Raw genomic sequence first — 55,492 nt, 5'->3', positions numbered from 1 at the left:
GGATCGACAAATGAGATCGGCATTTTCGAGATGAACGAGGTCGGGCTGGTCGAAGTAGGGAACCCGTCGGAGCTGTTTCTGTCCGAGCGTCCGCTGGGCGTGGCGGGATCCACGGTCGTGGCCAGCATGGAGGGCACCAGACCCGTCCTGGTCGAGCTTCAGGCCTTGATCTCTTCCACGCATTTTCCGTCACCCCGGCGCATGTGCACCGGGATCGACCATCACCGGATGGGACTGATCATTGCGGTGCTGGAGAAGCGGATGGGTATGTTCCTGCAGAATCAGGATGCGTACCTGAACGTGGCGGGGGGCGTCAAGCTGGACGAACCGGCGGTCGATCTGGCCATCGCCGTCAGCATCGCCTCCAGCTTTCGGGATATTCCGACAAAGCCGTATGACGTCATGTTCGGTGAAGTCGGCCTGACCGGCGAAGTCCGGGGCGTCTCCCGTGTGGAACAGCGCGTCCGGGAAGCGGAGAAGCTGGGGTTCAAGCGGATTATTTTACCGGAGAAAAGTTTGAAAGGATGGAGGCACCCCAAAGGTATTGAAATCATCGGAGTGAGTACCGTTGCAGATGCACTAGCGGTCGCGTTAGATTAGGGGGCAAATGAAGATGAAAGAACCGAGCCAATTGGAGAAAATGAACGATTTATTGAAGCTCGTGGCACCCGGTACGCCGTTTCGCGACGGCCTGGAAAACGTGCTGCGCGCCAAAACCGGGGGACTGCTGGTGGTCGGCTACAGTCCCGAAGTGATGGAGGTTGTAGACGGAGGCTTCTCCATCAACTGCGATTTCTCGCCCAACTACTTATATGAGCTGGCCAAGATGGACGGGGCCATCATTTTGAGCGAAGACCTGAAGCGGATTCTGTATGCCAACACCCAGCTGATTCCGGACTCGTCCATATCTTCGATCGAAACGGGGATTCGGCACCGGACGGCCGAGCGGGTCGCCAAACAGACCGGCAAGCTGGTCGTGTCGATTTCCCAGCGCCGGAACATTATTACCTTGTACCAAGGGACGCTCCGTTACGCGTTGAAAGAGATCGGCGTCATTCTAACCAAAGCCAACCAGGCGCTTCAGACGCTGGAGAAGTACCGGGCGGTGCTGAACCAGTCGCTGACGAACCTGTCGGCTTCTGAATTCGAAGAGCTGGTCACCGTTCCCGAAGTGGTCAACGTCATTCAGCGCGTGGAGATGGTTCTGCGCATCAAGATGGAAATCAAGCGCTACATCAACGAGCTGGGGAACGAAGGGCGCTTGATCAGCATGCAGATGGAAGAGCTCGTGAGCAACATGGAGGAAGAAGCTTGGCTTCTGTACAAAGACTATGCCCGTGACGACAACGATGAGAAGATCCGCGAGATGATCGCCGGACTGAAACGGGCGACCGACGACGAGCTGCTCGATATCCACTATGTCGTCCGCCTGCTGGGATATCCGTTGTCGGCCGCAACCTCAGAAGAGTCTGTAGCACCCCGTGGTTACCGGATCCTCAATAAAATTCCACGTCTGCCGAACGTCATCATTCACAACCTGGTGGAACGCTTTGAACGGCTGCCGCATATCATGATGGCTACGATCGAAGAATTGGATGAGGTGGATGGAATTGGCGAAGTCAGAGCCCGCAATATTAAAGAGGGACTGAAACGCTTGCAGGAACAAGTATTCATTGACAGACAAATTTAAATGCCATACAATCAATGGATGACATGGGGGTACTACGATATTTGAGGTGAGAAAATGTTTACGAAATCAATTCCGAACATGTGTACCTTGGGTAACTTGTTTCTCGGAATGGTAGGGATTATGCTGGCCCTTGACAACAAGCTGAGCTTGGCGGCCATCATGATTATCATTGCAATGCTTCTCGACGGATTGGACGGCCGGGTGGCCCGGGCGCTCAATGCACAGAGTGAGTTGGGCAAGGAACTGGACTCCCTCTCGGATGTAATTTCCTTTGGTGTTGCACCCGCTCTTATCATGTACATTTCTTGTTTCCACGATATGCATCATGCGCTGATCTGGACGGTAACCGCCGTATTTCCCATGTGCGGGGCGCTTCGGCTTGCCCGTTTTAACGTCCAATCAGGCAGCCCGGGCTACTTTATAGGTCTGCCTATACCGGCAGCGGGCGGTGTGCTTGCTACATTATCTTTGTTCCGTGATGATATTTCCGCCCCCTATATGATCATCGCCATGCTGCTGCTGTCATACCTGATGGTCAGCACGGTCCGGTATCCGAACTTCAAGAAAATCGGTTTTCCGAAGAAGGCGATGATGTACGCGCCGTTCGTCATCCTTGCCGCAGTTGCGGTCGCCGTTACGTTCCCGGATCAGCTCTCCAAGCTGATTTTCCTGCCGCTGGTGCTGTATGCCGCATACGGTGTGAAGGAGAACGTGAGAAGGTTGTCGCGGAGACGCCGGCGCCATCGCGAGCAGTCCGATAAAGTGTTCAACGACCACTCCTCATAAACGACGTCCTGTTTAATAGAACGGGATGCAAAAAATAAAAAGCATTTATTTCCTGCCCGAAGCAGCGAGATAAATGCTTTTTTTGATGTATAAAAAAATCTTGTCGGTTATGACATGTTAAACAGACCGAGGGTGGAGCATTTTTGCGATTCCTTCCGGACCACTTCATCCATATTGATATCGAGCAGATTGCACAGCGCCGACATATAGAACAGGTTCCGCCCCAGCTCGGTGCTGATCACCTCGCGGCAGTTCTCGCACAGCTCCCCTTGGACATGGGTCCGTACCGTTTCCTTGGCTTCCTCGAGGTTCAGTCCCGGAGCAAAGGTTTGTTTGGTGGCATGAAGTTCAATACAGCCGCAATCCGTAATCGCCTTGGCGACGGACCGGTTAACGGAGGCACTGCTTTGTCCATTCTTTGACAATACATCCAGCAGACTGCGGTGACGGAGCAACAGTTCGGAAACCTGATCTTGAAAGTCTTGTAAACTTGGTGTGCCCATGTAACCTATTCACCTCTAACCTCTAGTTTTTTGAATTGAACTTATTATATTCCAGTCAATTCCCCATTTTCAACCAAAAACGAGACTTCTGTAGGATGGTACAAAAGAAAGGTTCAGCCGTCCAATAAAAATTGGAATATACAGGATTAGGTTGCTGCAAAATGGACCATACTGCTAATGAAATCTGCAACTATTAAAAATATGGATTCAAGGAGGTGAGGGAACTGATGCTGAGAAAATCGATCACGGCATTTGCCGGATTATGCGGGGCATGGATCGGGTACTCGCTGCATCATGCAGCAGGCTGGTCGTTCCCTGGAATTGGGATTGATGATTCGCTGTGGGGCAGCCTGATGTTCGCTGTGGTTGGCGCAATTTTATTTATGTTGATTGGTTCCCTGTGTGCTCAAGCTGTATCGTATCGTCTGCATTCGTTTATCGCTTCGTTCTCGAACACGCCGATGAATGAACTGGCGGCCGGAGCGTCGGGTCTGATCGGAGGACTGCTGCTAGCTCTATTAATCTACCCCAGCCTTGCCTGGATTGGACATGCCGGGGATTTGCTGGCTGTCGGCGTGACGTTTGTGTGCGGTTATATGGGACTCCGGATTGGCTTGGAAAAGAAAGAGGAGCTCGCTTCCCTGTGGACTTCTGGCAAATGGAGCCGGGGTGAGCTGCCGGAGGAACGCCGGATTGAGGAGCATAAAATTCTCGATACGAGCGTCATCATCGACGGCCGGATCGCGGACATCTGCAAAACCGGTTTTATCGAAGGAACGATCGTCATTCCCGAATTCGTTCTGGAAGAGCTTCAGCATATCGCCGATTCCTCGGACCTCTTGAAGCGGAACCGCGGACGCAGAGGACTCGATATTTTGAACAAGATCCAGAAGGAACTGGACGTCAGGGTGCTGATCTATGAAGGGGATTTCGAAGAAATTTCCGAAGTGGACAGCAAGCTGGTGAAGCTCGCCAAGGTGCTGCAGGGCAAAGTGGTGACCAACGATTTTAACCTGAACAAGGTATGTGAGCTGCAAGGCGTATCCGTACTGAACATTAACGATTTGGCCAACGCCGTGAAGCCGGTCGTCCTGCCGGGGGAAGAAATTATGGTGCAGGTGATCAAGGACGGCAAAGAGCATGGCCAGGGAGTGGCTTATCTCGACGACGGAACCATGATTGTGGTTGAAGGCGGACGCGACTATATAGGCAATATGATGGAAGTGCTGGTAACGAGCGTGCTGCAGACCTCCGCGGGGCGGATGATCTTCGCCAAACCGAAACTGTTGGAAAAAGCCCAGTAAACGCGGTATGATGGGGGTATACTCTTTTTCGGTCAGTTGTTGAGGAGGCTTTGCATCGACTTGGGCACAGAGAATCAGGTGGGCGTCATTGTGGTATCCGCGGGCCGCGGCTCCCGGATGGGGACGCAGGAAAGCAAGCAGTACCTTATGCTTGAAGACAAGCCCATCATTATGCATACGCTTGACATTTTTGAACAAATGCCGCTGGTGAAAGAAGTAGTCCTGGTCACCGGTGCGGACGATATTCCGCGCTGCGAGCAGTGGATCCAGGATTACGGACTTGGTAAAGTAACCAAGGTCATCGCGGGCGGAAGCGAAAGACAACAATCCGTATACAACGGCTTGATGGAAATCGGTACAGAATGGGTAATGGTTCATGACGGGGTTCGCCCGTTCGTGGAACCTGAACACATTGAGGCATGCTACCGGAAGGCGCTCCAGGAAGGAGCGGCCGTGCTGGCGGTGCCGGTGAAGGATACCATCAAGCAGGTGAACGATTCGGGGACGATTCTGGCGACCCCTGATCGCCGGAGTCTGTGGGCCATTCACACCCCACAGGCTTTTCGTCTTTCCGATTTGAAAAGGGCTCATGAACGCGCCGCAGCGGACGGCTTCGCCGGCACCGACGACTCTATGCTCGTGGAGCGGCTGGGCATTCCTGTGGCGGTTGTGGAAGGCAGCTATACGAATATCAAAATTACGACGCCGGAAGATTTGGAGTACGCCGCATTTATGCAGAAACGCAAGGGAGAGAAAAAGGGATGATACGTGTAGGACAAGGGTTTGACGTTCACCAGCTGGTGGAGGGCAGGCCGTGCATCATTGGCGGAGTCACGATTCCGTACGAGAAGGGGCTGCTGGGACATTCCGACGCGGACGTGCTGCTGCATGCCGTTGCGGATGCGATTTTGGGTGCGCTTGCGCTGGGGGACATCGGCAAGCATTTTCCCGATACGGATCCGGAATTCAAGGACGCGGACAGTTTGAAGCTGCTGCTGCATGTATGGGGCCTCGCCAAGGAGCGGGGATACCGCCTGGGCAACATCGATTCGACCATTATCGCCCAGCGTCCAAAAATGGCTCCTTATATTCCGCAGATGGCTGAAGTCATCGCCAAGGCGCTGGATGCCGACGTGACGCAGGTCAACGTGAAGGCGACTACGACGGAGCAGCTCGGATTCACCGGTCGGGGAGAAGGCATTGCAGCCCAATCGGTTGTATGCTTGATCCAAGATGTGCTATCATCTTGAAGGATTTAAGCTGGAATAGGGTAAAGTATTTCTGAACGGACTTTATTGATCAATGATATGACGGAGGGGATCAGGATGAGCAAAGTGCGCGTACGTTATGCACCGAGTCCAACCGGACATTTACATATTGGCAATGCCAGAACGGCGCTGTTTAACTATTTGTATGCCCGTAACCAGGGCGGAGAGTTTATTATCCGAATTGAAGATACGGACGTGAAGCGGAATATCGAAGGCGGCGAAGAAAGCCAGCTGAAGTATTTGAAATGGCTTGGCATGGATTGGGACGAAAGCGTTGATGTGGGCGGGGCGTATGGCCCATACCGCCAGACCGAACGTCTGGACATTTACAAGAAATACTGGCAGGACCTGCTGGACCGCGGCTTGGCTTACCGCTGCTATTGCACCGAGGAAGAGCTGGAGAAGGAACGGGAAGAGCAGATCGCCCGCGGCGAGACGCCGCGCTATTCCGGCAAGCACCGTGACTTGACGCCTGAGCAGTGCCAGGCATTCGAAGCGGAAGGCCGGGTGGCCAGCATTCGCTTCCGGGTACCGGACAATAAGACGTACACGTTCAACGATATAGTCAAAGGAACGATTTCTTTCAATACCCAGGACACCGGTGACTTTGTCATTGTGAAAAAGGACGGCATTCCGACTTACAACTTCGCGGTGGTGCTCGACGACCATCTGATGGAAATTTCCCACGTCCTGCGCGGGGAAGACCATATTTCCAACACGCCGCGCCAGCTGATGATCTACGAGGCGTTCGGCTGGGAGCCGCCGCAGTTCGGTCATATGACGCTGATCGTGAACGAGAACCACAAGAAGCTCAGCAAGCGGGATGAATCGATCATCCAGTTCATCGAGCAGTACGACCAGTTGGGTTACCTCCCGGAAGCGATGGTGAACTTTATCGCCCTGCTGGGCTGGTCTCCGGAAGGCGAAGAAGAGATTTACAGCAGAGAAGAGCTGATCAAGATCTTCAATCCGGACCGCCTGTCGAAGAGCCCGGCCGTGTTCGATCAGAACAAGCTGGCTCACCTGAACAATACGTACATTAAGAATGCTGATACCGACCGGATTACGGAGCTGGCGATTCCGCACTTGCAGCGGGCGAGCCGCCTGCCGGCCGAACTGGATGAGGAGCAAAAGGCCTGGACGCGCAAACTGGTCGCCCTCTATCAGGAGCAGATGACAGCCGCATCGGATATTGTCGATCTGTCGGAGGTGTTCTTCCGCTCTCATCTGGAAATCGATCAGGAAGCCCTGCCAGTACTGGCTGAGGAGCAGGTACCTACCGTATTGTCCGCGCTGCTGGCGAAGATCGAAGCTTCGGAGGAGTATACCGCTTCGCATATTGCCGCGCTTATCAAAGAGGTTCAGAAGGAGACCGGCGTGAAAGGCAAGCAGCTCTTTATGCCGATCCGCGTCGCGCTGACCGGCCAGATGCACGGCCGCGATCTGAACGAGACGATCTTCCTGCTGGGCCGCGGACGCGTTATCGAGCGGCTGAAATCGCAAATTAAGGGAGCATAAGTGGATTCTTTCTTGTAATCACGGCATATTCTAACCCATAAGCTCCCTGAAACACTTCTTGTCAGTAAGACGACTTATCGGCTATAATTACAAGCAAAATCAATTCGGCCCCGCTGTTACTGGGAGTGCCGAATGATCCAATGTGCGATCAGCGAAGATCAGGAGAAGTACATTGATCACGCCATTGACAGAGAGGGTGACCGCAAGGGAAGCGCAAGTTTTCCTTTAGGCTGGAAGTTACCTATTGGCCGGCAGTGGAAATGCACCTGTGAGCTGCATGGATGAGCGGAGGAGGATCTCCCCCGTTAGACTGTGCCGGACGTCCGCCGTTATGAGGACAGAAAGTGGGGCTTTTCGTTTGCGATGCAGTCTGCCGGAATTATCGGCGGGCACGTCAGCAGCAAGGCCCAAGCAGAGTGGGACCGCGCGTATAACGTCTCTGCAGCATAATGCTGCAGGGGCGTTTTTTGTTGAAAGAATCTTCGCTGAGCGTGGTTGGGCTTCGATGAACAAGCGTCGATGATCGCTTTTGTTGTCAGGACGAGAAGGGGTTGTGCCTCCACGTAACGATGGAGAACAGAAGAAGCAAAGAGGGGAACGGATATGTTCAAGCAAATGAAATCGGATATCCAAACCGTATTCGAGAATGATCCGGCGGCCAGAAGTCTGTTCGAGGTCATTTTCACCTATTCCGGACTGCATGCCATCTGGGCTCATCGGGTTGCGCATGCACTGTACAAACGCCGGTGGTTTACGCTGGCGCGCGTGATTTCCCAGGTCAGCCGTTTCATGACGGGGATCGAGATCCATCCCGGAGCGAAGATCGGCAAGCGCCTGTTCATCGACCATGGCATGGGCGTGGTCATCGGGGAGACCTGTGAGATCGGGGACGACGTCGTCATTTACCAGGGCGTTACCCTCGGGGGCACCGGGAAGGAAAAAGGCAAACGGCATCCGACCATCGGCAACAATGTCGTCATTGCGTCAGGCGCGAAAGTGCTGGGTTCGTTTACGGTCGGAGACCAGTGCAACATCGGAGCCAACTCGGTCGTTCTGAAGGAAGTCCCCTCGAACAGCACGGTGGTGGGCATTCCGGGAAGAATCGTGAAGCAGGACGGGCGCCGGGTGGACCGTCTCAGCCACCAGCTGCCTGACCCGATCGTCGATTCGCTGCGCAGCATGCAGCAGGAGATCGAACAGCTTCGCGGTGAATTGGAAAGACTACACACGGAAAACAACCAGCTGCAGCAGGAGGAAACCCCGGCTGGAGCACGTTCGAAATAAAGAAGCAGCGAATTTCATGGATGAAAGGAAATGTGGATATGTCCCTTCAAATTTATAATACGATGATCCGGGCGAAAGAAGAGTTTGTGTCGAAGCAGCCGGGAAAGGTGAACATGTACGTGTGCGGTCCGACCGTATACGACTACATTCATATCGGGAATGCGCGTCCGATGATCTTTTTCGACGTCGTTCGCTCATATCTGGAGCAGATCGGCAACGAAGTCAATTACGTGGTGAACTTCACGGACGTGGACGACAAGCTGATCCGCAAGGCCGAGCAGATGAACAGCACCGTGCCGGTGGTGGCGGATACGTTTATTAAAGCGTACTACGAGGACCTCGACGGGCTGGGCATTCATAAGGCGACGATCAACCCGCGGGTGACGGAGAACATGGATAACATCATCGCCTTTATCAAGGAGCTGGAAGACGAAGGCTTCGCTTATGAAAAAGGGGGCGACGTCTTCTACCGGACCGGCAAGTTTGCGGGTTACGGCAAGCTATCGCATCAGAAGCTGGAGGAGCTGCAGTTCGGCATCCGGATCGGTGTCGACGAGCGGAAGGAAAGCCCGGAAGACTTTGTGCTTTGGAAGGCGGCGAAGCCGGGAGAGATTTACTGGGCTAGCCCTTGGGGCGACGGCCGCCCTGGCTGGCATATCGAATGCTCGGCCATGGCCCGCCGCTACCTTGGCGACACCCTGGATATCCACGGAGGCGGACAGGACCTGCAGTTTCCGCATCATGAGTGCGAAATTGCGCAGTCGGAAGCTTTGACCGGCAAGCCGCTCGCCAACTACTGGATGCATAACGGGTACATCAAGATCAATAACGAGAAAATGTCGAAATCGCTCGGAAACGGCATTTTGGTCAAGGATCTGCGCGCCCAATATAAAAAAGAAGCGATCCGCTACTTCATGCTGTCCACGCATTACCGCAATCCACTCAACTTCAACAGCGAAACGATGGATCAGGCGATGAAGAGCGTGGAGCGGATCGCCAACGCCGTCACGAATATGAAGCACCGCCTGGATACGGTGGCTCCGGACGGAAACGGTCCGGTCCGCGAATCCGTGCAGCAGAAGCTGGATGCGATTCTGGCTTCCTACTATGAAAAAATGAACGATGATTTCAATACGCCGGATGCGATTACCTCCGTATTCGAATGGGTCAGCGAAGCCAACCTGCTGCTTCAGGAGCCTGTGGCGAACCCTGCGGAACTGAAGGCGATGCTGGCGGCTTTTGACGAATTGAACGCGGTGCTGCGGCTCTATTTCGAGGAAAAGGCCGAGCTTCTGGACGAGGAAGTGGAGCAGCTGATCGCCGAGCGTGCCGAAGCCCGCAAGAACAAAAACTGGGGCCGCGCGGATGAAATCCGCGACGAGCTGGCGGCCAAGGGAATTCTGCTGGAGGATACAGCGCAGGGCATGCGCTGGCGCCGCAAATGAGCGGGGCGGACGGCAACGAACTGCTGCCGGAAAGTGCGGGAAGCTGGATGTTCAGCTACCCGCCATCCAAGCCGGCCCGGCTGATTCCGCCGATCGTCTTGGCTTATATTGGCGATGCTATCTATGAGGTGGCCATCCGCCAATATTTGATTTCCAAGACGAACCTGCGACCCAATCAGCTGCACCGTTCGGCGACCGGACTCGTCTCAGCCAAGGCCCAGAGCCGGATTGTCGGTGCGCTGGAGGAGATGCTGACCGAAGAGGAACGCGACGTGGTCCGCCAAGGCCGCAACGCCAAGTCGGGCACCATTCCGAAAAATGCCGACGTGCTGGAATACCGGCATGCCACCGCGTTCGAGTCCCTGATCGGATACTTGTACTATACCGGGCAGTTCGAGCGCATGCAGGAGTTAATCGACACGGGGATCAAGTTCATAGAGCAGCAGCCCAAGAAGAAATAAGACGGCAGGCCATCACAGGCAATAAGAATCAGGAGGAAAATCGATGGAGGAAGAAATCATTGCCGGGAAGCATTCGGTCACCGAAGCGCTTCGATCCGGGCGGACGATTAATAAAATATGGATTGCGGAAAATGCCCAAAAGCATCTGACGCAGCCGATCATTTTCGAGGCCAAAAAGCTTGGCGTCGTCATTCAGCAGGTGGACAAACGTAAGCTGGACCAGATGGCGCCGGGTATGCAGCATCAAGGGGTAGTCGCGCAGGCGGCGCCTTACGCCTACGCCGAAGTGGAGGACATCCTGCAGGCCGCGGAAGCCAAGGGAGAGGCGCCGTTCATCTTGCTGCTGGATGAGATCGAAGACCCGCACAATCTCGGCTCGATTCTCCGGACCGCAGACTGCACCGGCGTTCATGGGGTAATCGTGCCGAAACGCCGGTCGGCGCAGGTTACCGCGACCGTGTCCAAGACGTCCGCCGGCGCCGCCGAATACGTCCCGGTCGCACGCGTAACGAACCTGGGGCAGACCATTGAGGAGCTGAAAGAGAGAGGAATTTGGGTCGTCGGTACCGACGTGTCGGCTTCCTCCGAGATGTACGACACGAATGTGTTTGACGGCCCCGTCGCTGTGGTTATCGGCAACGAAGGGAAAGGCATGGGCAGACTGATCCGCGAAAAATGCGATGTTTTGGTGAAACTCCCCATGAAAGGTCAAATCAACTCGCTTAACGCTTCCGTGGCCGCGGGAGTCGTGATGTACGAAGTTGTGCGCCGGCGCCGCACCCAAGGTTAGCCGGAATGGCGGCTTTGCGCGATGTGCTTCTGGTCGATGGCTATAATATGATCGGCGGATGGCCGTCCCTTGCAGAGCTGTCGCAGATCAGCATGCAGGAGGCCAGGGACGAGCTGCTGGCCAGGCTGGCCGATTATCAGGCCTTTTCCGGAAGAAAAGTGATCGCGGTATTTGACGCCTACCGGGTGCCGGGGCTGGGCAAATCCTTTTCGCAGAGCAAGGTCCAGGTGTACTTTACGAAGGAGAAGGAGACGGCGGACGAATGCATTGAGCGTCTTGTTGGAGAGCTGACCCGGCGAAGCAGGCAGATCTATGTGGCGACCAGCGATTTGATCGAACAGCATGTCATCTTCGCGCGGGGAGCGCTTCGCTTGTCCGCCAGGGAGCTGCTGATCGAAGTAGAGAACAGCGAGCAGATGATCCAGAAGCGGATCAAGGAAGATCAGGCCAGATCGACGCGCAATACGCTGGACAGCAAGCTGTCGCCGGACATCCGCGAAATCTTCGAACGATGGCGGCGGGAATAGCCAACTTTTGTATGAAATGACAAATTTGCAGCTCTTGACAATTTTGCTATCGCTGTTCTTTTTTGGATAATCCGTGGTTGACGGCTTGGAGAGCATCATTTATACTGTTCGTATATTTCACGAGTAACGGGTACCTTGCGTTGCAGCCGGGGGGTTTCTTGGTGAGCGTCGACCTTAAAGAGTTAATGTTATCTGATTATGATTACAAGACGGATGAGGACGTAGTCGAATATTTCCGCGAGGGTGACAGTGAAGCGCTGGAGTACTTGATCAACAAGTACCGGAATTTCGTGCGGGCCAAAGCCAGATCTTATTTTCTGATCGGCGCCGACCGCGAGGATATCATCCAGGAAGGCATGATCGGTTTATACAAATCGATCCGTGATTTCAGAGGGGACAAGCAGTCCTCGTTCAAGGCTTTTGCCGAGCTGTGCATTACGAGGCAGATCATTACGGCGATCAAGACCGCGACGAGACAGAAGCATATCCCGCTGAATTCTTACGTGTCGTTGGACAAGCCTATCTATGATGAGGATTCCGACCGTACGCTGCTTGACGTGATTTGCGGCTCGCAGGTATGCGATCCGGAAGAGCTGATTATTAACCAGGAAGAGTTCGTCGGACTCGAGGACAAGATGTCCGAGATTCTGAGCGACTTGGAGCGCAAAGTGCTGATGCTGTATTTGGATGGCCGCTCCTATCAGGAAATTGCGGTAGATTTGAAACGGCATGTGAAATCGATCGATAATGCTCTGCAGCGGGTCAAGCGCAAGCTGGAGAGATATTTGGAAGTTCGCGACAATTGAACAGACGCTAAGGTGAAGAAAGGCTCGTAAGGAGTCTTTTTTTATTCACACCGGAAGTGCCGAGGTTTAACCTCTGGACGAATGAATCATACTGGTAAATGAATGCAGGCGGCTTATGATGAGAAAAAAGGCTTGAAACGACAGGGAATCGTGGTTTTTAAACGCGTATTGACAAGGCCATTCTTTCGTTGACATGGTTTGACCCTTGTGATAAAGTGTTTTAGGTAGGCCTAAATTCGCGTGTTTTAATGAATGAGAGAGCAAAGGCTTCGGCACGAGCTTAATCGTTCATTTCGCAGGAACGGTTTTTTTTCTTTTCAGCGATGAAAAGTTTAGGCTGTTTCCTACTAGGGATCAATATTGACTCTTCTGAAATAGAAGGACGTCTTCGGGAGGTGCACAGCATGCGGGTAATTATCACTTTGGCTTGTACGAATTGCAAACAAAGAAACTATACGACGACCAAAAACAAGCGAAATCACCCCGACCGCATGGAGATGAAGAAATTTTGCAAGTTTTGTAACGAGCAAACTCCTCATCGCGAAACCAGATAGTTTTTTGGAGGTGTAGTCGGCGTGAAAGGTTTCAAGTCTCTGTTTTCCTTTTTCTCTGAAAGCTGGGCGGAACTTAAAAAAGTTCGCTGGCCTAATCGTAAAGAGTTGACGAATTACACGCTTATCGTACTTGGCACCATTGCGATCGTCACGATTTATTTTTGGGTTCTAGATATCGGCATTTCCGCTGTGATCGAAGCGATTATTTAAGAAGGGTCCCGGGTGGCTTGATATGGAAAAAAGATGGTACGTAGTTCATACCTACTCTGGGTATGAGAATAAGGTCAAAGCCAATTTGGAAAAACGCGTTGAGTCCATGGGCATGGAAGACAAGATTTTCCGCGTTCTTGTTCCGATGGAAGAAGAAGTGGTAAACAAGGACGGCAAGAAAAAGGTCGTCATGAGAAAGGTTTACCCCGGATATGTCTTGGTGGAAATGATCCAGACTGACGATTCCTGGTACGTTGTACGCAATACGCCAGGGGTTACAGGATTTGTCGGTTCGACGGGTTCGGGTTCCAAGCCGACGCCTTTGCTTCCGGAAGAAGTGGAACAGATTCTGAAGCATATGGGTATGGAAGAGCCGAAGCCGAAGATCGAATTCGATATTAAAGAATCCGTACGTATCAAAGTTGGTCCTTTTGCGAATTTTGTTGGCTCGGTAGAAGAAATTCTCGTCGACAAGAGCAAGCTGAAGGTACACGTCAACATGTTTGGACGGGAAACCCCGCTTGAGCTGGATTATACTCAGGTGGAGAAGATATAAAGTTCTTCAGGTTTCTTGTGGGAGGGCTTCGAGGCCCGCTAACCACTTTTGAAGGAGGTGTCTTACATGGCAAAGAAGGTAATCAAGGTTGTTAAACTGCAAATCCCTGCAGGTAAAGCGAATCCGGCGCCGCCAGTAGGTCCAGCATTGGGTCAAGCAGGTGTCAACATCATGGCATTCTGTAAAGAATTCAACGCTCGTACCGCTGATCAAGCTGGTCTGATCATTCCGGTTGAAATTTCGGTATTTGAGGATCGTTCCTTTACGTTCATTACCAAAACTCCACCGGCTGCAGTTCTGCTTCGCGTAGCTGCCAAAATCGAGAAAGGTTCCGGCGAACCTAACAAGAAGAAAGTCGCTACCGTTAAACGCAGCACTGTCCGTGAAATCGCTGAGCAAAAAATGCCTGACCTGAACGCAGCTTCCGTTGAAGCAGCTATGCGTATGGTTGAAGGTACTGCGCGCAGCATGGGTATCACAATCGAAGACTAATCCGGTTTTTCTTGCGACACCCGGCCTATGAGGCCGGCACATGTGGGAGGAATATCCGCTAAAACCACAAAGGAGGAACAAACATGGCTAAACATGGTAAGAAGTATGTTGAAGCTGCCAAGCTGATCGACAGCGAAGCAGTATACGAGCCAGCAGAAGCTGTAGAGCTTGTGAAAAAGGCTGCGACTGCCAAGTTCGACGAAACCGTTGAAGTTGCAGTTCGTTTGGGCGTTGACCCACGTAAACAAGACCAAGCCGTTCGTGGTGTTGTTGTCCTGCCTCATGGCACGGGTAAAACACAACGCGTATTGGTATTTGCGAAAGGTGACAAAGCGAAGGAAGCGGAAGCGGCCGGCGCAGATTTTGTTGGCGATCAAGACATGATCAACAAGATCCAACAAGGCTGGTTCGAATTCGACGTCTGCGTCGCTACACCTGATATGATGAGCGAAGTCGGTAAACTGGGCCGTCTGCTTGGTGGTAAAGGCCTTATGCCTAACCCTAAAGCAGGAACAGTTACGTTCGATGTTGCCAAGGCTGTTCAAGAAATCAAAGCCGGTAAAATCGAATACCGTCTGGACAAAGCAGGTCAAATTCACGCACCGATCGGTAAAGTATCCTTTGATGCGGCCAAACTGAATGAGAACCTCAAATCTCTCATCGACGCACTCAACCGTGCTAAACCAGCTGCTGCAAAAGGTGTTTATCTGAAGGGGATCGCCGTATCCTCGACGATGGGACCAAGCGCACGCGTGAATACAGCAACCTTTAAATAAGTTATCGTTGACTCGTTCTGAGTTATCTGTTACTATATAAAAGTTGTTGTTTAGGTCCTTGTGACCGACCACTAAAGTTGAATATGCTTACCGTAGACAGTAGGTGCCTAAGGGCTTAATTTCCTACCGAGGTGTTGTGATAGAATATATATGATTTTCCTGCGCTTTGCCCGGACAATCATCATTCATCAGGCCTTCGTAAATCTACGGAGGCTTTTTACTTGCCTATGAAATCGGAGAAGCCAAGAGTACTCAGACTCGAAGCGGACTCCGACGTAGATCGAACTGGCGGCCGGCAAGTCCGGCTGGACAGTCATTGAAACTTTCAGGAGGTGTAGACATTGGCAAACGCAAAAGTGATTCAAGCGAAACAAGAAGCTGTAGATGCGGTAACTGCGAAATTGCGCGAAAGTGCAACGACAGTAGTGGCTGACTACCGCGGATTGAACGTTGCCCAAGCTACCGAACTGCGTAAGCAGCTTCGCGAAGCGGGTGTTGAATTCCAAGTGTTGAAGAACACTTTGCTGCGCCGTGCGACTGCCGCTGCTGAGCTGACTGAACTGGACGAAGTATTGACCGGTCCAACAGCTATCGCATTCAGTGCAGAAGACGCCGTAGCACCAGCTAAAATCCTTAACGATTTTGCTAAGAAGAACGAAGCTTTGAAACTGAAAGGTGCCGTGGTTGAAGGCCGTGTAGTCGGCGTTGACCAAATCAAGGCGTTGGCAGAACTGCCATCCCGCGAAGGTCTCCTTTCCATGCTCCTCAGCGTGCTTCAAGCTCCAGTTCGCAACTTCGCGCTTGCAGTTAAGGCTGTGGCTGAGAAAGAAGAGCAAGGAGCGTAAGCTTCCCGTTCTGACAGGTTAAAAGCAAACAAAAAATAATTTTATTATAAAATGGAGGTTCAACCATGAGTAAAGAGCAAATCTTGGAATCAATCAAAGGTATGACTGTTTTGGAACTGAACGACCTGGTTAAAGCAATCGAAGAAGAATTCGGCGTAACTGCTGCAGCTCCAGTAGCTGTAGTTGGTGGCGGCGCTGGCGCAGCTGAAGCTGCTGAGCAAACTGAATTCGACGTAATCCTGGCTAACGCTGGTGCTTCCAAAATCAACGTTATCAAAGCCGTTCGCGAAATCACAGGTCTTGGCTTGAAAGAAGCTAAAGAACTCGTTGACAACGCTCCAAAACCACTGAAAGAAAAAGTGGGTAAAGAAGAAGCTGAATCCGTTAAAGCTAAATTGGAAGAAGCAGGCGCTACTGTAGAAGTGAAGTAATTCCTTCTCAGTTGAAGCACATAGCAAACCCCTTGATCATTCAAGGGGTTTGTTTTTGTAAAACCGCATCCCTTGTGACTAAACGACTAGAACCAGGGGATCCTGTGTAATGAAACCAAGGATTCGGAGGGAAAGCATGTCACAGCATTACTATTCCAACCAGCCCGAAGCCGGACATGACCGGCGGAGTCTGGAAGAGCGACTGCGGGGTGCAGTCTACAAGTTCACGAGCGATGCCGGGGTGTTTTCCAAGAAGGGAATTGATTTTGGCAGCAAGGTGCTGATCGAAGCGATGGATATTCCGCAGGGGGCCGAGGTTCTGGATGTGGGCTGCGGGTACGGTCCTATCGGACTGGTGGCGGCAAGACTGGCCGGGGATGGGCATGTGACGATGCTGGATGTGAACAGCCGTGCAGTGGAGCTCGCCAAGGAAAATGCCAGGCTGAACGGAATTACGAACGTGACGATTCTGGAGAGCGATCTACTGCAGCAGGTAGAAGGGAAAGCTTTCGATGCCATCCTGACCAATCCGCCGATTCGTGCCGGCAAGGAAACGGTGCATCGGATTTTCGAGCAGGCGTATGAGCATCTTCGTGAAGGTGGATCCTTGTGGATCGTGATTCAGAAGAAGCAGGGGGCACCATCGGCAAAGGCGAAGCTGGAGAGCTTGTTCGCACAGGTGGAGGAAGTCACCAAGGATAAAGGGTACCGGATTTTTAAGGCTACAAAATCTTTTCAATAATATGCAATAGGACTATTGACTTGAAAAATCATGTGTGATATTATTATAAAATGTCAGTATTAGGATAGGCTTCTTGTCTTTAGTTGGCTGAAATGTCAATAGTTTTTATGCGGAGATATGCATAAAATAGGGCATGTCCACGTATAATATGTACATTTTGGGCAAATCTACTGGATATGAAGTCACTTCTATGTTTAGAAGGCAAGACCATGGATAAGTTGCTCTTTGTTCGAAAGCATTCGGGTAAGGGCTTTTCTTTATTTGTGGATGAATCCTCTGCATGAATCCATTATAAGGTTCCAAACAGAGGTTCGCAATCAATTTTTAAAGTGAGTAGACATGAGGGGTGAGTTAAAGTTGGCAGGACATCTTGTTCAGTATGGTCGACGCACTCGGCGAAGTTATGCACGAATTAATGAAGTACTTGAGATTCCGAACCTGATCGAAATCCAACAGAAATCATATGAATGGTTTTTGGAGGAAGGATTGCGCGAAATGTTCCAGGATATCTCGCCAATTCAGGATTTTACGGGCAATTTGGTGCTGGAGTTCATCGACTACAGCCTGGGCGAACCCAAATACACCGTCGATGACGCGAAAGAGCGTGACGTGACGTATGCGGCACCGCTTCGGGTGAAAGTACGGCTCATCAACAAAGAAACCGGAGAAGTCAAAGAACAGGAAGTATTCATGGGAGATTTCCCGCTGATGACGGAGACCGGTACATTTATTATCAACGGTGCAGAACGGGTCATTGTCAGCCAGTTGGTACGCTCTCCTAGCGTCTATTTCAGCACGAAAGTCGATAAAAACGGTAAGAAAACCTACACTGCAACGGTGATTCCAAACCGTGGTGCCTGGCTTGAACTGGAGACGGATGCAAAGGACATCATGTATGTCCGGATCGACCGTACCCGTAAAATCCCGGTTACCGTTTTGCTGCGGGCGCTTGGTTTCGGCAGCGACGCCGAAATTTTGGACCTGCTCGGCAACGACGAATACATCCGCAACACGCTGGACAAAGACAACACCGATTCCACGGAAAAAGCGCTCATCGAAATTTACGAACGCCTCCGTCCGGGCGAGCCGCCTACGCTCGACAATGCGAAGAGCTTGCTGGTAGCGCGCTTCTTTGATCCAAAGCGTTATGACCTGGCCAATGTCGGCCGCTATAAAATCAATAAAAAGCTGCATATCAAGAACCGTCTGTTCAACCAGCGTCTTGCTGAATCGCTGATCGATACCGATACCGGTGAGATCATTGCCGAAGCCGGACAAATGGTGGACCGCCGTCTCCTTGACGAAATCCTGCCGCACCTGGAGAAGAATGTCGGACACAAGACGTACCATGTTGCCAATGGTGTGCTTGATGCCGATGACATTCCGACGCAAAGTATCGACGTATTCTCCCCGATCGAAGACGGCAAGGTCGTCAAAGTGATTGCGAACGGTAATATTGATAAATCGGTTAAACATATTACGCCTGCTGATATTATTTCCTCGATCAGCTACTTTATTAACTTGCTGCATGGCATCGGCGACACGGACGATATTGACCACCTCGGTAACCGTCGTCTGCGTTCGGTCGGTGAACTGCTGCAGAACCAGTTCCGTATCGGTCTGTCCCGTATGGAACGTGTCGTACGCGAAAGAATGTCCATCCAGGATGCGAATGTCATCACGCCGCAAGCCCTGATCAACATTCGACCGGTTATCGCGTCGATCAAAGAGTTCTTCGGAAGCTCCCAGCTGTCCCAGTTTATGGACCAGACCAACCCGCTTGCTGAACTGACGCATAAACGCCGTCTGTCTGCACTCGGACCCGGCGGTTTGACGCGTGAGCGCGCGGGCTTTGAAGTTCGTGACGTCCATCACAGTCACTACGGCCGGATGTGTCCAATCGAGACACCGGAAGGTCCGAACATCGGCTTGATCAACTCCTTGTCTACGTTCGCACGGATTAACGAATACGGCTTTATTGAAGCTCCGTACCGTTGGGTCGATCCGAAGACGGGGATTGTAACAGACCAGATCGACTACCTGACGGCCGATGAGGAAGACAACTATGTGGTCGCACAGGCGAACGCAGTGCTGAATGAGGACGGCAAGTTTGCGGATGAAATGGTTATCGTCCGTTACAATAAGCAGTCCGACAACATCTTGCCGATGCCGAGCGAACGCGTGGATTACATGGACGTTTCGCCGAAACAGGTCGTATCGGTCGCAACGGCGCTCATTCCGTTCCTCGAGAACGATGACTCCAACCGCGCCCTGATGGGATCGAACATGCAGCGTCAGGCTGTGCCGCTTCTCGTGCCTAAAGCTCCGCTGGTTGGTACAGGAATGGAACACAAGTCTGCAAAGGATTCCGGGGTATGTATCGTTTCCAAATATGACGGTGTAGTTGAACGTTCTTCCGCCAACGAAATCTGGGTGCGCCGCATCGAGACCGTGGACGGCAAAGAAGTCAAAGGCGACATCGTTAAACATAAATTACACAAATTTATGCGTTCGAACCAAGGCACATGCATCAACCAGCGTCCGATCGTGAAGAGAGGCGACGTCATCAAGAAGGGCGACATCCTCGCGGACGGACCTTCGACGGAAATGGGCGAGTTGGCTCTTGGACGTAACGTTGTCGTAGCATTCATGACCTGGGAAGGTTATAACTACGAGGATGCCATCCTCCTCAGCGAGAAGCTGGTGAAGGAAGATGTGTACACTTCGATTCACATCGAGGAATACGAATCCGAAGCGCGCGACACCAAGCTCGGACCGGAAGAAATTACCCGCGATATTCCGAACGTCGGCGAGGAAGCTCTTAAGAACCTCGACGAGCGCGGCATTATCCGGATCGGTGCCGAAATCAGCGCCGGCGACATTCTCGTCGGTAAAGTTACACCAAAAGGCGTAACGGAGCTGACGGCGGAAGAGCGCCTGCTGCACGCCATCTTCGGTGAGAAGGCGCGTGAAGTGCGCGACACCTCCCTGCGCGTACCGCATGGTAGTGACGGGATTATCGTGGACGTCAAAGTGTTTACCCGTGAGAACGGCGACGAGCTGCCTCCTGGTGTAAACCAACTGGTTCGGGTGTACATCGCTCAGAAGCGTAAAATTTCTGAAGGTGACAAAATGGCCGGACGTCACGGTAACAAAGGGGTCGTGGCCCGCATCCTGCCGGAAGAAGATATGCCGTTCCTGCCGGACGGTACGCCGGTACAGGTCGTACTGAACCCGCTGGGGGTACCTTCCCGGATGAACATCGGGCAGGTTCTGGAAGTCCACTTGGGCTTTGCGGCCATGCGTCTTGGTATTCACGTGGCTACGCCGGTATTCGACGGTGCCAATGAATATGATGTATTTGACACCATGGAAGAAGCCGGCATGCAGCGCAACGGTAAGACGCGTCTGTACGACGGCCGCACGGGCGAGATGTTCGAACGTGAAGTTACCGTCGGCGTCATGCACATGATCAAGCTGGCCCACATGGTTGACGATAAAATCCATGCCCGTTCAACTGGACCATACTCGCTCGTTACGCAGCAGCCTCTGGGTGGTAAAGCCCAGTTCGGTGGACAGCGCTTCGGTGAGATGGAAGTTTGGGCGCTGGAAGCATACGGCGCCGCATATACACTGCAAGAGATCCTGACCGTCAAATCCGACGATGTGGTCGGCCGGGTGAAAACCTACGAGTCCATCGTTAAAGGCGAGAACGTTCCGGAACCGGGTGTTCCTGAATCGTTCAAGGTTCTGATCAAAGAGCTTCAATCCCTCGGTATGGATGTTAAGATCCTGAGCGGTGACGAGCAGGAGATCGAGATGAAAGAGCTCGATGATGAAGACGAGGCAGCCGGCGATAAGCTGAGCCTCAACCTGGAAGGCGAAGAAGTCGGAGTGGAATAAAGACCGTGTGAAGGCGGGCGGGGATACCGTCCGTCCTCATTCACGGTTTAAATCATTAGGACTAGGTTAAGGAGGGTTGCTCCTTGTTGGACGTTAACAATTTCGAATTCATGAAGATCGGGCTTGCATCCCCGGAGAAAATTCGTTCATGGTCCCGCGGAGAAGTGAAAAAGCCGGAAACCATCAATTACCGTACGCTCAAACCGGAGAAAGAAGGCCTGTTCTGCGAACGGATTTTTGGACCGCAAAAAGACTGGGAATGCCATTGCGGCAAATATAAGCGTGTCCGTTACAAAGGCGTAGTCTGCGATCGCTGCGGCGTAGAAGTTACCCGCGCGAAGGTGCGCCGCGAACGGATGGGCCATATTGAGCTGGCAGCTCCTGTATCCCATATCTGGTACTTTAAAGGCATTCCGAGCCGTATGGGTCTCGCTTTGGATATGTCGCCAAGATCTCTGGAAGAGATCATTTACTTTGCATCTTATGTAGTAACCGACCCTGGAGATACGCCTCTGGAGAAGAAACAGCTTCTGTCCGAGAAAGAATACCGCAGTTACCGTGAAAAATACGGCTATGGTTTCCAAGCGGGCATGGGTGCTGAAGCGATCAAGAAGCTGCTGCAGGATCTCGATATCGAAAAGGAACTCGAGTTTCTGAAGGAAGAGCTGCGCACGGCTCAAGGCCAACGCCGTAATCGTGCGATCAAGCGTCTGGAAGTCATCGAGGCTTTCCGCAACTCCGGCAACAAGCCAGAGTGGATGATCATGGACGTATTGCCGGTTATCCCTCCGGAACTGCGCCCGATGGTACAGCTGGACGGCGGACGTTTTGCAACGTCTGACCTGAACGACCTGTACCGCCGCGTGATCAACCGGAACAACCGCTTGAAGCGTTTGCTTGACCTGGGAGCTCCGGACATCATCGTTCAGAACGAAAAACGGATGCTGCAGGAAGCGGTTGACGCCCTGATCGACAACGGCCGCCGCGGCCGTCCAGTGACTGGACCAGGCAACCGTCCGCTGAAATCCCTCAGCCACATGCTGAAAGGTAAGCAAGGACGTTTCCGGCAAAACCTGCTCGGTAAACGCGTTGACTATTCCGGCCGTTCCGTTATCGTCGTTGGTCCGTACCTGAAAATGTATCAGTGCGGTCTGCCGAAGAAAATGGCTCTGGAACTGTTCAAGCCGTTTGTCATGAAAGAACTCGTAAACAAGGGCCTCGCCCATAACATTAAGAGCGCCAAACGTAAGGTTGAGCGCGTAAGTCCGGAAGTATGGGACGTTCTCGAAGAAGTCATTAAAGAGCATCCGGTTCTGCTGAACCGTGCCCCTACGCTTCACCGTCTCGGTATCCAGGCGTTTGAACCGATCCTGGTGGAAGGTCACGCGATCCGTCTGCATCCGCTCGTATGTACGGCTTACAACGCCGACTTCGACGGTGACCAGATGGCGGTTCACGTTCCGCTGTCCGCAGAGGCACAGGCTGAAGCCCGTATCCTCATGCTGGCATCCGGCAACATTTTGAACCCTAAAGACGGTAAACCGGTCGTAACTCCTTCGCAGGATATGGTTCTCGGATCTTTCTATCTGACCATGGACAACAAGGAAGAGAAAGGTTCCGGCATGATCCTGAGCTCCGTGAACGAAGCCGTATCGGCTTACCAACGCGGAACCGCAGGTCTGCATGCACGGGTAGCCATTCCAGTAAAAGCGCTCGGCAAAACGAGCTTTACCGACAAGCAGCAGGACGCAATGCTCTTGACGACCGTCGGACGCATCATTTTCAACGAAATTTTCCCGAGCAGCTTCCCGTACATTAACGAAGCAACCCGCGACAATCTGTTCAACGGAACGCCGGAAAAATATTTCGTCTATGAAAAAGGCGCGGACATCCGCGAGCGCATGTACGACCTGCCTATAAGCAGCGCTGTTGGTAAAGAGTATCTGGGCCAAATCATTGCCCGCTGCTTCGAGATTTACCATACGACGGAAACTTCCGTTATTCTAGACAAAATCAAGCAGCTCGGCTTCACGTATTCGACACGTGCCGGCGTAACCGTTGCGGTATCCGACGTTATCGTTCCTGATGAGAAACAGGCGATCCTGAAGGAATCCGACGAGAAGGTTGCAGTCGTTACGAACCAATACCGCCGCGGCTTGATTACGAACGAAGAACGGTACGACCGCGTTATCGATATTTGGTCCAAGGCGAAGGATGACATTACAGACATCCTGATGAAATCCATGGACCGCTTTAACTCCATCATGCTCATGGTTGATTCCAAAGCACGGGGTAACAAATCGCAGATTACTCAGCTCGGCGGCATGCGGGGTCTGATGGCGAACCCATCCGGCCGGATCATCGAACTCCCGATCAAGTCCAACTTCCGTGAAGGCCTGACCGTCCTCGAGTACTTCCTGTCGACGCACGGTGCCCGTAAAGGTCTGGCGGATACCGCGCTGCGTACAGCGGACTCCGGTTACCTGACACGCCGTCTTGTAGACGTTGCCCAGGACGTTATCGTCCGCGAAGAAGACTGCGGTACCGATAAAGGCTTTACCGTCAGCCGGATTCAGGATGGTAAAGAGGTTATCGAGGATCTGTATGACCGTATTGAAGGACGCTACTGCTTCGAGACGGTTCGTCATCCGGAAACCAACGAAATTCTGGTTAACCGCAACGAGCTGATCGATTCGGATAAAGCGAACCTGATCGTCAACTCCGGCGTAACAAAACTGCAAATCCGTTCGGTACTCAGCTGCCGTGCTCGTCACGGCGTATGTAAGAAGTGCTACGGACGCAACCTGGCCACAGGCAAATTCGTGGAAATCGGGGAAGCTGTCGGCATCATCGCGGCACAATCCATCGGTGAACCAGGAACCCAGCTTACCATGCGTACGTTCCATACCGGTGGTGTCGCAGGGGACGATATTACCCAAGGTCTTCCGCGTATTCAGGAGCTTTTCGAAGCCCGGAATCCGAAAGGTCAAGCAACCATTAGTGAAATCGACGGCGTTGTGAAGGAAATCCGCGAAGCGAAAGACCGTCGTGAAATCGAAGTCCAAGGTGAAGCGGAAACGAAAGTGTACTCCGTTACCTACGGTTCCCGTCTGCGCGTAAGCGAAGGTCAGGAAATCGAAGCCGGCGACGAGCTGACAGACGGTTCCATCGACCCGAAAGAAATGCTGCGCATTAAAGGCATCCGCGGGGTGCAGAACTACATTCTGCAGGAAGTACAGCGCGTATACCGTAACCAGGGCGTAGAAATCAACGATAAGCACGTCGAAGTAATGATCAAGCAGATGCTGCGTAAAATCCGTATCGTCGATGCGGGAGATACACCGCTTCTTCCTGGATCATTCACCGACATTCATGAATACGAAGCAGCGAACAAAGAAGCAATCCTGTCCGGAAAAGAGCCTGCGGTGGCCAAACCGGTTCTGCTCGGTATCACCAAGGCTTCCCTGGAGACCGATTCCTTCTTGTCCGCGGCATCCTTCCAGGAGACGACCCGCGTTCTTACCGATGCGGCGATCAAAGGCAAGGTTGACCAGCTGCTCGGCCTGAAAGAAAATGTCATCATCGGTAAATTGATCCCTGCAGGTACCGGTATGAACCGTTACCGCAGCGTCAAATTCGATGATCCGAACATCGAAGATCAGGACTCCAAGGAGCTTGAAACGGCAACAGTAGAGTAATAGACTGCTAAACAGGCGGTTTTGCGCGGAGGCGGCATGAAAAAAGGCTGCTTCCGCGAAAACTTTCCTGAAACATTCTTGACATCGCCTAATGCAAGTGCTAATATAGCAAAGGTGCGTGAGTAGTTAAGTACCCCTGTGCTTTTGGAGGAATCGCAAGATGTCTAATGATAAAGGATTACAGGATGCTCATGTCAAGATCGGTGCCAAACAAACGATGAAACTCGTAGAATTGGGCCAAGCCGCCGAAGTGTTTGTGGCGGAAGATGCGGAACACCGGCTCGTTTCAAAGGTTGAAGCTCTTTGCACTAAGCATGGAGTGAAGATCACCTATGTGGATACTATGCATCAATTGGGTAAAGCATGTGGAATTGAAGTGGGCGCAGCGATGGCCGCTATCGTTAAATCATAGTTGTAAGGAACGTTTTTGTTGGAGAATCAACAGAGTTCTTCCGGCAAAGACTTTTCATTTGTTCTTTTATGAACCGCCTGGGTCTGTGGACTTAAAAAGAGGTTTGTAATGAGGATAAGTATTATGGGAAGGGGGTGGCTAACATGCCAACAATTAACCAGCTAGTTCGCAAAGGACGTCAAGCTAAGATCTACAAGTCGAAGTCCCCTGCATTGCAGAAAGGATACAACGCTCTGAAGCGTGAAGAGACAGGACTTAGCGCTCCTCAAAAACGTGGTGTCTGCACCCGTGTAGGTACAATGACTCCGAAGAAACCGAACTCCGCGCTTCGTAAGTATGCCCGTGTTCGCTTGACGAACCGCATCGAGGTGACTGCTTACATTCCGGGGATCGGACACAACCTGCAAGAGCACAGTGTGGTATTGGTTCGCGGTGGACGGGTAAAAGACCTTCCAGGTGTTCGTTACCATATCGTTCGCGGTGCGCTTGATACTGCAGGTGTGAACAACCGGATGCAAGCTCGTTCCAAATACGGCGCGAAACGTCCGAAAGCTAAAAAATCGTAATTGATTCTATAAGATTTCAAGACTTAAGAAAGGGGGATATCCATGCCACGCAAAGGTCCAGTTAGTAAGAGAGACGTATTGCCAGATCCGGTGTACAACAGCAAACTGGTTACACGCCTTATCAACCGCATCATGCTGGATGGTAAAAGAGGTGTTGCCCAAAGCATCCTTTACAATTCGTTCAAGCTGATTCAAGAACGTACAGGTAAAGATCCTATGGAAGTGTTTGAAGCAGCCATCAAAAATATCATGCCAGTACTGGAAGTTAAAGCTCGCCGTGTCGGCGGTGCCAACTACCAGGTGCCGATTGAAGTAAAACCTGAAAGACGTACGTCTTTGGGATTACGTTGGCTCGTGAACTACTCCCGCAACCGCGGTGAGAAGACAATGGAAGAGCGTTTGGCGGCTGAGATCATCGACGCTTCCAACAACACAGGCGCTTCCGTTAAGAAACGCGAGGACACTCACAAAATGGCTGAAGCGAACAAAGCGTTTGCTCACTACCGCTGGTAGGATTCGGCTCAATAAATTACACTTCAATTTTGAAGGGAGACTATTTTCATGGCAAGAGAGTTCTCCTTGAAAAATACACGCAACATCGGGATCATGGCGCATATTGACGCTGGTAAAACGACCACCACAGAGCGGATCTTGTTCTACACAGGCCGTACGCACAAAATCGGTGAAGTTCACGAGGGTGCGGCTACAATGGACTGGATGGAGCAGGAGCAGGAGCGCGGGATCACGATTACTTCCGCTGCGACGACCGCTTCGTGGAAAGGTCACCGCGTTAATATCATTGACACCCCAGGGCACGTTGACTTCACGGTTGAAGTTGAACGTTCCCTTCGTGTATTGGATGGGGCAGTAGGTGTTTTCAGTGCGAAAGAGGGCGTTGAGCCTCAGTCTGAAACTGTATGGAGACAGGCTGACCGCTACGGCGTTCCGCGGATCGCATATGTAAACAAGATGGATATTATTGGTGCCGACTATCTGAATGTCGTTAACGACATGCGCGATCGTCTGCAAGCGAACGCAGTAGCGATTCAATTGCCGATCGGTGCAGAGAACGACTTCGTGGGCATCATTGACCTGGTTGAGCAAAAAGCTCATATGTACAAAGACGACCTGGGTCAAAATATTGAGGTGGTCGACATTCCGGCCGAGTTCCAAGACAAAGTCGAAGAACTTCGCGCTGAACTGATCGAAAAAGTCGCAGAACTCGACGAAGACCTGACAATGAAGTATCTGGAAGGTGAAGAAATCACTGTTCCGGAACTGAAAGCAGCCCTCCGCAAAGGGGTTTGCGAAGTTAAGATCTTCCCGGTTATCTGTGGTTCCTCTTACCGCAACAAAGGGGTTCAGCTGATGCTGGACGCTGTTATCGATTATCTGCCAGCTCCAGTTGACGTACCATCGATTCAAGGTCACCTTGAAGACGGTACGGAAGTTGAGCGTCATTCTTCCGATGAAGAACCGTTCGCTGCTCTGGCGTTCAAAATCATGACAGACCCTTATGTGGGTAAACTGACATTCTTCCGCGTATACTCTGGTATCCTTCAATCCGGCTCTTACGTATTGAACGCTACCAAAGGCAAACGCGAACGTATCGGACGTATCCTTCAGATGCATGCGAACAGCCGTCAAGAGATCAGCGAAGTTTACTCCGGTGACATCGCGGCTGCCGTAGGCTTGAAAGATACCGGTACGGGCGACACACTCTGCGACGAGAAAGCTCCGGTTATCCTTGAATCCATGAACTTCCCGGATCCGGTTATCGAAATCGCGGTTGAGCCTAAAACCAAAGCTGACCAAGATAAAATGGGCGTTGCTTTGGGCAAATTGACAGAAGAAGATCCTACGCTGCGTGCTCATACAGATGAAGAAACTGGCCAAACAATCTTGGCTGGTATGGGTGAGCTTCACCTCGACATCATCATTGACCGTATGCGTCGTGAATTCAAGGTAGAAACCAACGTGGGTAAACCACAGGTTGCATACCGTGAAACCTTCCGTCAAGCTGCACGCGTTGAGGGTAAATTCGTTCGTCAGTCCGGTGGTCGTGGTCAATACGGTCACGTCTGGGTTGAGTTCGAACCTCTCGAAGCAGGTACTGGCAGCCAGTTTGACAGCAAAATCGTCGGTGGCTCTGTACCAAGAGAATACGTCCAGCCTGCACTGAATGGTATCGAAGAAGCCATGAAGAATGGTGTTCTTGCTGGCTTCCCGCTTGTAGACATCAAAGCTACAATCGTAGACGGTTCCTACCATGATGTCGACTCCAATGAGATGGCGTTTAAGATTGCCGGTTCCATGGCGCTTAAAGCGGCTAAAGACAAGTGTAAACCTGTCCTGCTCGAGCCAATCATGAAAGTCGAAGTTACGGTGCCTGAAGAATACATGGGCGACGTAATGGGTATGCTGAACTCCCGCCGCGGACGTATCGAAGGTATGGATAACCGTTCCGGCGCTCAGATCATCCGTGCGAAAGTGCCTCTTTCCGAAATGTTCGGATACTCGACGACACTTCGTTCCGGTACCCAAGGACGCGGCGTGTTCTCCATGGAACTCTCCCACTACGAAGAAGTTCCTAAGAACATTGCTGAAGAAATTGTTTCGAAGTCCAAAGGATCTGACGAGTAATTTCTGCTTTTGAGTTTTAAACCCTGACCGGTACGATTACATCCAGAACTGCTTGCATAAACACCGGTCAGTTCAAACATAAAACCTATATTCAATCCATTTAAGGAGGAATTGTTCAAATGGCAAAGGCTAAGTTTGAACGTACTAAACCGCACGTTAACATCGGTACTATCGGTCACGTCGACCATGGTAAAACAACTCTGACTGCTGCTATCACGACTGTATTGTCCAAAACTTACGGTGGTGCTGCAGTAGCATTCGATCAAATCGACAAAGCTCCAGAAGAGCGCGAACGCGGTATCACAATCTCCACTGCACACGTGGAATACGAAACACCTAACCGTCACTATGCACACGTTGACTGCCCAGGTCACGCCGACTATGTTAAAAACATGATCACTGGTGCTGCTCAAATGGACGGAGCGATCCTGGTTGTATCCGCAGCTGACGGCCCAATGCCGCAAACTCGCGAACACATCCTGCTCTCCCGTCAGGTAGGCGTACCTTACATCGTTGTATTCCTGAACAAATGCGACATGGTTGAAGACGCTGAACTTCTTGAACTGGTTGAAATGGAAGTTCGTGACCTGCTGAACGAATATGAGTTCCCAGGCGACGACACTCCAATCATCCAAGGTTCTGCTCGTGAAGCTCTGCAAAACCCAGACGGCGAGTGGGCACAAAAAATCATCGAAATGTTCAACATCATCGATGAGTACATCCCTCTTCCAGAGCGCGACACTGACAAACCTTTCCTTATGCCAGTCGAGGACGTATTCTCCATCACTGGTCGTGGTACGGTTGCTACAGGCCGTGTAGAACGCGGAACTGTTAAAGTGGGCGACGAAGTTGAAATCGTTGGTATCGCTGAAGAAACTAAGAAATCCGTCGTTACGGGCGTTGAAATGTTCCGTAAATTGCTGGATTCCGCTCAAGCTGGTGACAACATCGGTGCCCTGCTTCGCGGTGTAGACCGTAACCAAATCGAGCGCGGTCAAGTACTTTGCAAACCGGCTTCCGTTAAACCGCATACTGAGTTCGCTGCTCAAGTATACGTTTTGACTAAAGAAGAAGGTGGTCGTCATAAGCCTTTCTTCACTGGATACCGTCCTCAGTTCTACTTCCGTACAACGGACGTAACTGGTGTGGTTAACCTTCCAGAAGGAACTGAAATGGTTATGCCTGGCGACAACATCACTGTAACCGTTCAACTGATCGCTCCAATCGCGATTGAAGAAGGAACGAAGTTCACGATCCGTGAAGGTGGACGTACAGTAGCTGCTGGTGCCATCGCAACAATCAGCAAATAATTAAAAGGCAAATTGCCTTCTATATAGCAACGATGTGCTGGAACGAGTAACGCTGTGTTGTAAACGCAAGAGATACAGAGGAATCCTCTCCTGGCGGGAGGATTCCTTTCTTTATATATAGGAAGAAAAGAACAACAACGCTTTTCATTAAAAGCTTGCATTATGCCCATTCTTTATATATAATAGTGAATGTTGTTCTGAGACGTTGCGATGATGTGAGAGGTTACTGACACACCCGGCCCCTTTGCCATGGAGCGGTGGGTTAGAAAATTTTCACGGAGTATGTCCGATACCAAATTGGGCGATAGAAGGAGGGACTAAAATGGCAAAGCAAAAAATTCGTATTCGTTTGAAAGCTTACGATCACAGAATTCTTGATCAATCCGCTGAGAAAATCGTTGAAACTGCAAAACGTTCGGGTGCTGGTGTATCTGGACCGATTCCGCTTCCAACTGAGAAACAAATCATTACTATTCTCCGTGCGGTACACAAGTATAAGGATTCTCGGGAGCAATTCGAAATGCGCACACACAAGCGTCTGATCGACATTGTTAACCCAACTCCACAAACTGTGGATGCTCTTATGCGCTTGGACCTGCCGTCCGGTGTAGATATCGAAATCAAATTGTAATTCGAAATGAATTAAGACGGGAAAAGAGGTGTCAACATGAAAGGTATCTTAGGAAAAAAACTCGGAATGACTCAAGTATTTACTCCAGAAGGTAATGTAATTCCTGTGACGGTTATCGAAGCAGGTCCTTGTGTTGTTCTGCAAAAGAAAGATCTTGAGAACGATGGCTACGAAGCTATTCAAATCGGTTTCGCCGATAAGAAGGAGAAACGTGCAAACAAGCCAGAAGCAGGACATGCTAAAAAAGCTAACACTGCACCTAAGCGCTACGTTCGCGAAATTCGCGGTGTTGACCTCGGAGCATTCGAGGTTGGCCAAGAACTGAAGGCGGATGTCTTCGCAGAAGGCGAATTTGTTGACGTAACCGGTACTTCCAAAGGTAAAGGCTTCCAAGGCGTTATCAAACGTTGGGGACAAAGCCGCGGACCAATGGCTCACGGCTCGCGTTACCATCGCAGACCGGGTTCCATGGGCTCGATCCAGGCTAACCGTGTTCCTAAAGGAAAACGTCTGCCAGGTCACATGGGTAATGCTACGGTAACTGTACAAAAACTTGAAGTTGTTAGAGTCGACGTTGAACGCAACGTATTGCTCGTTAAAGGTGCTATTCCTGGACCTAAAAACAGCTTCGTTAAAATTAACGAAACGGTGAAGAAATAATCACCTAAGGAAAGGAGGAACACATAATGCCAAAAGTAACCCTGTTTAATGTCAGCGGTAGCGAAGTAGGAGAATTGGAACTGAACGATGCGGTATTTGGCGTAGAGCCGAACGTACACGTGATGAACCAAGCGGTATTGCTGCAAAGAGCATCTTTGCGTCGTGGTACACACAAAGTGAAGGGCCGTTCTGAAGTACGCGGCGGCGGACGTAAGCCTTGGAAACAAAAAGGAACCGGCCGTGCTCGTCAAGGTTCGATCCGTTCACCACAATGGAAGGGCGGCGGTACTGTATTCGGTCCAACACCACGCAGCTACTCGTTCAAGCTTCCTAAGAAAGTTCGTCGTCTGGCTATTAAATCTGCATTGTCTTCCAAAGTGATCGCTAACAATCTGATCGTTCTGGACCAACTCGCTCTGAACACGCCTAAAACAAAGGAATTCGCAGCGATCCTGAACAATCTGAAAGTAGAACGTAAGGCCCTGATCGTAGCTCCTGGCTATGATGATAATGTGGCTCTTTCCGCACGGAATATTCCTGGCGTGAAATTTGTTGCAGCAGACGGCATTAATGTTCTTGACGTACTTCTGTACGACAAACTGATCATTACGAAAGAAGCAGTTCAGAAGGTAGAGGAGGTGCTCGCGTAATGAAAGATCCTCGTGATATTATCAAACGTCCGGTGATCACTGAACGTACGGCTGAATACATGGGCGACTTGAAGTATGCCTTTGAAGTAGATATCCGTGCGAACAAGACCGAGATCAAACAAGCTGTTGAATCGATCTTTAAAGTGAAAGTAACGAATGTAAATACAATGCGCGTCCCTGCTAAGCCGAAACGTTATGGCCGCTACAACGGTTATACAACCGAGTGGAAAAAAGCCATCGTAACGCTGAGCAAAGACAGCAAAGCGCTCGAGTTTTTTGAATCTGTAGAGTAAGGAGGAAATCACGTGCCTATTAAAAAGTATAAGCCGACATCCCCGGCTAGACGTAACATGTCCGTGTCTACTTTTGAAGAGATCACGACAAATCAGCCGGAGAAATCGTTGCTTGCACCGCTCAGCAAAACAGCTGGCCGCAACAACCAAGGTAAAATTACGGTTCGTCACCACGGCGGCGGACACAAGCGTAAATACCGCATCATCGACTTCAAACGTACGAAAGACGGCATACCAGGTACCGTTGCTACGATCGAGTATGACCCGAACCGTACTTCCAATATTGCTCTGATCCACTATGCAGACGGAGAGAAGCGTTACATCATCGCTCCTAAAGGTCTGAAAGTGGGAGACAAGATTGAATCCGGTCCAAACGCCGACATCAAAATCGGTAACGCACTTCCAATGGAGAACATTCCGGTAGGTACCGTTATCCACAACATCGAACTGCAGCCTGGCAAAGGCGGACAATTGGTTCGCGCAGCCGGTACCGAAGCTCAGCTTCTTGGTAAAGAAGATAAATACGTATCCGTACGTTTGTCTTCGGGCGAAGTTCGCAGACTGCTTAAAGTTTGCCGTGCTACAATCGGTTCCGTTGGTAACGAAGACCACGAGCTGATCAAAATCGGTAAAGCTGGCCGCAGCCGCTGGCTCGGACAACGTCCTGAAGTTCGCGGGGTAGTTATGAACCCTAACGATCACCCTCACGGTGGTGGTGAAGGCCGCGCTCCAATCGGACGTAAATCGCCAATGTCTCCATGGGGCAAACCAACCCTTGGTTACAAAACGCGTAAAAAAGGCAAAGCTTCTGACAAATATATCGTTCGCCGCCGCACAAAATAATGCACGCTGTGCATAACTTTGTGAAGTGCCGAAAGTAACGAGAAGATTGGATGAAGGGAGGATTTTATAGATGAGTCGCAGTTTGAAAAAAGGGCCTTTCATTGACGGGTACCTGCTGAAAAAAGTAGAAGTGATGAACGAATCGAACAAGAAGGCGGTTATCAAGACTTGGTCCCGTCGCTCTACGATTTTCCCACAATTTATCGGTCACACGTTCGGTGTATACGACGGACGCAAGCACGTTCCGGTATACGTAACGGAAGACATGGTAGGACACAAGTTGGGTGAATTCGCTCCAACACGTACCTACAAGGGTCATACGGACGATGACAAGAAAACAAGAAGATAATTTCTAAGCTCTTTGTTTGAGAGGAGGTAAAACAAATGGAAGCAAAAGCACATGCCAGATCTATTCGGATTGCTCCTCGTAAAGTCAAGCTCGTTGTTGACTTGATCCGCGGTAAGCAAGTTGGTGAGGCCATCGCCATTCTCCGCCACACTCCGAAATCGGCTTCCCTGGTTGTGGAGAAGCTGCTGAACTCAGCGATCGCCAATGCTGAGCATAACTACTCGATGGATATTAACAGTTTGGTTGTGAGTCAGGTTTTCGTTAACCAAGGCCCAACAATGAAGAGATTCCGTCCACGCGCCATGGGTCGTGCGAGCCGGATCAATAAACGCACCAGCCACATTACTTTGGTGGTATCTGAAAAATAAGGAGGGATAACGTGTGGGCCAAAAGGTAAATCCAGTCGGACTCCGTATCGGGATCATCCGTGATTGGGAATCGAAATGGTATGCTGGCAAAGATTTCGGTAATCTTTTGCTGGAAGATGTCAAAATCCGTGAATACCTGAAAAATAAATTGAAGGATTCTGCTGTTTCTCGCATCGAGATCGAGAGAGCGGCAAATCGTGTGAACGTCACTATCCACACTGCGAAACCAGGCATGGTTATCGGTAAAGGTGGTTCCGAAGTTGAAGTACTTCGCAGCCAAGTTACGAAAATTGCAGGCGGTAAAAAAGTTCACATCAACATCTCTGAAATTAAACATGCTGACCTGGACGCTGTCCTGGTTGCAGAAAGCATTGCTCAGCAATTGGAACGCCGTGTTTCTTTCCGTCGTGCTCTGAAACAAGCGATCCAAAGAACGATGCGTTCAGGCGCTAAAGGAATCAAAACTCAAGTGGGCGGACGTCTTGGCGGCGCCGAGATCGCTCGTTCGGAAGGCTACAGTGAAGGAACTGTTCCACTTCATACGCTTCGTGCTGACATCGACTACGGTACGGCTGAGGCGCATACAACTTATGGCCGTCTCGGCGTAAAAGTATGGATCTATCGTGGAGAGGTTCTTCCTACGGCTAAGAAACAAGCTGCTCAGGAAGGAGGCAACTAATCATGTTGGTACCAAAACGTGTAAAACACCGCAAGCAACAACGCGGTCACATGAAGGGTATGGCAAAAGGCGGAACTGAACTGAACTTCGGTGAATTCGGTTTGCAAGCACTGGAGCCAACTTGGATCACGAACCGTCAGATCGAAGCAGCGCGTATTGCGATGACGCGTTACATCAAACGTGGCGGTAAAGTATGGATTAAGATTTTCCCTGACAAGCCGATTACTCAAAAACCTCTTGAGGTTCGTATGGGTAGCGGTAAAGGTAACGTTGAGAAATGGGTCGCAGTTGTCAAACCAGGCAAGATTATGTTTGAACTTGGAGGCGTGTCTGAGGAAATCGCTCGCGAAGCGATGCGTCTCGCCGCTCACAAGCTGCCGATCAAAACGAAGTTTGTGAAACGTGAAGAATTGGGTGGTGAAGCAAATGAAAGCTAATGATCTGCGTAACTTGACCACTGCAGAAATCGAGCAAAAGATTGCGGGCTTTAAAGAAGAACTCTTTAACCTCCGTTTTCAATTGGCTACCGGACAGCTTGATAACCCAACTCGGATCCGTGATGTACGCAAGGAAATAGCTCGTGCTAAAACCGTCATCCGTGAAAGAGAACTTGGGATTAGTTAATAGATCACAGCCGTGCTCGTCTGTAATCAGGAAGGAGGCTAACTATGAGCGAAGAACGCAATGCTCGTAAAGTGCAAATCGGTAAAGTTGTCAGTGACAAAATGGATAAAACCATTGTTGTAGCCGTTGAAACTTACAAAAAGCATGATCTCTACCACAAGCGCATTAAATACACGAAGAAATTTAAAGCGCATGATGAGAACAACACAGCACAAATCGGAGATACCGTTAAAATCATGGAAACTCGTCCACTCTCTAAAGACAAACGTTGGAGACTGGTAGAAGTCGTTGAAAAAGCGGTTATCATCTAAAGATAGAGTTAGTTTTTCCGAAAGGAGGAAATTTCAATGATTCAACCATTTACACGTCTTCAAGTAGCTGACAACTCCGGTGCGAAGGAACTGATGTGTATCCGCGTGCTGGGTGGTACGGGACGTCGTACAGCAGCCATCGGTGATTTGATCGTTTGCTCCGTCAAACAAGCAACACCAGGCGGCGTTGTCAAAAAAGGTGATGTTGTTAAAGCTGTTGTGGTTCGTACGAAGCGTTCTGTACGCCGCAAAGACGGATCTTACATCTCTTTTGACGAAAACGCAGCGGTTGTTGTTAAAGAAGACAAAAGCCCGCGCGGAACTCGTATTTTCGGACCAGTGGCTCGCGAACTTCGCGACAAAGATTTCATGAAAATCGTTTCCTTGGCACCGGAAGTAATCTAATAGCTGATTCCCGGACAGTGAGCTGTTACGGGATCCCGATAAATCGCTGACATGCAGTCATAGGAGGTGTAACAAAATGCCGAAAGTGAAAAAGGTTCTGGAATCGCACAGCAACAAACTGCACGTGAAGAAAGAAGATACGGTTATGGTCATCAGCGGTAAAGACAAAGGCAAAAAAGGCCGTGTCATCGCAGCGTATCCTCGTGAAAACCGTGTGCTTGTCGAAGGCGTGAACATGGTGAAGAAACACCAAAAGCCGAACCAATCCAACCCTCAAGGCGGAATCATCGAGCAGGAAGCACCGATCCATGTATCCAACGTGATGCATATCGATCCGAAGAGCGGCAAAGTAACCCGTATCGGTTACAAAACGCTGGATAACGGTAAAAAGGTCCGTGTTGCGAAGAAGTCCGGAGAGGTTATCGACTAATCGAATCGTTAAGAAAGGAGGTTCATAATTCATGGCAGCAAGAATGAAAGAACGTTTTTTGAATGAAGTTACTCCTGCTTTGATGCAGAAGTTCAGTTATTCTACGGTAATGCAGGTACCTAAAATCGAGAAGGTTGTCATCAACATGGGTGTGGGTGATGCCGTATCCAACTCGAAAGTACTGGATGCCGCAGTTAATGATATGCAGCTGATTGCTGGTCAAAAGCCGGTAATTACTCGTGCTAAAAAATCCATCGCCGGATTCAAACTGCGTGAGAATATGCCGATCGGTGTGAAGGTAACACTGCGCGGAGAGCGTATGTACTACTTCCTGGACAAATTGTTCAACGTTACTCTTCCACGTGTCCGTGACTTCCACGGCGTGTCTACCAAAGCATTTGATGGACGCGGCAACTACACGCTTGGCCTCAAGGAACAGCTGATCTTCCCTGAGATCGAGTATGATAAAGTTGATAAAGTCCGTGGTATGGATATCGTTATCGTAACGACGGCTAAAACTGACGAAGAGTCCCGCGAGCTGCTCGCTCAATTGGGAATGCCTTTTGCGAAGTAATTCGCAAATCCATTTCTCCGAAAATTTTTAGGAGGTGTCAGGCTAAGTGGCAAAAACTTCGATGAAAGTAAAACAACAACGTACGCCTAAGTTTAAAGTGCGTGCTTATACACGCTGCGAACGTTGCGGTCGTCCACATTCGGTACTGCAAAAGTTCAAAATTTGCAGAATTTGTTTCCGTGAATTAGCTTATAAAGGCCAGATCCCTGGCGTGAAAAAAGCAAGCTGGTAAGAAGTTTACAATCGGGAAGGAGGTTCACACAAAATGACTATGTCTGATCCAATTGCAGATATGCTGACTCGTATTCGTAACGCCAACACTGTGCGTCACGAAACGGTTGAAATGCCTGCTTCGACGATGAAAAAACAAATCGCTGACATTTTGAAGCGTGAAGGTTTCATCCGTGATGCAGAATATATCGATGACAACAAACAAGGGATTATCCGTGTTTTCCTGAAATACGGTGCCAACAATGAACGCGTCATCTCCGGTTTGAAGAGAATCAGTAAACCAGGTCTGCGCGTGTACACGAAGAGCAACGAAATTCCTCGTGTCCTCGGCGGTTTGGGTATTGCGATTATCTCCACATCCAAGGGAGTTATGACCGACAAAGAAGCTCGTCAATCCAAAGCTGGCGGAGAAGTTGTCTGCTACGTTTGGTAATACACGTCACAGAACAAGGAGGTGCAACACATGTCCCGTATTGGTCGCAAACCAATCGCAGTACCAAGCGGTGTGGATATCACACTGAACAATTCCGTTATTACGGTTAAAGGACCGAAAGGATCTTTGACTCGTGAACTTCATAAAGACATGAAGGTAACGGTAGAAAACAACGAAATCGTCGTTGAGCGCCCATCCGACAACAAAGCGCATCGTTCGCTTCACGGCACGACCCGCAGCGTTGTCAACAATATGGTGAGCGGAGTAACAGAAGGCTTTTCGAAATCTCTGGAATTGGTTGGGGTCGGATATCGTGCAAGCAAGTCTGGAGATAAGATCGTCCTGAACGTTGGTTACTCTCATCCGGTTGAAATCACTCCAGAACCAGGTATCGAGTTCGAGGTGCCTGCAAATACGAAAATCATCGTTCGCGGTATCGACAAAGAGCGCGTAGGTGCATACGCCGCTAAAATCCGTTCCGTTCGCGAGCCTGAGCCTTACAAAGGTAAAGGGATTAAGTATGAAGGTGAGCGCATTATCCGTAAGGAAGGTAAAGCAGGTAAGAAGAAATAAGCGATTATTTCTTAAGCCTTCTTTACCCCGTGCGTCTTAAAGTGAAGCTGTCATGGCAAAACTGAAAGGAGTGAAAGGGAAGACATGATTACAAAAGAGGATAAGAACAAGGCTCGTCTCAAACGTCATCTGCGTGTACGCAAGAAGATCCAAGGTACTGCTGAACGCCCACGTTTGAACGTATTCCGTTCTTCTAAACATATCTACGCTCAACTGATCGACGACGTAGCTGGCGTAACCATCGTTTCTGCATCTACTGTTGATAAAGAAATTAGCGGTTCCGTGAAAAACGGCGGCAGCGTTGAGGCTGCTCGTCAAGTCGGCGAACTCGTTGCTAAGCGTGCGAAAGAAAAAGGTCATACTTCGATCGTATTCGACCGCGGAGGATACCTGTACCATGGACGGATTCAAGCTCTGGCTGATGCAGCTCGCGAAGCAGGCTTGGAATTCTAAGAATTTCTAAAAAGGAGGTAAACGACTTGCGTGTAGATCCTAACACTTTGGAACTGACTGAAAGAGTGGTTAATATTAACCGCGTTGCTAAAGTAGTAAAAGGCGGACGCCGTTTCAGCTTCAGCGCGCTGGTAGTTGTCGGTGACGGCAAAGGCTGGGTTGGTGCTGGTATCGGTAAAGCAGGCGAAGTTCCTGACGCCATCCGCAAAGGCATCGAAGATGCTAAGAAAAATCTGATTCACGTTCCTCTCGTTGGAACATCAATTCCTCACCTGGTCACTGGCCACTTTGGTGCTGGACGCGTTCTTTTGAAACCAGCGTCTGAAGGTACTGGAGTTATCGCCGGCGGTCCTGTGCGTGCCGTACTGGAGCTGGCAGGTGTAGGTGACATCTTGACAAAATCTTTGGGTTCTTCGAACTCCATGAACATGGTCAACGCGACTTTGGAGGGTTTGTCCCGTCTGAAGCGTGCTGAAGATGTAGCCAAATTGCGTGGCAAATCTGTCGAAGAGCTGCTCGGTTAAGGAGGGAATGTCATGGCTAAACTTCAAATTACCCTCGTCCGCAGTTTGATCGGCCGTCCTGAAACTCAGCGCACGACTGTAAAAACTCTCGGCTTGCGTAAATTAAATTCGACGGTGGTTCATAACGACAATCCTGCAATTCGCGGAATGATCAACAAAGTGAGCCACTTGGTATCTGTTACTGAAATTGAAGGTTAATCTTGCAACAAGATTAACCTAGAAATATTAAGGAGGTGCAACGAACGATGAAGTTACACGAACTTTCCTCAGCTGCTGGATCCCGCAAAGAACGCAAACGTGTTGGCCGTGGAACAAGTAGCGGTACTGGTAAAACATCTGGCCGTGGTCACAAAGGTCAAAACGCTCGTTCTGGCGGCGGTGTGCGTCCTGGCTTCGAAGGTGGGCAAAACCCATTGTATCGTCGTCTGCCGAAACGTGGATTTGTAAATCCTACGCGGAAAGAGTATGCGATCGTGAACATCGAGGAACTGAACAGCTTTGCAGAGGGTACTGAAGTAACTCCTGAGTTTTTGGTGGAAAGCGGCGTCGTGAAAAACACGAAGAGCGGCATCAAAATTCTTGGTAATGGCGAAGTAACCGTAAAATTGACTGTAAAAGCAAACAAGTTCTCTCAATCTGCGGTAGAGAAAATCGAGGCTGCCGGCGGTAAAACCGAGGTGATCTAATGTTTAAGACCCTGAAGAATATATGGCGGGTTGAGGACCTACGCAAGAGAATCTTGTTCACCTTGTTTGTACTGATCATTTACCGTATCGGTTCATTCGTTCCTGTTCCAGGCGTCGATAAAACGGTCCTGGAGCAAACGAATCAGCAGGGTAGCGAGTTGTTTGGTCTCTTAAACACGTTCTCGGGAGGAGCGCTTCATCAGTTCTCCATCTTTGCCCTCGGGATCGTGCCGTATATTACCTCGTCCATCATCGTGCAGTTGTTGTCGATGGATGTCGTCCCGAAACTTGCCGAATGGGCTAAACAAGGCGAGCACGGGAAGAAGAAGTCAGCGCAATTGACACGCTATGGTACGATAGTATTGGGCCTGATTCAGTCGTTTGCGATGGCCATCGGTTTTAACCGGTTGTACGGTACGCAAATGATTCCTAACGCCACCTTCGTGGATTACCTGCTCGTTGCGATCGTATTGACCGCAGGTACTGCATTCCTGATGTGGCTTGGTGAACAAATTACTGAAAAAGGAATCGGTAATGGTATTTCCATTCTGATTTTTGCAGGGATTGTCGCTAACATCCCGATGTATATCCGGAGTACAGCGAGTTCCAACTTTATTCAAGATGGTCAGGTATTTATGAATACACTCAAGACGATCATCATACTTATTGTGATCGTGGCGATTATTGCGGGTGTCATTTACATCCAGCAAGCGATTCGTAAAATTCCTGTGCAGTATGCAAAACGTGTGGTAGGCAACAAAATGTACGGCGGACAGAATACGCACATTCCGCTCAAGATCAATGCTGCGGGCGTTATTCCAGTCATCTTCGCCGTATCCCTGCTGCAGTTCCCTACCATTATCGCAGGATTCTTTAACACTTATGCTTGGGCCCAATGGATCCAAACAAACTTGCGATATGATTACCCTCTTGGTATGGTGCTGTATGTTCTGATGATCATTGGTTTCACTTTCTTCTACACATTCGTGCAGATGAATCCAAACCAAATGGCTGATAACATGAAGAAAAACGGTGGCTACATTCCTGGCATTCGTCCTGGTAAAGCGACTGAGAAGTACCTGACCCGCGTAATGTCCCGGTTAACGATGACCGGCGCCATCTTCCTGGCCGTTATTTCTCTGCTTCCGATTGGTTTCGGTACGCTTGCCGGTCTGCCGAACTCGGTGAAAATCGGGGGAACTTCACTGCTCATCGTCATCGGTGTGGCATTGGATACAATGAAGACCATCGAAAGTCAATTGATTAAGCGCCATTACAAAGGCTTTATCAATAAATAGTAATAGGTCCCGGTGAAGTCCATTGAACTTCCCGGTGCTTATTGCGTTGTTTCTTGTAACGGTAGTGTTTGGAGGGAGAGAGAAACGTGAACATACTATTCATGGGCCCTCCTGGGGCAGGTAAGGGAACACAGGCGGAAGTCATTGTCAATGAATTCGGCATTCCCCATATTTCGACAGGCGATGCATTTCGTTTGGCGATTAAACAGGGGACTCCCATCGGGAAGAAAGCCAAAGAATACATGGACCAAGGACTCCTGGTACCGGATGATGTAACGATCGGCATTGTTGAAGAACGTCTGCAGCAGTCCGATTGCGAAAAAGGTTTTTTATTGGACGGCTTTCCAAGAACCCTTTCGCAAGCGGAAGCGCTGGATGAAATTCTTAGCAGACTGAACACGAAGCTTGATCATGTCATCAACCTGAAAGTTGACCGCGACAAGCTGATGGCGCGCCTTACGGGACGCCGGATCTGCAAGAACTGCGGTGCGACTTATCATGTGATTTTCAACCCGCCAAAACAGGAAGGTGTATGTGATAAATGCGGAGGCGAATTGTATCAGCGCTCGGATGATAACGAAGAGAGCGTAGGTACCCGCCTGGACGAATATATCAACAAAACAGCACCGCTCCTTACGTTTTATGAGAACAAAGGTCTTTTGCGTCAGATCGATGGGGATCAGGAAATCGGTACGGTATCCGATGAAATCGTATCGGTACTGCGAGGTTAATTGTAATGATCATTTGTAAGTCCGAAACGGAACTTGGCTTTATGAGGGAGGCCGGACGGATCGTTGCGGAAACGCATCGCCTTATGGCCAAACACATCGACCCGGGGATCACAACCGGAGAACTTGATCGGATTGCAGACCACTACATTCGCAGTCAACATGCGCTGCCGTCTTTTAAAGGCTACAATGGTTTTCCTGCCAGCATTTGCGCTTCAGTCAATGATCAATTGGTGCACGGATTTCCCGGCAAACGCAAATTAAACGAAGGCGACATTATTACGCTAGACATCGGTGCGCAGTACCGTGGTTACCATGGAGACTCCGCTTGGACCTATCCTGTAGGGAGCATTTCGGAGGAAGCCCAGCGTCTGCTGGACGTCACCGAAAGGTCTTTATATGCAGGCTTAGAGCTTGTCAAACCTGATGTGCGCCTGTTTACGATCTCGCATGCCATTCAACGCGTGATTGAAGATGCCGGCTTCTCGGTTGTCCGGGAGTATGTCGGGCACGGTGTTGGGGCAGAACTGCATGAAGAACCACAAATTCCGAACTTTGGCACGCCGGACCGAGGGCCTCGGCTTAAACCCGGCATGGTATTGGCGATCGAACCGATGGTCAATGCCGGATCAAGGTATGTTAAGACGCTGGAAGACAACTGGACGGTCGTTACGGTTGACGGCTCCCTGTGTGCCCATTTTGAGCATACGGTGGCTGTGACGCCGGACGGCATGGAGATTTTCACAAAACTGGATGTGTAGGTGATCGTTCTTGAGCAATCAAAGCAGCCCGCAAATCGGTCAAATTGTGAAGATCCTGAAAGGCAAGGATGCCGGACAGCTCGCCGTGGTCGTATCCATAGCTGACAGCAGATTTGTGTATATAGCTGACGGGGACAAACGAAAGTTTGACCAGTGCAAGAAGAAGAATCTATTGCATCTGGAACCCCAAAAGTTTATCAGCAGTGAGGTTGTTGACAGTTTAAAAGAAAGCGGTCGGGTCACAAACGGAAAGCTGCGTTATGCAGTGATGAAGTTTATGAAGTCCACCGAATCCCAAGCTGAAGAGAAAGGAGACTGACTGTGGCCAAAGAAGATGTTATTGAAGTGGAAGGCACGGTTCTTGAACCATTGCCGAATGCAACGTTCAAGGTCGAACTGGAGAACGGTCATCAGATTCTTGCCCATGTTTCCGGTAAGCTGCGGATGCACTTTATCCGTATTCTGACAGGCGACAAAGTGGTCGTTCAGTTATCGCCTTATGATCTAACCAAAGGTCGTATAACTTATCGTAAATAGCAATTCCGTTTCCTTTAGGGGAAACGTTCAGGATGTTAAACATCCCGTTTGCAGCAATTAACGTAGTGAACATTTTATCCGGACCTGGTCCGGTTGACTCCGAGTCATCCTACGAAGAGAGTTTTGCTTGGCAAAACTTTAGGGAGGTAATGAACATGAAGGTAAGACCTTCTGTAAAGCCCATGTGCGAAAAATGCAAAGTCATTCGTCGCAAAGGTACTGTAATGGTTATCTGTGAAAATCCGAAGCACAAACAAAAACAAGGTTAAGAGAAGGGGGTGTAGCGTAAAATGGCTCGTATAGCTGGTGTGGATTTGCCACGTGACAAACGCGTTGAGATCGCCTTGACTTATATTTTCGGAATCGGTAAAACGACTTCCCAGAAAATTCTGAGCGAAACAGGCATCAATCCGGACACTCGTGTTCGTGATTTGACGGAAGATGAAGTCAGCAAATTGCGTGAAACGATCGACAAAGGGGTTAAGGTTGAAGGTGACCTGCGTCGTGAAATTTCCTTAAATATTAAGCGTCTCGTTGAAATCGGATGCTATCGTGGTGTGCGTCATCGCCGCGGTCTGCCGGTTCGTGGACAACGTACTAAAACCAATGCTCGTACACGGAAAGGCCCTCGTCGTACTGTAGCGAACAAGAAGAAATAATAAGGGGGGATAAAAGACAATGGCTAAACCGAAAAAAGTCGTACGTACTAAACGTCGTGACCGTAAAAATATTGAATCTGGCGTGGCTCATATCCGTTCCACGTTCAACAATACGATCGTAACGATCACGGATCCTCACGGTAACGCAATTTCTTGGGCAAGCTCCGGCGGCCTCGGATTCAAAGGTTCCCGTAAATCCACTCCGTTTGCTGCGCAAATGGCTGCTGAAACAGCTGCCAAAGCTGCAATGGAACATGGTATGAAGGCAGTTGAGGTTATGGTTAAAGGTCCAGGTGCAGGCCGTGAAGCAGCGATCCGTTCTTTGCAAGCTGCTGGTCTGGAAGTCAACCTGATCAAAGACGTAACTCCAATTCCTCACAACGGTTGCCGCCCGCCAAAACGTCGTCGTGTCTAATTGATAGTCAACCTGGGAATGTGGTATAAAACCGGCACAATCTGCTAATAATGGTTGTTTAGGCATACTACATGGATACACTTGAACAAGGTGACAGTTTCATATAGGAGCGACGTTTGAAGGAGGGGTACTTGCGTGATTGAAATCGAAAAGCCGAAAATTGAGACCGTAGACGTCAGTGAAGACGGAGCCTATGGAAAATTTGTGGTAGAGCCGCTGGAACGAGGATATGGAACGACTCTGGGGAATTCACTTCGCCGGATTCTGCTCTCCTCGCTGCCTGGCGCGGCCGTTACATCTGTTCAGATTGACGGTGTGCTTCATGAATTCTCAACGGTTCCGGGCGTCATGGAAGACGTAACGGAAATTATTCTGAACCTGAAGGCTCTTTCCCTGAAAATTCATTCGGACGAAGAGAAAGTGTTCGAAATCGATGCTGAGGGCGAAGGAGTCGTGACGGCAGGAGACATCCGGGCGGACAGCGATGTGGAAATTCTTAATCCGGACCTGCATATTGCTACACTGGGTCCTGGATCGAGACTCCATATGCGTATTTTTGCTAACCGCGGTCGTGGCTATGTCCAAGCAGATAAGAATAAACGTGATGATCAACCCATTGGCGTCATCCCGGTCGATTCTATCTATACCCCGATTAGCCGCGTGAATTACGGCGTGGAGAATACGCGGGTTGGTCAAGTGACCAACTACGACAAATTGACGCTTGAAGTATGGACTGATGGCAGCATTAGACCAGAAGAGGCGGTTAGCCTCGGCGCCAAAATTTTGACCGAGCATTTGATGCTGTTCGTGGGTCTCACGGACGAAGCGAAAGATGCGGAAATCATGGTCGAAAAAGAAGAAGACAAAAAAGAAAAAGTGCTTGAGATGACAATCGAAGAGCTGGATCTCTCCGTACGTTCTTACAACTGTCTCAAACGTGCCGGTATCAATACGGTACAAGAGCTGACCACGAAAACCGAAGAAGATATGATGAAAGTCCGCAACCTGGGCCGCAAATCTTTGGAGGAAGTTCAAGAGAAGCTCGAAGAGCTCGGTTTGGGACTCCGTACAGAAGAATAGCATCTTAGGATTGTTAGCGAAGGAGGGGAAAACATGGCATACCAAAAGTTGGGCCGCGATTCCAGCGCACGTAAAGCTTTGTTCCGTGACCTGGTAACCGACCTGTTCTTATACGAGCGTATCCAAACGACAGAAGCGAAAGCGAAAGAAGTTCGCACGATCGCTGAAAAGCTGATCACGAAAGCAAAGAAGGGTGATCTTCATGCCCGTCGCCAAGTGGCAGCATTCGTTCGTCGTGAAACGGTAGATGGGGAGCAAGACGCAATCCAAAAACTGTTCAGCGAGCTGGCTACACGTTACGCTGAGCGTCCAGGCGGATACACACGTATCCTGAAGCTCGGACCTCGTCGCGGTGATTCCGCGCCTATGGTTTATTTGGAACTGGTTGACCGCGCGTAAACTGATGAGGATGAGGAAAGGGTGGAAGGAATCCATGATTCTGATCAAACCCTTTTTTTCACTTCTAGGGACGTGTCTAAGGAGCTCCTGAAGGGAGCTTCTTTTTCTGAAAAGAAGCAGCCGGTTCATCCGAGCCAGAATACAGGAACGGCTCCGCCGTGATATCGCGGTGGGGCCGTTTTTGTGTAAAAACGTACGAATGGATAGGATTCCCCGTTCATCGGGAAACCATGCGGTATCGGATTCAGGAGGTTTAAGAAATGCGCAACCTATGCATGAAGGTCAGTTATGACGGTACAGATTACTGCGGGTTCCAGACCCAGCCGGACGGCAGCACGGTCCAGGATGCCCTGGAGAAGGCGATCAAGCTGCTGACAGGGGAAGAGGTCAAGATTCACGCTTCCGGGCGTACAGACGCCGGTGTGCATGCTCGCGGCCAGGTGTTTAACTTCATCACCTCTTCCGAGATTCCCGTCGAGCGTTGGTGCATCGCCCTCAACTCGCGGCTCCCCCAAGACATTATCGTCTGGGAGGCGGCGGAAGTTCCGCTGGAGTTCCACTCCAGAAGGTCGGCCAAACGGAAGACGTACCGGTATACCATCAATGCCAACCAGTTTCCGGATCTGTTCCAGAGACGAACCCAATTCCATCATCCCGTCAAGCTGGACATTGCGGCAATGGCGGAAGGATTGAAGCATCTGATCGGGACTCATGACTTTACTTCCTTTGCTTCGCGCCATTCTACGAAACCTTCCCATATCCGGACGTTGTATGAGGCCGAGCTCGTGGTAGATGATTCCATGTGCCGTCCAGGGACTCGGGATCAGGGGCTAATCCATATCTACGTCACAGGAAGCGGCTTTCTTCAGCATATGGTCCGCATTATCGTGGGGACGCTGCTGGAGATCGGGAAAGGCCGCAAGAAGCCCGGAGATATGTCGGCGATCCTGGAAGCCAAGGACCGGTCCAAAGCGGGGCCTACAGCCGTCGCCAAGGGACTGATTTTATGGAACGTCGAGTATGAAGCGGCTGATGAAAATAATTTAAAATCAGCTTGCGATTTGCCTGGCGATACTGTAGAATAAAAGTTGTGTTTTCTTAATGGCTTTCCCACAGCCCCAGTTAAGAGATTCACATTCCTAACATGAAAATTAACTTTTTAACAATGACAATTGAACGAAGATAAATGATTTTCGGACGAAACCAAGGAGGAACTATTCATGCGTACGACCTATATGGCCAAGCCAAATGAAGTAGAGCGCAAATGGCACATCATTGATGCCGAAGGCAAAACGCTCGGACGTCTGGCGAGCGAAGTAGCGGCTCTGATCCGCGGCAAACACAAGCCACAATTCACCACTCATGTTGACACAGGTGATTTCGTTGTCATCATCAACGCTGAGAAGGTACACCTGACAGGCAAGAAGCTTCAGAACAAGAAATACTACCGTCACTCCCTGCATCCAGGTGGTTTGAAAGTGACAAACGCTCAGGATCTGCTGAACAGCAAGCCAGAACGTGTATTGGAATCCGCTGTTCACGGTATGCTTCCTAAAACTCGCATGGGCGAGAAAATGAAGCTGAGACTGAAAGTATACGCAGGTACTGAACATCCGCATGCAGCACAAAACCCAGAAGTTTACGAACTTCGCGGCTAATTAAAAGGAGGACAGTTTCATGGCACAAGTACAATACTATGGGACAGGTCGTCGTAAACATTCGGTAGCTCGTGTTCGCCTTGTACCGGGTGAAGGACGCATTGTCATTAATAAACGTGATATCAACGAATACTTCGGTTTGGAAACCCTCAAACTGATCGTAAAACAACCACTGACTTTGACTGAAACGCTGGGACAATACGACGTGCTCGTTATTGCCAACGGCGGCGGCATTTCCGGCCAAGCCGGAGCCATTCGCCACGGGATCTCCCGCGCTCTGCTGAAAGCAGATCCGGAATACCGTCCAGCTCTGAAAAAAGCAGGCTTCCTGACTCGTGACCCACGGATGAAAGAACGTAAAAAATACGGTCTCAAAGCCGCTCGTCGCGCGCCACAGTTCTCGAAACGTTAATATTTACTTTTATGTACAAATCGCCCTGGCCATTACTGGTCTAGGGCGATTTTTTGTTGTCTTTAACGTAAGGGACATCTCGCTCCGCCCTTAGTACTCTCAGCCGTTTTATTGGCTCAGCACGTTTATCGCGTCGTCCAAATTATGAATATCCCCCACGGCCGACTTGTGAAATACCTCATTGTGACAGGTGGCGCATTCCACATGAATGTTGCAGTAGTCCAGGCCATCATCATTTTTACCGTCCGTCCACCATACATTGAACTGATCGGATAGCTGGCTGCAGGTCTCGCAAAACAGCGGCCCGCTCACATTTTTCAGTTGATGCGAAGATACGATCACCAAGAACACTCCTTCCCAATAATCTAGTGTATATAGCCCAATGTTGCTGTGGCCCGATGCCCTCTGTACACAGCGGCGTATACAGCTTGTCAGCCCCAAATCCCTTTACCGGATTAGTATGTCATCCCCAAAAGTACGTTTATGCATAGGGGAATGCGAAGAAATTGGCATATGAGCCCCTTATTCAAAATCTTTATTCCAAAATGATAAAAAATACGGCGAAAAGGAATTGACAACCAGCAGTTTTACTTTATACTTGTGATTAATCATATTATTTCAGTAGGGATTATAGTGAATTACAAACGATACTTTTATTCAGAATGGAGGCATCTGGTATGAATTTGCTCGAAAAAGAACAGTGGATCCAGAAACAAGCCGAAGAAATGGAACATGCTACGGCTGAAGAATTGATCCGACTTGCGGTGGAGACATTCCCGAACATTACGTTTGCCTGCAGCTTTGGCGCCGAAGACGTCGTGCTCGTTGATATTTTGCAAAAGGTAAGCCCATCGACCGACATCTTTTACCTCGATACCGATTTCCACTTTAAAGAAACGTACGAAACCCGGGACCGCCTGGCCGCCAAATATGGCATTGAGTTCGTAAGAGTATCGCCGAAGCTGACACCCGAAGAGCAGGCGGCTGCCCATGGCGAAGAGCTGTGGAAATCCGATCCTAACGCATGCTGCAACATCCGTAAGGTAGAGCCTTTGACCCGGATCTTGTCCCAGTACGACGCTTGGATTACCGGCATCCGCCGCGATCAGGCGCCTACCCGGGCTAACGCCAAGAAGGTGGAATACGACAACAAATTCGGACTTGTTAAATTCAATCCGCTGGCTGACTGGACTTCCGACGACGTATGGCATTACATTCGTGAAAACCAGGTATTCTACAACCCGCTTCACGACATGAACTTCCCGAGTATCGGATGCATGCACTGCACGCGTGCAGTTGCCCCTGGAGAAGATCCTCGTGCAGGACGCTGGGCAAACAGTGACAAAATTGAATGCGGACTTCATAAGTAATAAATAACGGACCAGAAGAAGGGGAGCGAAAAGATGACAGCGATTCAGCCTCACGGAGGTACCTTGATTAACCGTATTGCTGAAGGCCAGGCCAGAGAAGAGCTGCTGCAAGCTGCGGCCGGTTTTAAACAGATTCCTGTGAATACTTGGACGATTTCGGATATCGATCTGATTGGCGTAGGCGCTTTTTCCCCGCTGACGGGTTTTATGAATGAGCAGGATTACCAGTCGGTCGTCGACCGCATGAGGCTGGCGGACGGCACGGTATGGAGCATTCCGATTACGCTGGCTGTGGACGATGAGAAGGCTGCGGAACTCGCCGTAGGCGACAAGGCAGCCCTCGTAGGAGCCGAAGACGGGGTGGTGTATGCCGTCCTTGATGTCGAGAGCATTTACAGCGTCGATCAGACCGCTGAAGCCACCAAGGTATTCAAGGCAAGCGATTCCGAGCATCCTGGCGTTAAGAAGCTGTTTGAGCGCCCGTCGAACTATGTGGGCGGAAGCATTCAAGTGCTGAACCGTCCGAAACCGGCCAAGTTTGGCGAGTTTTATTTTGATCCGGCGGAGACGCGTCGTATTTTTGCAGAGAAGGGATGGAAGAAGGTTGTCGGCTTCCAGACCCGTAACCCGGTTCACCGGGCTCATGAGTACATCCAGAAGAGTGCGCTTGAGATTGTCGATGCGCTGTTCCTGAACCCGCTCGTTGGCGAGACCAAGTCGGATGACGTTCCGGCCAACGTCCGGATGAAAAGTTATCTGGTCCTGCTCGAAAACTACTACCCGGCCGATCGTACGTTCCTTGGCGTGTTCCCGGCTGCTATGCGTTATGCCGGCCCGAGAGAAGCCATTTTCCATGCGATGGTCCGCAAAAATTACGGCTGCACCCATTTTATTGTCGGCCGCGACCATGCCGGCGTAGGCGACTACTACGGCACCTATGAAGCCCAGGAAATTTTCTCGAATTTCACGGCAGAAGAACTCGGCATTACTCCGCTGTTTTTCGAACACAGCTTCTTCTGCAAAAAGTGCGGCAATATGGCATCCAGCAAAACCTGCCCGCATCCGAAGGAAGATCATTTGACCTTGTCCGGTACGAAGGTACGCGGCCTTCTGCGGGACGGCGTCTGCCCGCCACCGGAATTTACCCGTCCTGAGGTCGCTAAGATTTTGATCGAAGGGATGTCCGCACAAGTATCTTCATAAAGTACTATTTGTCCACCTCGCCCCATATAGATGTGTAGAGTCGATATGGGGAACGGAGGTGGATTTTTTATGTCCAAGCAGGGACGAAAAAAACAGGTGCTGTGGATCCGGGTAAGCACGGTCAAAAAAGCGCTGATCGGCCTCTGCCTGCTGATTGTTTTTATTGCGGTGGCCACATACCAAATACCTGCCGAAAAGACGACGGGTTCCCTGGGTCTGCCGCTGTCGGGGAAAGTGATCGCACTGGATGCCGGTCACGGCGGGCCGGACGGAGGTGCCGTCAGCAAGCAGGGCGTAATCGAAAAAGACATTAACCTGGCGATCGCCCTATATCTGCGCGACTATTTGCAGCAGGCGGGTGCGATTGTCGTGATGACCCGAGAAGGCGACTACGATCTGGCCGGCGATACGAGAGGGTACTCTAAACGCAAGACAGAGGATTTGAAGCAGCGGGCCAAGTTCATTGAGGACAAGCATGCGGATCTGTTTTTGAGCATTCACATGAACAGCTTTCCGTCGAACCGATACCGCGGCGCCCAGACGTTTTATTATCCGAATCATCCGGACAACGCAGGACTGGCTGCATTAATTCAGGATGAGATTAAGCGGAACCTCGAAAATACGGACAGGGTGGCCAAAACGGTGAATACAGTATATCTGCTTCAAGCGCTGAAAATGCCTTCGGCTCTGGTGGAGGTCGGATTCCTGTCCCATCCGCAGGAGTCGGAGCTGCTCAGGGATGAGAGCTACCAGCGCAAGGTCGCCGCATCGGTCTACAAGGGGGTTCTCCGGTATTTGTCCGGCGAGAAGGCGAAAGTGTCGTCAGAAAATCCTTGAGAATGGTATAATAGCACCTGAGGCTTTAGATGGAACTTAAGATGAATACTATAAAGCAGAGGTGCTGCCAGCATGTTATCACGTGAGCAAGTGCAACAGCTATTACAGCCAATCGTCGAGCCTGTCACAGGGAAGAGCCTGATTGAGCTGCAAATGATAAGAGATATCGTTGTGAAGGAAAGCCGGATTTCACTGTCGGTCATCACCTTAGACAAGCGTGAGGATTACGCCAAGGCGCTTGAGAGTGACATCCGGGAACGGCTTGGGGACGCAGAGGGTGCGGAGATTCACATCCGGATGCGGGAGGCTAATGAGCTGGAACGCGAGAAAATATTAGGCGAGTCGGCGCGTATGCGCCAGGAGGACGAGGATAAGCTCGTCAAAGGACATGCCGCCGGGCTGGAGCACAACCAGCTGCTGCAGGATCCGAACGTCCATTTTATCGCGGTAGCAAGCGGTAAGGGCGGCGTCGGCAAATCGACGGTAACCGTCAACCTGGCTGCAGCCTTGGCCCGTATGGGCAAGCGCGTAGGGCTTATTGACGCCGACATTTACGGCTTCAGCGTGCCGGATATGATGGGGATTGAAGAGGGGCCGGTGGTAGAGGACAACACCATCATCCCTGTGGAGCGCTTTGGCGTGAAGGTGATGTCGATGGGCTTCTTTATCCGTGAGAACAACCCGGTCATTTGGCGCGGTCCGATGCTCGGCAAAATGCTGCACCAATTTTTCGGCGACGTCGGTTGGGGACAGCTCGATTATATGCTGCTTGACTTGCCGCCGGGAACGGGCGATGTGGCCCTTGACGTTCATCAGATGCTGCCGCAGAGCAAGGAGATCATCGTCACGACACCGCACGCTACTGCTGCTTTCGTAGCCGCTCGTGCCGGAGCGATGGCGCTTCAGACCAATCATGACATTTTGGGCGTCGTCGAAAATATGGCTTATTACGAGTGCTCAGACTGCGGCAAGCGGGATTACGTATTCGGACGGGGCGGAGGCGGACAATTGGCGGAAACGCTTCATACGGAATTGCTGGCGCAGCTGCCGCTTGGAGCGCCGGATAACCATGTCTCCGAACCGGACTTCTCACCGTCTGTATATAAGGCGGACACGCCGACGGGTCAGATCTACAGTCAATTGGCCGCATCAATTGTTGCGAAGTGCGAGCAATAAACTACACATTTGCTTCATCACAGCAAAAAAAGCCCCAATCGGGGCTTTTTTTTAATGCCGTTAACTTCCTCCACCGCCGCCCTCGCCGTTTTCCTTGCTGCCGCCTTCACTGCTGCCTTGGTCCCCGCCTTCTTGACCTTTACCCCCGCCTTTCTTTTGCGATTTCTCGACTTTAGGCTGGAGTTCTTGGGTCACGACATCCTTCAGCATGTTCATGACTTCTATTTTGAACAACGGGTTCTGCATGGCTTCCTGCATGACGGTCATTGACTGCTTGCGGTATTCAGGGGTCTTGGTAATATCCAGGAACATTTTCATGACTTCGGGTGACTTCATAATATCGGCGACGGATTGCTGATAAGTAGGATCTTTGATCAACTGCATATGCAGCTGCTTGTTCTGCGAGCTGATGGCTTTGGCGAAGTCCCCGGCAAACTGGGGATCTGTCATGATCTTTTCGAACTCTTTCTTGTACTCCGGAGCGGTAATGGTGTCTTTGACGGCCGTCCGGATTTGCTCTCCGGCTTGAAGGGACATCATCTGCATACCGAGCCCCGAACCAGAACCGGAGCCGCTGCTTCCCGAACCGCTGCCACCACCCTTCAGGGCATCCTCGACGGCTTTCTTGCCTTCATCGCTCTTCAGGATATCGACAACCATTGTTTTCATCTCTTTATAATCGCTCTGGGGCGGGGCATAGCTCTGTTCCGAACCACAGCCTGTCAGAGCCGCGGAAATACCGAGAAAAAGCGCACATAAACCGATAACCGGCCACTTCATCTGTGTTGTCCTCCTTTGCTTCAGATCCTGTTTGTAGTATGGCATCCGAAAATTCGAAATATGTCGAGGCATGGATGGTTTTTTATTGTGAACGTTGGTAAAATAAAGTCTTGGGGGTGCAGAATATTTGAACTTAAAAAGATGGATGACATTATTTTGGAAAACGCTGCTTGCCGGCTCCATAGCGGCGATTGTGGCCGGGGTGCTGCTGCAGTTTGGAAGCGGTATAATTAAATTTAAGGGGCCAGCGGACTACTTGTTTTATCTGGTCATTTTATTCGGGTACGGCCTGATGGTCAGCGTCTATTCCCAGCTTGGCTTCTTCGCTTATATGATTTTGAATTACACAGCCATAGGGGTGTTCCCTAAGAAAGTATGGCAGTACATACAGCTTGTCCTCGCGGTTTTGGCGCTGCTTGAAGTCATGTTTTTCCGCTCCTTCGTCGGGAAGGAGAACAGCCAGCTTTCCGACTTGGTTGTCGGCATATCGATCCTTGTCGTAGCCATTGTTGTAGCTTATTTTAAGGCGAAAGCGACCAATCCGACGGCTTGGATACCGACAATCTTCTTCATGACGGCGATCACGATCGTGGAGCTGGTGGGAGGACTGAAAATCGGCGTCAACAACGCCACAGTCTTTATTCTGGTTCCGCTAATCGTCTGCAATGCTTACCAAATTTTAATCCTTCATAAAGTGTTGAACGCAAAAAAGAGCTAAGATCCTTAGCTCTTTTTTCTCTGCTTATCATTACATGCCGGCTGCGTCATCAATGGCTTGCTGCATCGCCGCTTGGTCGTGAATCTCTTTTCCCTTGGTATCCGCTTGGCTGAGCAGATCGGACACGGTTACGAATTCGTATCCCTGCTTGCGGAGCTCATCAATAATGACCGGAAGCGCTTCATGGGTCTGCTTGACTGAGTCGCTCGCATGGAGAAGCACGATATCCCCGGGGTGGGCCTTCGACACTACGCGGTTAACGATATTTTGCGCACCGATGTTTTTCCAGTCCTGGGAATCGGTATCCCACTGGATGACCTTATAATTTAGGCTGTCTGCGATCTTCAATACCCGCTTGTCAAAATCCCCGTTGGGGAGGCGGAGGAGATTGGGTTCCTTGCCGGTCAAATCGGTTAATATAGAATTGGCGGTGATCAGCTGCTTGCGAATTTCTTCGTCGCTCAGCGTGCTGTAATTCACGTGCTTGTGGCCGTGGCTACCGATTTCAAACCCGCTGTTTTTGATGTCATTTACGATATCCGGATGGCTTTTTCCCCAAGGGGAGGATATAAAGAAAGTAGCCTTCTGCACATTCTTGTCCTTCAGAACCTTCAGAATGGGCTCTGCCCGCTTTTCCCCCCAGCTGATATCAAACGTCAGGGCGATCACTTTCTTCTCGGTAGGGACGCTGTAAATGGCTGCTGGAGCCCCCTCAGAGAATACCGTGATGTTGTCGCTCTCGACATAGATGATACCGATGGCAAATACCGCAGCGGCCAGCACGAGGAACGTGCGTTTTATTTTCCTGCCATTCAGCACATAGAAAAATGAATTCATATGCTCGTAAGCTCCCCTTTCCGTACATCAGCATTTTGCACTGTCGTCCGTTATAGCAAAGGGTTTTTATTAATAGGCTGTAATGATCCCCTTTAACGAATCTCAGGAAAAATGCTCATGTAAAGCTTGTTTACTTCAATGTATGCTCGTACTTGGGACTTATTACTATGAGGAGGTAATCGTTTGCTTCGTTTGAGTACATTTATAAGAGACTTGATGTCGATCAAAAAAACATTGTTGTTTGCCGTATTGCTTTTTGCTGCCGGAGTGGCGGCCGGGTGGATCAGTACCGGGGCTTTGGCCGAACTGGTGAACCAGCAGCTAAGCGGGTTGAAGGAGGTCAGCGGTAATCTGCAGAACTCTAAGCATCCGCAGTGGAGCTTCTTCGGGTTTATTTTTCTCAATAACAGTATTAAAGGCGTTCTGATCGTTTACTTGGGTCTTCTGGTGGGAATACTGCCCGTGATGTTTCTGCTGGTTAACGGAATGGTTATAGGTTATTTGGTACACAGTTTAAGCGCCCAAGGAGAGAGTATAGCCGATCTAGTCATCAGGGGGCTCCTGCCGCACGGAATTATTGAAATACCGGCGATTATCATCGCATGCGCCTACGGCATCAAAATGGGAAGCTGGGTCATCAGCGGAATTTATCCGAGAAGGAGAGCATGGGGCAGGGAAGGTGAGGGAGTGCTGCGAAAATCGGTTACAGCAGCCTTTTGGGTCGTCATCCTGCTGTTTGCTGCCGCAATTATTGAAAGTACCGTTACCTATGCCTTGATGCAGAATTAGTATTTTGTAAATTGCGATTCATAAATTTCCCAAAAGTTGAGCATAACAGTAAGACGATAAAACCATTTCCGTTCCGATTATGGACGTTCAGGTATAAATCTACAGGGGGGCCAGTTCTAATATGTTGGGTATGCTATTTAACGAGAAGGAATGTAAGGAATTAGATTATGTGCTGCGGAAGGAGCTGGACGAGATGCTGTTCGACTTAAGCGATCAGCGATTGGATCAGGATATCCGTAATGCTATTGCGAACCGCTACAAGACTGTTTTTCGAATGTATGCCCGATTCGCTCCGCAAAAGGAGCTTTCAAAGTATGCGCGTAACAGCAAGCTATCACAATTTAAACAATAATGCTTGACGGTGCTGCCTATCTTATGATAAATTAATTTTCGCTTCAGTTTTGAGTTTTGAGACGAAGCACAGTGCTTTTGCAAGGTTGATAGGAAGTGGTAAAAAACTTTAAAAAAAACTCTTGCAAAATAACTGGTGAGTATGATATATTATAAAAGTCGCCGCTGAGATGAAGCGATGACGAATGAAAGAGATTTTGATCTTTGAAAACTGAACAACGAGTGAGTATAAACGCGATGGTCTTAT

Annotated in this window: 73 protein-coding genes and 1 other annotated feature (1 of these 74 cut by a window edge); of the genes, 69 read left to right on the top strand and 4 right to left on the bottom strand. The window is 50.3% G+C overall.

Features of this window, described 5'->3' with window-relative positions; all coding sequences use genetic code 11:
- The 3 genes in view from radA to pssA are tightly spaced (at most 54 nt apart) and all read left to right on the top strand, a layout consistent with a single transcriptional unit that may run on beyond the window.
- A protein-coding gene (radA, locus tag IAE55_RS32445) for a DNA repair protein RadA (RefSeq protein ID WP_089549786.1) crosses the window boundary here: on the top strand, positions 1–600 show its end. Its footprint begins 768 nt before the window's first position; the window shows 600 of its 1,368 coding nt (coding positions 769–1,368); its start codon lies off the left edge, out of view; its stop codon occupies positions 598–600.
- A gap of 13 nt (positions 601–613) precedes the next feature.
- Positions 614–1,690, top strand: coding sequence for a DNA integrity scanning diadenylate cyclase DisA (gene disA, locus IAE55_RS32440; protein WP_076176708.1), 1,077 nt, complete (start codon positions 614–616; stop codon positions 1,688–1,690).
- Positions 1,691–1,744: 54 nt separating this feature from the next.
- Positions 1,745–2,476, top strand: coding sequence for a CDP-diacylglycerol--serine O-phosphatidyltransferase (gene pssA, locus IAE55_RS32435; RefSeq protein ID WP_145950212.1), 732 nt, complete (start codon positions 1,745–1,747; stop codon positions 2,474–2,476).
- Positions 2,477–2,583: 107 nt separating this feature from the next.
- Here the strand turns inward: pssA and IAE55_RS32430 are convergent, their stop codons facing one another.
- Entirely contained in the window at positions 2,584–2,979 is a 396-nt protein-coding gene (locus IAE55_RS32430) for a DUF1573 domain-containing protein (protein ID WP_076176710.1), read from the bottom strand.
- Positions 2,980–3,206: 227 nt separating this feature from the next.
- Here IAE55_RS32430 and IAE55_RS32425 point away from each other — a divergent pair, with 227 nt between their 5' ends.
- The 59 genes from IAE55_RS32425 to rpsI all read left to right on the top strand — a co-directional run bounded on the left by IAE55_RS32425 (position 3,207) and on the right by rpsI (position 47,184).
- On the top strand, positions 3,207–4,283 hold the full coding sequence (locus tag IAE55_RS32425; RefSeq protein WP_076176711.1) for a PIN/TRAM domain-containing protein: 1,077 nt from the start codon (positions 3,207–3,209) through the stop codon (positions 4,281–4,283).
- 54 nt (positions 4,284–4,337) lie between these two features.
- Positions 4,338–5,048: a 2-C-methyl-D-erythritol 4-phosphate cytidylyltransferase gene (ispD, locus tag IAE55_RS32420; protein WP_374954596.1), complete on the top strand. Its 711-nt coding sequence runs from the start codon at positions 4,338–4,340 to the stop codon at positions 5,046–5,048.
- Positions 5,045–5,533, top strand: a complete 489-nt coding sequence (gene ispF, locus IAE55_RS32415) for a 2-C-methyl-D-erythritol 2,4-cyclodiphosphate synthase (protein ID WP_105441910.1) — start codon at positions 5,045–5,047, stop codon at positions 5,531–5,533. The genes ispD and ispF overlap by 4 nt, the downstream gene beginning before the upstream one ends.
- Before the next feature lie 75 nt (positions 5,534–5,608).
- On the top strand, positions 5,609–7,069 hold the full coding sequence (gene gltX / locus IAE55_RS32410) for a glutamate--tRNA ligase (RefSeq protein ID WP_105441909.1): 1,461 nt from the start codon (positions 5,609–5,611) through the stop codon (positions 7,067–7,069).
- A 603-nt stretch (positions 7,070–7,672) separates the two neighbouring features.
- Positions 7,673–8,353, top strand: coding sequence for a serine O-acetyltransferase (gene cysE, locus IAE55_RS32405; protein WP_145165259.1), 681 nt, complete (start codon positions 7,673–7,675; stop codon positions 8,351–8,353).
- 38 nt (positions 8,354–8,391) lie between these two features.
- Entirely contained in the window at positions 8,392–9,798 is a 1,407-nt protein-coding gene (gene cysS, locus IAE55_RS32400) for a cysteine--tRNA ligase (RefSeq protein WP_145165272.1), read from the top strand.
- On the top strand, positions 9,795–10,259 hold the full coding sequence (locus IAE55_RS32395) for a Mini-ribonuclease 3 (RefSeq protein ID WP_145030018.1): 465 nt from the start codon (positions 9,795–9,797) through the stop codon (positions 10,257–10,259). Before cysS ends, IAE55_RS32395 begins: the two co-directional genes overlap by 4 nt.
- A 43-nt stretch (positions 10,260–10,302) precedes the next feature.
- A complete protein-coding gene (gene rlmB / locus IAE55_RS32390) occupies positions 10,303–11,049 on the top strand; it encodes a 23S rRNA (guanosine(2251)-2'-O)-methyltransferase RlmB (RefSeq protein WP_145165261.1) in 747 nt (248 codons plus the stop codon).
- A gap of 5 nt (positions 11,050–11,054) precedes the next feature.
- A complete protein-coding gene (locus IAE55_RS32385; RefSeq protein WP_076176718.1) occupies positions 11,055–11,576 on the top strand; it encodes an NYN domain-containing protein in 522 nt (173 codons plus the stop codon).
- Between the two features lie 161 nt (positions 11,577–11,737).
- A complete protein-coding gene (gene sigH / locus IAE55_RS32380; protein ID WP_076176719.1) occupies positions 11,738–12,382 on the top strand; it encodes an RNA polymerase sporulation sigma factor SigH in 645 nt (214 codons plus the stop codon).
- Between the two features lie 404 nt (positions 12,383–12,786).
- Positions 12,787–12,936 (top strand): 50S ribosomal protein L33, encoded by a 150-nt coding sequence (rpmG, locus tag IAE55_RS32375; protein ID WP_076176720.1) that lies wholly within the window; start codon positions 12,787–12,789, stop codon positions 12,934–12,936.
- A 21-nt stretch (positions 12,937–12,957) separates the two neighbouring features.
- On the top strand, positions 12,958–13,146 hold the full coding sequence (gene secE / locus IAE55_RS32370; RefSeq protein WP_076176721.1) for a preprotein translocase subunit SecE: 189 nt from the start codon (positions 12,958–12,960) through the stop codon (positions 13,144–13,146).
- 22 nt (positions 13,147–13,168) lie between these two features.
- Positions 13,169–13,702: a transcription termination/antitermination protein NusG gene (gene nusG, locus IAE55_RS32365; RefSeq protein ID WP_076176722.1), complete on the top strand. Its 534-nt coding sequence runs from the start codon at positions 13,169–13,171 to the stop codon at positions 13,700–13,702.
- Positions 13,703–13,768: 66 nt separating this feature from the next.
- Complete coding sequence (gene rplK, locus IAE55_RS32360) at positions 13,769–14,194, top strand: 50S ribosomal protein L11 (RefSeq protein ID WP_076176723.1); 426 nt, start codon at positions 13,769–13,771, stop codon at positions 14,192–14,194.
- Between the two features lie 83 nt (positions 14,195–14,277).
- Positions 14,278–14,970, top strand: coding sequence for a 50S ribosomal protein L1 (gene rplA, locus IAE55_RS32355; protein WP_076176724.1), 693 nt, complete (start codon positions 14,278–14,280; stop codon positions 14,968–14,970).
- Positions 14,971–15,042: 72 nt separating this feature from the next.
- Positions 15,043–15,199 (top strand) — a sequence feature (ribosomal protein L10 leader region).
- A gap of 112 nt (positions 15,200–15,311) precedes the next feature.
- Positions 15,312–15,815 carry a 50S ribosomal protein L10 gene (gene rplJ / locus IAE55_RS32350; RefSeq protein ID WP_076176725.1) on the top strand — a complete coding sequence of 168 codons (504 nt, stop codon included), beginning with the start codon at positions 15,312–15,314 and terminating at the stop codon, positions 15,813–15,815.
- A 65-nt stretch (positions 15,816–15,880) separates the two neighbouring features.
- A complete protein-coding gene (gene rplL / locus IAE55_RS32345; protein WP_076176726.1) occupies positions 15,881–16,246 on the top strand; it encodes a 50S ribosomal protein L7/L12 in 366 nt (121 codons plus the stop codon).
- Positions 16,247–16,382: 136 nt separating this feature from the next.
- Positions 16,383–16,988 carry a class I SAM-dependent methyltransferase gene (locus IAE55_RS32340; RefSeq protein WP_200634865.1) on the top strand — a complete coding sequence of 202 codons (606 nt, stop codon included), beginning with the start codon at positions 16,383–16,385 and terminating at the stop codon, positions 16,986–16,988.
- 357 nt (positions 16,989–17,345) lie between these two features.
- Positions 17,346–20,891, top strand: a complete 3,546-nt coding sequence (gene rpoB / locus IAE55_RS32335) for a DNA-directed RNA polymerase subunit beta (RefSeq protein ID WP_200634864.1) — start codon at positions 17,346–17,348, stop codon at positions 20,889–20,891.
- 83 nt (positions 20,892–20,974) lie between these two features.
- The gene (gene rpoC, locus IAE55_RS32330; protein WP_105441903.1) at positions 20,975–24,589 is read left to right on the top strand and encodes a DNA-directed RNA polymerase subunit beta'; all 3,615 of its coding nucleotides are present in this window, start codon (positions 20,975–20,977) and stop codon (positions 24,587–24,589) included.
- 160 nt (positions 24,590–24,749) lie between these two features.
- Complete coding sequence (locus IAE55_RS32325; protein ID WP_105441902.1) at positions 24,750–25,001, top strand: ribosomal L7Ae/L30e/S12e/Gadd45 family protein; 252 nt, start codon at positions 24,750–24,752, stop codon at positions 24,999–25,001.
- A 143-nt stretch (positions 25,002–25,144) separates the two neighbouring features.
- Positions 25,145–25,567 carry a 30S ribosomal protein S12 gene (gene rpsL, locus IAE55_RS32320; RefSeq protein WP_076176731.1) on the top strand — a complete coding sequence of 141 codons (423 nt, stop codon included), beginning with the start codon at positions 25,145–25,147 and terminating at the stop codon, positions 25,565–25,567.
- A gap of 42 nt (positions 25,568–25,609) precedes the next feature.
- Positions 25,610–26,080, top strand: a complete 471-nt coding sequence (gene rpsG / locus IAE55_RS32315; RefSeq protein ID WP_145030011.1) for a 30S ribosomal protein S7 — start codon at positions 25,610–25,612, stop codon at positions 26,078–26,080.
- Between the two features lie 48 nt (positions 26,081–26,128).
- Positions 26,129–28,210: an elongation factor G gene (fusA, locus tag IAE55_RS32310; RefSeq protein ID WP_105441901.1), complete on the top strand. Its 2,082-nt coding sequence runs from the start codon at positions 26,129–26,131 to the stop codon at positions 28,208–28,210.
- A gap of 119 nt (positions 28,211–28,329) precedes the next feature.
- Complete coding sequence (tuf, locus tag IAE55_RS32305; protein ID WP_145030007.1) at positions 28,330–29,520, top strand: elongation factor Tu; 1,191 nt, start codon at positions 28,330–28,332, stop codon at positions 29,518–29,520.
- 322 nt (positions 29,521–29,842) lie between these two features.
- A complete protein-coding gene (gene rpsJ / locus IAE55_RS32300) occupies positions 29,843–30,151 on the top strand; it encodes a 30S ribosomal protein S10 (RefSeq protein ID WP_005544556.1) in 309 nt (102 codons plus the stop codon).
- 36 nt (positions 30,152–30,187) lie between these two features.
- Positions 30,188–30,811 (top strand): 50S ribosomal protein L3, encoded by a 624-nt coding sequence (gene rplC / locus IAE55_RS32295; RefSeq protein ID WP_076176735.1) that lies wholly within the window; start codon positions 30,188–30,190, stop codon positions 30,809–30,811.
- Positions 30,812–30,837: 26 nt separating this feature from the next.
- Positions 30,838–31,461 (top strand): 50S ribosomal protein L4, encoded by a 624-nt coding sequence (rplD, locus tag IAE55_RS32290; RefSeq protein WP_076176736.1) that lies wholly within the window; start codon positions 30,838–30,840, stop codon positions 31,459–31,461.
- Positions 31,461–31,754, top strand: a complete 294-nt coding sequence (rplW, locus tag IAE55_RS32285) for a 50S ribosomal protein L23 (RefSeq protein ID WP_076176737.1) — start codon at positions 31,461–31,463, stop codon at positions 31,752–31,754. The genes rplD and rplW overlap by 1 nt, the downstream gene beginning before the upstream one ends.
- A 12-nt stretch (positions 31,755–31,766) precedes the next feature.
- Positions 31,767–32,597, top strand: coding sequence for a 50S ribosomal protein L2 (gene rplB / locus IAE55_RS32280; protein ID WP_076176738.1), 831 nt, complete (start codon positions 31,767–31,769; stop codon positions 32,595–32,597).
- A 70-nt stretch (positions 32,598–32,667) separates the two neighbouring features.
- A complete protein-coding gene (gene rpsS / locus IAE55_RS32275) occupies positions 32,668–32,946 on the top strand; it encodes a 30S ribosomal protein S19 (RefSeq protein ID WP_076176739.1) in 279 nt (92 codons plus the stop codon).
- Between the two features lie 35 nt (positions 32,947–32,981).
- Positions 32,982–33,314, top strand: a complete 333-nt coding sequence (gene rplV, locus IAE55_RS32270; protein WP_094600174.1) for a 50S ribosomal protein L22 — start codon at positions 32,982–32,984, stop codon at positions 33,312–33,314.
- Positions 33,315–33,327: 13 nt separating this feature from the next.
- Complete coding sequence (gene rpsC / locus IAE55_RS32265; protein ID WP_105441900.1) at positions 33,328–33,993, top strand: 30S ribosomal protein S3; 666 nt, start codon at positions 33,328–33,330, stop codon at positions 33,991–33,993.
- A 2-nt stretch (positions 33,994–33,995) separates the two neighbouring features.
- Positions 33,996–34,430: a 50S ribosomal protein L16 gene (gene rplP, locus IAE55_RS32260; RefSeq protein ID WP_076176742.1), complete on the top strand. Its 435-nt coding sequence runs from the start codon at positions 33,996–33,998 to the stop codon at positions 34,428–34,430.
- On the top strand, positions 34,420–34,617 hold the full coding sequence (rpmC, locus tag IAE55_RS32255) for a 50S ribosomal protein L29 (protein WP_076176743.1): 198 nt from the start codon (positions 34,420–34,422) through the stop codon (positions 34,615–34,617). The genes rplP and rpmC overlap by 11 nt, the downstream gene beginning before the upstream one ends.
- A gap of 44 nt (positions 34,618–34,661) precedes the next feature.
- A complete protein-coding gene (rpsQ, locus tag IAE55_RS32250; protein ID WP_025336666.1) occupies positions 34,662–34,928 on the top strand; it encodes a 30S ribosomal protein S17 in 267 nt (88 codons plus the stop codon).
- Positions 34,929–34,964: 36 nt separating this feature from the next.
- Entirely contained in the window at positions 34,965–35,333 is a 369-nt protein-coding gene (gene rplN / locus IAE55_RS32245) for a 50S ribosomal protein L14 (protein ID WP_076176744.1), read from the top strand.
- A 76-nt stretch (positions 35,334–35,409) separates the two neighbouring features.
- On the top strand, positions 35,410–35,763 hold the full coding sequence (rplX, locus tag IAE55_RS32240) for a 50S ribosomal protein L24 (RefSeq protein WP_076176745.1): 354 nt from the start codon (positions 35,410–35,412) through the stop codon (positions 35,761–35,763).
- A gap of 31 nt (positions 35,764–35,794) precedes the next feature.
- Positions 35,795–36,337, top strand: coding sequence for a 50S ribosomal protein L5 (rplE, locus tag IAE55_RS32235; RefSeq protein ID WP_076176746.1), 543 nt, complete (start codon positions 35,795–35,797; stop codon positions 36,335–36,337).
- Positions 36,338–36,383: 46 nt separating this feature from the next.
- Positions 36,384–36,569 carry a type Z 30S ribosomal protein S14 gene (locus tag IAE55_RS32230; RefSeq protein WP_013312154.1) on the top strand — a complete coding sequence of 62 codons (186 nt, stop codon included), beginning with the start codon at positions 36,384–36,386 and terminating at the stop codon, positions 36,567–36,569.
- Positions 36,570–36,602: 33 nt separating this feature from the next.
- Entirely contained in the window at positions 36,603–37,001 is a 399-nt protein-coding gene (gene rpsH / locus IAE55_RS32225; RefSeq protein WP_076176747.1) for a 30S ribosomal protein S8, read from the top strand.
- A gap of 30 nt (positions 37,002–37,031) precedes the next feature.
- Positions 37,032–37,574 carry a 50S ribosomal protein L6 gene (gene rplF / locus IAE55_RS32220; RefSeq protein ID WP_076176748.1) on the top strand — a complete coding sequence of 181 codons (543 nt, stop codon included), beginning with the start codon at positions 37,032–37,034 and terminating at the stop codon, positions 37,572–37,574.
- Between the two features lie 84 nt (positions 37,575–37,658).
- Positions 37,659–38,027 (top strand): 50S ribosomal protein L18, encoded by a 369-nt coding sequence (rplR, locus tag IAE55_RS32215; RefSeq protein ID WP_105441898.1) that lies wholly within the window; start codon positions 37,659–37,661, stop codon positions 38,025–38,027.
- A gap of 26 nt (positions 38,028–38,053) precedes the next feature.
- Positions 38,054–38,551 carry a 30S ribosomal protein S5 gene (gene rpsE, locus IAE55_RS32210; protein ID WP_076176750.1) on the top strand — a complete coding sequence of 166 codons (498 nt, stop codon included), beginning with the start codon at positions 38,054–38,056 and terminating at the stop codon, positions 38,549–38,551.
- A 12-nt stretch (positions 38,552–38,563) separates the two neighbouring features.
- Positions 38,564–38,749, top strand: a complete 186-nt coding sequence (gene rpmD / locus IAE55_RS32205; RefSeq protein WP_076176751.1) for a 50S ribosomal protein L30 — start codon at positions 38,564–38,566, stop codon at positions 38,747–38,749.
- 47 nt (positions 38,750–38,796) lie between these two features.
- On the top strand, positions 38,797–39,237 hold the full coding sequence (gene rplO, locus IAE55_RS32200; protein ID WP_076176752.1) for a 50S ribosomal protein L15: 441 nt from the start codon (positions 38,797–38,799) through the stop codon (positions 39,235–39,237).
- Positions 39,237–40,535 carry a preprotein translocase subunit SecY gene (secY, locus tag IAE55_RS32195; protein ID WP_089549796.1) on the top strand — a complete coding sequence of 433 codons (1,299 nt, stop codon included), beginning with the start codon at positions 39,237–39,239 and terminating at the stop codon, positions 40,533–40,535. Before rplO ends, secY begins: the two co-directional genes overlap by 1 nt.
- An 86-nt stretch (positions 40,536–40,621) precedes the next feature.
- The gene (locus tag IAE55_RS32190; protein ID WP_076176754.1) at positions 40,622–41,266 is read left to right on the top strand and encodes an adenylate kinase; all 645 of its coding nucleotides are present in this window, start codon (positions 40,622–40,624) and stop codon (positions 41,264–41,266) included.
- A gap of 5 nt (positions 41,267–41,271) precedes the next feature.
- Entirely contained in the window at positions 41,272–42,024 is a 753-nt protein-coding gene (gene map, locus IAE55_RS32185) for a type I methionyl aminopeptidase (RefSeq protein ID WP_200634863.1), read from the top strand.
- Between the two features lie 10 nt (positions 42,025–42,034).
- Entirely contained in the window at positions 42,035–42,343 is a 309-nt protein-coding gene (locus tag IAE55_RS32180; RefSeq protein WP_076176756.1) for a KOW domain-containing RNA-binding protein, read from the top strand.
- 2 nt (positions 42,344–42,345) lie between these two features.
- Positions 42,346–42,561 carry a translation initiation factor IF-1 gene (gene infA, locus IAE55_RS32175; RefSeq protein ID WP_017692098.1) on the top strand — a complete coding sequence of 72 codons (216 nt, stop codon included), beginning with the start codon at positions 42,346–42,348 and terminating at the stop codon, positions 42,559–42,561.
- A gap of 155 nt (positions 42,562–42,716) precedes the next feature.
- On the top strand, positions 42,717–42,830 hold the full coding sequence (gene rpmJ / locus IAE55_RS32170) for a 50S ribosomal protein L36 (RefSeq protein WP_026688601.1): 114 nt from the start codon (positions 42,717–42,719) through the stop codon (positions 42,828–42,830).
- Positions 42,831–42,851: 21 nt separating this feature from the next.
- Positions 42,852–43,220, top strand: a complete 369-nt coding sequence (rpsM, locus tag IAE55_RS32165; protein WP_076176757.1) for a 30S ribosomal protein S13 — start codon at positions 42,852–42,854, stop codon at positions 43,218–43,220.
- Positions 43,221–43,239: 19 nt separating this feature from the next.
- On the top strand, positions 43,240–43,635 hold the full coding sequence (rpsK, locus tag IAE55_RS32160) for a 30S ribosomal protein S11 (protein ID WP_009589209.1): 396 nt from the start codon (positions 43,240–43,242) through the stop codon (positions 43,633–43,635).
- 135 nt (positions 43,636–43,770) lie between these two features.
- Positions 43,771–44,715: a DNA-directed RNA polymerase subunit alpha gene (locus IAE55_RS32155; RefSeq protein ID WP_076176758.1), complete on the top strand. Its 945-nt coding sequence runs from the start codon at positions 43,771–43,773 to the stop codon at positions 44,713–44,715.
- A 33-nt stretch (positions 44,716–44,748) separates the two neighbouring features.
- Positions 44,749–45,114, top strand: a complete 366-nt coding sequence (gene rplQ / locus IAE55_RS32150) for a 50S ribosomal protein L17 (RefSeq protein WP_076176759.1) — start codon at positions 44,749–44,751, stop codon at positions 45,112–45,114.
- A 260-nt stretch (positions 45,115–45,374) separates the two neighbouring features.
- Positions 45,375–46,199, top strand: a complete 825-nt coding sequence (gene truA / locus IAE55_RS32145; RefSeq protein ID WP_200634862.1) for a tRNA pseudouridine(38-40) synthase TruA — start codon at positions 45,375–45,377, stop codon at positions 46,197–46,199.
- 135 nt (positions 46,200–46,334) lie between these two features.
- The gene (gene rplM / locus IAE55_RS32140) at positions 46,335–46,772 is read left to right on the top strand and encodes a 50S ribosomal protein L13 (protein ID WP_145029990.1); all 438 of its coding nucleotides are present in this window, start codon (positions 46,335–46,337) and stop codon (positions 46,770–46,772) included.
- Between the two features lie 19 nt (positions 46,773–46,791).
- Complete coding sequence (rpsI, locus tag IAE55_RS32135) at positions 46,792–47,184, top strand: 30S ribosomal protein S9 (RefSeq protein ID WP_076176762.1); 393 nt, start codon at positions 46,792–46,794, stop codon at positions 47,182–47,184.
- A gap of 108 nt (positions 47,185–47,292) precedes the next feature.
- Here the strand turns inward: rpsI and IAE55_RS32130 are convergent, their stop codons facing one another.
- Positions 47,293–47,526: a hypothetical protein gene (locus IAE55_RS32130; protein WP_105441895.1), complete on the bottom strand. Its 234-nt coding sequence runs from the start codon at positions 47,524–47,526 to the stop codon at positions 47,293–47,295.
- A gap of 335 nt (positions 47,527–47,861) precedes the next feature.
- Between IAE55_RS32130 and IAE55_RS32125 the strand changes: the two genes are divergently transcribed.
- From IAE55_RS32125 to IAE55_RS32110, 4 genes are all read left to right on the top strand, one after another.
- Positions 47,862–48,554, top strand: coding sequence for a phosphoadenylyl-sulfate reductase (locus tag IAE55_RS32125; RefSeq protein ID WP_076176764.1), 693 nt, complete (start codon positions 47,862–47,864; stop codon positions 48,552–48,554).
- 33 nt (positions 48,555–48,587) lie between these two features.
- On the top strand, positions 48,588–49,757 hold the full coding sequence (gene sat, locus IAE55_RS32120) for a sulfate adenylyltransferase (protein WP_105441894.1): 1,170 nt from the start codon (positions 48,588–48,590) through the stop codon (positions 49,755–49,757).
- A gap of 69 nt (positions 49,758–49,826) precedes the next feature.
- Positions 49,827–50,594, top strand: a complete 768-nt coding sequence (gene cwlD, locus IAE55_RS32115) for an N-acetylmuramoyl-L-alanine amidase CwlD (protein ID WP_200634861.1) — start codon at positions 49,827–49,829, stop codon at positions 50,592–50,594.
- Positions 50,595–50,666: 72 nt separating this feature from the next.
- Complete coding sequence (locus tag IAE55_RS32110; RefSeq protein ID WP_200634860.1) at positions 50,667–51,770, top strand: Mrp/NBP35 family ATP-binding protein; 1,104 nt, start codon at positions 50,667–50,669, stop codon at positions 51,768–51,770.
- Positions 51,771–51,830: 60 nt separating this feature from the next.
- Here IAE55_RS32110 and gerD read toward each other — a convergent pair whose 3' ends face one another.
- A complete protein-coding gene (gene gerD / locus IAE55_RS32105; protein WP_145950227.1) occupies positions 51,831–52,550 on the bottom strand; it encodes a spore germination lipoprotein GerD in 720 nt (239 codons plus the stop codon).
- A 127-nt stretch (positions 52,551–52,677) separates the two neighbouring features.
- Here gerD and IAE55_RS32100 point away from each other — a divergent pair, with 127 nt between their 5' ends.
- Positions 52,678–53,268, top strand: coding sequence for a KinB-signaling pathway activation protein (locus tag IAE55_RS32100; protein ID WP_145029982.1), 591 nt, complete (start codon positions 52,678–52,680; stop codon positions 53,266–53,268).
- Between the two features lie 30 nt (positions 53,269–53,298).
- Here the strand turns inward: IAE55_RS32100 and pdaB are convergent, their stop codons facing one another.
- Entirely contained in the window at positions 53,299–54,105 is an 807-nt protein-coding gene (pdaB, locus tag IAE55_RS32095) for a polysaccharide deacetylase family sporulation protein PdaB (protein WP_116234504.1), read from the bottom strand.
- A 183-nt stretch (positions 54,106–54,288) separates the two neighbouring features.
- Here pdaB and IAE55_RS32090 point away from each other — a divergent pair, with 183 nt between their 5' ends.
- Together IAE55_RS32090 and IAE55_RS32085 are read left to right on the top strand one after the other, a co-directional pair.
- Positions 54,289–54,894, top strand: a complete 606-nt coding sequence (locus IAE55_RS32090; RefSeq protein ID WP_200634859.1) for a stage II sporulation protein M — start codon at positions 54,289–54,291, stop codon at positions 54,892–54,894.
- A 121-nt stretch (positions 54,895–55,015) separates the two neighbouring features.
- Positions 55,016–55,246, top strand: a complete 231-nt coding sequence (locus IAE55_RS32085; RefSeq protein ID WP_076176772.1) for a hypothetical protein — start codon at positions 55,016–55,018, stop codon at positions 55,244–55,246.
- The last annotated feature ends 246 nt before the right edge of the window (positions 55,247–55,492 follow it).

Source organism: Paenibacillus sp. S28, from assembly GCF_016624415.1.
In the GTDB taxonomy this organism is placed as follows: domain Bacteria; phylum Bacillota; class Bacilli; order Paenibacillales; family Paenibacillaceae; genus Paenibacillus_AQ; species Paenibacillus_AQ favisporus.
This window is presented reverse-complemented; position numbering and strand designations above follow the sequence as displayed.

Coding starts and splice junctions, on each gene's coding strand:
- disA (WP_076176708.1), top strand. CDS start 614: ATGAAAGAACCGAGCCAATTGGAGAAAATGAACGATTTATTGAAGCTC.
- pssA (WP_145950212.1), top strand. CDS start 1,745: ATGTTTACGAAATCAATTCCGAACATGTGTACCTTGGGTAACTTGTTT.
- IAE55_RS32430 (WP_076176710.1), bottom strand. CDS start 2,979: ATGGGCACACCAAGTTTACAAGACTTTCAAGATCAGGTTTCCGAACTG.
- IAE55_RS32425 (WP_076176711.1), top strand. CDS start 3,207: ATGCTGAGAAAATCGATCACGGCATTTGCCGGATTATGCGGGGCATGG.
- ispF (WP_105441910.1), top strand. CDS start 5,045: ATGATACGTGTAGGACAAGGGTTTGACGTTCACCAGCTGGTGGAGGGC.
- gltX (WP_105441909.1), top strand. CDS start 5,609: ATGAGCAAAGTGCGCGTACGTTATGCACCGAGTCCAACCGGACATTTA.
- cysE (WP_145165259.1), top strand. CDS start 7,673: ATGTTCAAGCAAATGAAATCGGATATCCAAACCGTATTCGAGAATGAT.
- cysS (WP_145165272.1), top strand. CDS start 8,392: ATGTCCCTTCAAATTTATAATACGATGATCCGGGCGAAAGAAGAGTTT.
- IAE55_RS32395 (WP_145030018.1), top strand. CDS start 9,795: ATGAGCGGGGCGGACGGCAACGAACTGCTGCCGGAAAGTGCGGGAAGC.
- rlmB (WP_145165261.1), top strand. CDS start 10,303: ATGGAGGAAGAAATCATTGCCGGGAAGCATTCGGTCACCGAAGCGCTT.
- IAE55_RS32385 (WP_076176718.1), top strand. CDS start 11,055: ATGGCGGCTTTGCGCGATGTGCTTCTGGTCGATGGCTATAATATGATC.
- rpmG (WP_076176720.1), top strand. CDS start 12,787: ATGCGGGTAATTATCACTTTGGCTTGTACGAATTGCAAACAAAGAAAC.
- nusG (WP_076176722.1), top strand. CDS start 13,169: ATGGAAAAAAGATGGTACGTAGTTCATACCTACTCTGGGTATGAGAAT.
- rplK (WP_076176723.1), top strand. CDS start 13,769: ATGGCAAAGAAGGTAATCAAGGTTGTTAAACTGCAAATCCCTGCAGGT.
- rplA (WP_076176724.1), top strand. CDS start 14,278: ATGGCTAAACATGGTAAGAAGTATGTTGAAGCTGCCAAGCTGATCGAC.
- rplL (WP_076176726.1), top strand. CDS start 15,881: ATGAGTAAAGAGCAAATCTTGGAATCAATCAAAGGTATGACTGTTTTG.
- IAE55_RS32340 (WP_200634865.1), top strand. CDS start 16,383: ATGTCACAGCATTACTATTCCAACCAGCCCGAAGCCGGACATGACCGG.
- IAE55_RS32325 (WP_105441902.1), top strand. CDS start 24,750: ATGTCTAATGATAAAGGATTACAGGATGCTCATGTCAAGATCGGTGCC.
- rpsL (WP_076176731.1), top strand. CDS start 25,145: ATGCCAACAATTAACCAGCTAGTTCGCAAAGGACGTCAAGCTAAGATC.
- rpsG (WP_145030011.1), top strand. CDS start 25,610: ATGCCACGCAAAGGTCCAGTTAGTAAGAGAGACGTATTGCCAGATCCG.
- fusA (WP_105441901.1), top strand. CDS start 26,129: ATGGCAAGAGAGTTCTCCTTGAAAAATACACGCAACATCGGGATCATG.
- tuf (WP_145030007.1), top strand. CDS start 28,330: ATGGCAAAGGCTAAGTTTGAACGTACTAAACCGCACGTTAACATCGGT.
- rpsJ (WP_005544556.1), top strand. CDS start 29,843: ATGGCAAAGCAAAAAATTCGTATTCGTTTGAAAGCTTACGATCACAGA.
- rplC (WP_076176735.1), top strand. CDS start 30,188: ATGAAAGGTATCTTAGGAAAAAAACTCGGAATGACTCAAGTATTTACT.
- rplD (WP_076176736.1), top strand. CDS start 30,838: ATGCCAAAAGTAACCCTGTTTAATGTCAGCGGTAGCGAAGTAGGAGAA.
- rplW (WP_076176737.1), top strand. CDS start 31,461: ATGAAAGATCCTCGTGATATTATCAAACGTCCGGTGATCACTGAACGT.
- rpsS (WP_076176739.1), top strand. CDS start 32,668: ATGAGTCGCAGTTTGAAAAAAGGGCCTTTCATTGACGGGTACCTGCTG.
- rplV (WP_094600174.1), top strand. CDS start 32,982: ATGGAAGCAAAAGCACATGCCAGATCTATTCGGATTGCTCCTCGTAAA.
- rplP (WP_076176742.1), top strand. CDS start 33,996: ATGTTGGTACCAAAACGTGTAAAACACCGCAAGCAACAACGCGGTCAC.
- rpmC (WP_076176743.1), top strand. CDS start 34,420: ATGAAAGCTAATGATCTGCGTAACTTGACCACTGCAGAAATCGAGCAA.
- rpsQ (WP_025336666.1), top strand. CDS start 34,662: ATGAGCGAAGAACGCAATGCTCGTAAAGTGCAAATCGGTAAAGTTGTC.
- rplN (WP_076176744.1), top strand. CDS start 34,965: ATGATTCAACCATTTACACGTCTTCAAGTAGCTGACAACTCCGGTGCG.
- rplX (WP_076176745.1), top strand. CDS start 35,410: ATGCCGAAAGTGAAAAAGGTTCTGGAATCGCACAGCAACAAACTGCAC.
- rplE (WP_076176746.1), top strand. CDS start 35,795: ATGGCAGCAAGAATGAAAGAACGTTTTTTGAATGAAGTTACTCCTGCT.
- rpsH (WP_076176747.1), top strand. CDS start 36,603: ATGACTATGTCTGATCCAATTGCAGATATGCTGACTCGTATTCGTAAC.
- rplF (WP_076176748.1), top strand. CDS start 37,032: ATGTCCCGTATTGGTCGCAAACCAATCGCAGTACCAAGCGGTGTGGAT.
- rplR (WP_105441898.1), top strand. CDS start 37,659: ATGATTACAAAAGAGGATAAGAACAAGGCTCGTCTCAAACGTCATCTG.
- rpmD (WP_076176751.1), top strand. CDS start 38,564: ATGGCTAAACTTCAAATTACCCTCGTCCGCAGTTTGATCGGCCGTCCT.
- rplO (WP_076176752.1), top strand. CDS start 38,797: ATGAAGTTACACGAACTTTCCTCAGCTGCTGGATCCCGCAAAGAACGC.
- secY (WP_089549796.1), top strand. CDS start 39,237: ATGTTTAAGACCCTGAAGAATATATGGCGGGTTGAGGACCTACGCAAG.
- map (WP_200634863.1), top strand. CDS start 41,272: ATGATCATTTGTAAGTCCGAAACGGAACTTGGCTTTATGAGGGAGGCC.
- rpmJ (WP_026688601.1), top strand. CDS start 42,717: ATGAAGGTAAGACCTTCTGTAAAGCCCATGTGCGAAAAATGCAAAGTC.
- rpsM (WP_076176757.1), top strand. CDS start 42,852: ATGGCTCGTATAGCTGGTGTGGATTTGCCACGTGACAAACGCGTTGAG.
- rpsK (WP_009589209.1), top strand. CDS start 43,240: ATGGCTAAACCGAAAAAAGTCGTACGTACTAAACGTCGTGACCGTAAA.
- rplQ (WP_076176759.1), top strand. CDS start 44,749: ATGGCATACCAAAAGTTGGGCCGCGATTCCAGCGCACGTAAAGCTTTG.
- truA (WP_200634862.1), top strand. CDS start 45,375: ATGCGCAACCTATGCATGAAGGTCAGTTATGACGGTACAGATTACTGC.
- rplM (WP_145029990.1), top strand. CDS start 46,335: ATGCGTACGACCTATATGGCCAAGCCAAATGAAGTAGAGCGCAAATGG.
- rpsI (WP_076176762.1), top strand. CDS start 46,792: ATGGCACAAGTACAATACTATGGGACAGGTCGTCGTAAACATTCGGTA.
- IAE55_RS32125 (WP_076176764.1), top strand. CDS start 47,862: ATGAATTTGCTCGAAAAAGAACAGTGGATCCAGAAACAAGCCGAAGAA.
- sat (WP_105441894.1), top strand. CDS start 48,588: ATGACAGCGATTCAGCCTCACGGAGGTACCTTGATTAACCGTATTGCT.
- cwlD (WP_200634861.1), top strand. CDS start 49,827: ATGTCCAAGCAGGGACGAAAAAAACAGGTGCTGTGGATCCGGGTAAGC.
- IAE55_RS32110 (WP_200634860.1), top strand. CDS start 50,667: ATGTTATCACGTGAGCAAGTGCAACAGCTATTACAGCCAATCGTCGAG.
- gerD (WP_145950227.1), bottom strand. CDS start 52,550: ATGAAGTGGCCGGTTATCGGTTTATGTGCGCTTTTTCTCGGTATTTCC.
- pdaB (WP_116234504.1), bottom strand. CDS start 54,105: ATGAATTCATTTTTCTATGTGCTGAATGGCAGGAAAATAAAACGCACG.
- IAE55_RS32085 (WP_076176772.1), top strand. CDS start 55,016: ATGTTGGGTATGCTATTTAACGAGAAGGAATGTAAGGAATTAGATTAT.